Genomic DNA, 54,951 nt, shown 5'->3' on the forward strand with positions numbered 1-54,951 from the left:
CTCGTCCCCCGGCTTCGGCGTGCCAGGCACGATCGGCGCGATCTGCCTGCTGCTGGCGTTGTTCGCGCTGCAGCTCCTGCCCGTGAACTACGCCGGGCTGGCCCTCATCCTGCTGGGCATGGCCTTGCTGGCCGGCGAGGTCATGTCGCCCAGCTTCGGCGTGCTCGGTATGGGTGGCATCGTGGCCTTCGTTGCCGGTGGCCTGTTGCTCTTCGACCGGGACGTGCCGGGCTTCGGCGTGCCGCTGCCGCTCATCTTCGGGCTGGCCGCCACCTCCGCGGTGCTCGTGCTGCTGGGGGGAAACATGGCGGTGAGGGCCCGCGGCCGCCCGGTGCTGAGCGGCCGGGAAGAACTGGTCGGCGCCGAAGGCGTGGTGATTGCGCAGGGCGACGCCGGCACCTGGGCGCGCGTGCATGGCGAGCGATGGAAGGTGACGAGCAGCGACGCGCTCGCGCCGGGCCAGGCGGTGCGCGTCCTCTCCATCCATGGCCTCACGCTCGAGGTCCGCGCCGAGCCCGCATCTGATTCCGAAGGAGAAGGAACATGATCTTCGATTTCAACTTCGGCCTCGCGGCCGTCCTGCTGCCGCTGCTGCTGGTGCTCGCCGCAAGCTCGCTGCGCGTGCTGCGCGAATACCAGCGCGGCGTCGTGTTCCAGCTCGGGCGCTTCTGGAAGGTCAAGGGTCCCGGGCTGGTACTGGTGATCCCCGGCATCCAGCAGATGGTGCGCGTGGATCTGCGCGTGGTGACCATGGACGTGCCGCCGCAGGACGTGATCTCGCGTGACAACGTGTCGGTGAAGGTCAACGCCGTGGTCTTCTTCCGTGTCGTCGACCCGCAGCGGGCCATCATCCAGGTGCAGGACTACCTGCGCGCCACGAGCGAGCTCGCGCAGACGACCCTGCGGGTCGTGCTGGGCAAGCACGAACTGGACGAGATGCTCGCGGAGAGGGAGAGGCTCAACCTGGATGTCCAGCAGATCCTGGACGCGCAGACGGACGCCTGGGGCATCAAGGTCACCAACGTCGAGATCAAGCACATCGACCTCAACGAGACGATGATCCGCGCCATCGCCCGGCAGGCGGAAGCCGAGCGCGAGCGGCGCGCCAAGGTGATCCATGCCGAAGGCGAGAAGCAGGCTTCGGCCGCGCTCCTCGAGGCCGCACGCATGCTGGCCCAGCAGCCCGAGGCCATGCAGCTGCGCTACCTCCAGACCATGACCCAGGTCGCAGGCGACCGTGCCTCGACGGTCGTGCTGCCGCTGCCGCTGGATCTGCTCGGCTCGCTCATGGGCCGGCAGCCGGCCGCGCCGGCGCCAGAAGCAGGCGTCGCGACGCCTGCTCGCGATGGCTGAGGCCGCAGCCCGGCGACCGGTGCCGATGCACGCGCCGTCGCATTTTCGTCAGGTCCGGTCGAGGTCTGCCGGCGGCACGGCCTGGGAAGGCAGCTGGAGGTGCAGCGCAGTCTGCGCCATCAGGTGGCCGATATTGGCGCTGTGAGAGCCAATGGGGCGCAGGTATGCGCTTCAAGACAAGCAATGGGAGCACGCCAGGGACATGCTGCCGAGACGAGCGGGGCATGTCGGGGCAACAGCAAGGACAACCGACCGCTCATGGAGGCTGTGCTGTACCGGTATCGAGCGGGCATTGCGTGACCTGCCCGAACCGGGACCTCCGGGTGATGCATCTGCGCCTTACGCGCTGGACCAAGAAGAGGGTCTCGAAGGGGCAGGTGCACTGTTGCCCGGCACGCAGGCCGGAAGGGCGCGCCCACGAGCATGACCGCGCTGAAGCCCGTGACGAGTTCCGGCGGCGAGGTGACCGTGGCGATCAGGATCACGCCGACCCAGCGCGCGACAGGCCCGTGAGCGCCGCGATGGCGTCGCCGTAGTGGACCAGGCGAAATCCGGCCAGGCCGATGATCGAGACACACAGGCCAATTGCGCCCCTATGAGAAAGTCGGGTTCATCCAGCGGCAGGGCTCGGAGCACCGGCGTCGGGCGGGATTCGGGCTTCGTCCAACCGATCGATGGCCTGCCGAGCAGCGCGCATCGCTTGGCGCAGCGCGATCTCTCGCATGCCGGGGTCGTCTTCCGTGATGCCGCAGCCTGCAACGGCAGGCAGTTCTTCGACCGAATAGGTCCAGGCGTAGCCAGGCGGGTGCTCGCGATGCCGTGCGTGAACGACGATCGTCCTGCCTTTGTGCTTCTGCGAATGTTTCATGCCGCTCCTCGGATGAAGATTTTCCGGAACATAGGCCGGCGGCTTCCGGGTCATTCTGCGAATGCTAGGAAGAATGGGATGCCGTGGCTTGCGCTGCGTCAAGAGCGCATCCATGGCACGGCAACGGCAGCGGCCTTGATGGCGATCAAGGCCTGCGGCTTGCGAGCGCGGCATCCTGCGTGTGTGCGGATGAAATGCAGCCGCCCCTCCGTCCACTGCGTTCCTTTGCGAGACATCACCATGAAGAAGTTCATTTCGCTTTGCCTGGGCATCCTCGGTCGGCGTGCGCGCGCATCCCGGCACGACGAAGAGTTCGATCTGGTGCAGCGGCTTCGCGAAGCCGGCCTCTGATCGGGCCCGTCGTGCAGGCAACGGCGAAGCCAAGGGGCCGCTCGCCTGATCGATATCAAGACTGCCGCATGGCGGCAGGCCTAGTCTGGCCGGCGATTCAACACACCAGGAGTACCCCATGAATTCGAGGAACATCGTTCTGTGCCATCCAGTCCGCACCGCCATCGGGACATATGGCGGCAGCCTCAAGGACGTGTCCGCGCCCGAGCTCGGCGCGGTGGCCGTGCGCGAGACCCTGAAGCGCTCGGGCCTGCCGGCAGACAAGGTGCAGGCCCTTGTGATGGGCAACGTCATCCAGGCGGGCGCGAAAATGAACCCTGCGCGCCAGGCTGGAGTCAACGCGGGCCTGCCAGTCGAACTCCCCGCTCTCACGGTCAACCGCGTATGCGGCTCCGGTGCGCAGGGCATCGTGAGTGCCGCACTAGAGATCTGGTCCGGCATGATCGACTGCGCCATCGCCGGCGGCATGGAGAACATGGACCGGGCCCCGTATCTTCTTCCGCAGGGACGATGGGGCGCCCGCATGGGCGACGTGACGCTGTTCGACAGCATGCTCCACGATGGATTGAACGATGCCTTCAGCGGGCATCATTCCGGCTGGCACACCGAGGACCTGGCCACGAGAAATGCCGTCTCGCGCGCGGACCAGGACCGATGGGCCCTGCGCTCGCAGCAGCGATTCTCGGCGGCCCAGGCCGCAGGCCATTTCGAGGCGGAAATCGCCGCTGTCGAGCTGTCCGGCCGCAAGGGCTCGACGCAGTTCACGAAGGACGAGCACAACCGGCCCGAGACCTCGGCAGCATCGCTGGCGCTGCTCAAGCCGGTCTTCCGCAAGGACGGCACCATCACCGCCGGCAATTCCCCTGGCTTGAATTCGGGCGCGGCCGCGATGCTGGTGGCCGAGGCCCGCTGGGCCGAGAAGAACCTCCTGCAGCCGATGGCGCGGCTCGTGTCCTATGGCGTGGGGGCCGTGGAGCCCGCCCTCTTCGGGCTGGGCCCCATTCCCGCGGTCAACCAGGCACTGGCACGGGCGGGCTGGTCGGCCAGCCAGGTGGAGCGGGTGGAGATCAACGAGGCGTTTGCGGCCATCACCCTGGCCTGCCTGCGAGAGCTCGCGTTCGCGGAAGACATCGTCAATATCGAAGGGGGCACCATTGCGCACGGGCATCCCATCGGCGCCACGGGTGCGGTTCTGGCCACGCGCCTGATCCATTCCATGCGGCGCGACGGCCTCAAGCGCGGGCTTGTCACACTGTGTATCGGTGGTGGCCAGGGCATCGCACTGGCCATCGAAACGCTCTGAGCGGCGCGGCGCCGAAGGGCCCGGCCGTGGCCGGCACGGGCCTTGGCCGCCGCCACCGTCGGTTTCAGCCCGTCAGTGCGACCGGCTCAGGCGAACCTCGGGCCAGGAAAGTTCCAAGCCCATCACCGCGCGGGCATACAGGTAGTTGTTGAGCATGGGTTCGCTGAGCGAGTCCATGTCGACGTGGCCGACCGCGTCGCACGGGAAGGCGTAGGCGCGGTGATTGGCGAACAAGGGATGAAACCGCAGTTCGTAGCCACCGGATGCGTTGTGTGTGTCCATCTTGATCTCCTTGTGCGCTGGCGTTTCCGTACGTCATTGCAGTTGGAAAACGAATCGCGCCATGCCAATTTAGAACTCGTGCTTGACCGCATCATCAATGCTGCGCATCAGACGGAAACACTGTGTCAATCGTCGGTATCAGGGCCTCGCGGCCTCAGTCGAGCGTGATCCAGAAGACGAACATGTTCACAGCGAGCCAGGCCCCTGCGGCAAGCAGCACCGCGACCAGCACGATGGCAAGCCACTGGAGCGCGGACATGGGACGCCTTGCCGTGCGTTCAGCGCCTGGCGCGAGGGCAGGTGCTGAAGCTGAAGAGCGAATAGAGCGGGCAGGTGCCGATCACCCCGGTCAGCAGCGGCACCACGCCGATGTAGCCCCAGCGGCCGACGATTTCCGTGGCGGCGAGCACGATGAGCAGCGCGCCGCCGCTGACACGCAGCGTGCGGTCGAGGGGGCCGACGTTTTTCGACAGGAAGGACATGCGTTTCTCCTTTGCAGGCTGGAGAGCATCTTGGGCGGTGCAACCCTGGCGGGTGTTGCGGCAGATCAAGGAATCCGGACGCGCTGGCCGATGCGAGCGGTGCGCTCGGGCAGCAGCGTGCGCAGGCTCGCGGCAATGGCCGCAGCGAGCGGGATCCGGTTGGACGGGTGGCGGATGGTGTCGCAGCTGACGATTTCGCCCGCGCCGGCCGCGCGCAGGTCCTCGAAGGCCTTCTGCGCGAACACGGGATGGATCGCCACGCACACAGGCGCGGCGAGCCCGGCCTGGCGCAGATGGCCGACCGTTTCGATCATGGTGCGGGCGGTCGACACGATGTCGTCCACCAGCACCGGCGTGTGCGAGCGCCAGCGCTCGAGATCCGGCACCGAGACCTCGACGTCGCGATCGCCGCGGCGCGCCTTGCTCAGCACGACGAACGGTGCGTGGGCGTCCTTCGCCACGGCGCCGACCCATTGGGCACTTTCCTCGTCCGGGCCGACCAGCAGGGCGTCGCGCACATGCGCCTGGATCCACTGCGCCACGCTCCCCGCAGCATGGACGACGCGCGAGGGAATGCTGTAGACCTGGGACAGGTCGGCGATCCGGTGCAGATGGGGATCGACCGTCACGAGCCAGTCGACGCATTGCGAGATCCATGCGCCCACATGCTGGGCGCTGACCGTTTCGCCGGGCTGGAAGCGCTGGTCCTGCCGCATGTAGGGCAGGTACGGCGCGACCAGGCCCACCGAACGCGCGCCGGCCTCCCGGAGCGCCGCCGCCAGCAGGAGCAGCGGCACGAGCTTGTCGTCGGGCCGGTCGAGCGTGCAGACGATGAGTGCCGCGCCTGCGCCCACCGGCGACTCGATGCGTACATAGGATTCTGCGTCGGGAAAGCGGCGCACCGTGGCGGCGCCGCGCTTCAGCGAAAGGAGGGCGGCCAGCTCATTGGCGAGCGGTTCGTTGCCGGGCATCGCGACCACGACGGGACGCGGGAGCGGCTTGGCTTCGCTGATGTGCATGATCGCCTCCGACGTCTCGAGAATGCGCCCGGATGGCCGGGGTCGCCAGGATGGCCGTGAAACATCATGCGGCCGACAGGATGTCCTGTACTGCGCTGGATCAAGGGGCGCGGCGCACGCCACGCGGGACTTGCCGTGGATCAAGCCGGCCGGGCGGCATTCGTGGCTCAATGCCTGGAATCTCACAGAGGCAGAGGCCGACATGAAGAAGTGGACGGATCACCTGAGCCTGGGTCCGGTGCTGCTTGCGCTGGCACTGGGGATGCTCGCATGGGACTACTGGGAACAACGCCGGGAGGTCGAAGTGCTCCCCTACAGCGCCTTCGAGCAGCAGCTGCGGGAGGGCAAGATCGTCGAAGTCACGGTGGGAGACGCGGTGATCACCGGCCGGCTCAAGGCGCCCGAGCCCGGCGGCCGGCAGACCGTGGTCTCGACGATGGTCGAGCCGCAGGTTGCCGAGCGCCTCGCATCGTTCGGCGTGCCCTACCAGCGCGTGCGAAGCCCGACCTGGGTGCAGAGCCTGTTCTCGTGGATCGTCCCGGCCCTGCTGCTTTTCGGAGTGTGGCGCATGATGGCGGGCCGGGCGGGCGGCGGACTTGGCGGCGGCCTGCTGGGCATCGGCAAGAGCAGGGCCAAGATCTACATGGAGAAGAGCACGGGCGTGCGCTTCGACGATGTTGCCGGCGTCGACGAAGCCAAGGCCGAGCTGCAGGAGATCATCGACTTCCTCAAGAACCCGAAGGAGCACGGGCGCCTGGGCGCGCGCATTCCCAAGGGCATTCTGCTGATGGGACCGACGGGCACCGGTAAGACCTTGCTCGCACGCGCGGTGGCGGGCGAGGCCGGCGTCCCCTTCTTCTCGATCAGCGGCTCCGAGTTCATCGAGATGTTCGTCGGGGTGGGCGCGGCGCGCGTGCGCGACCTCTTCGACCAGGCGCGCGCCAACGCGCCCGCCATCATCTTCATCGACGAGCTCGATGCGCTGGGCAAGGCCCGCGTCGCGCTGTCGGTCGCCGGCGGGCAGGACGAGCGCGAGCAAACGCTCAACCAGCTGCTGGTGGAGCTCGACGGCTTCGACCCGAGCGTCGGGGTGGTGCTGCTGGCGGCCACCAACCGGCCGGAGACGCTGGACCCTGCGCTGTTGCGGGCCGGGCGCTTCGACCGCCAGGTGCTGGTCGATCGGCCGGACCGCGTCGGGCGTGCTGCGATCCTCGGGGTCCACGCGAAGAAGATCAGGCTCGCCGCCGGCGTGGACCTCGACCAAGTCGCGGCCATCACGGTCGGGTTCGCGGGCGCTGACCTCGCGAATGTGGTCAATGAAGCGGCACTGGTCGCGACACGGCGCAGCGGCGAGGCCGTGACGATGTCCGACTTCACGCAGGCCATCGAACGCATCGTCGCCGGCATCGAGAAGAAGAACCGCATCCTCGGACCACGCGAGCGCGAACTGGTGGCCACGCACGAACTCGGCCATGCATTGACGGCACTGGCGCTGCCCGGCGCGGATCGCGTGCACAAGGTGTCCATCGTGCCGCACGGCATCGGCGCCCTCGGCTACACGTTGCAGCGGCCCACCGAGGATCGACATTTGCTCCGTCGCCCGGAACTGCTCGACAAGCTGACGGTGCTGCTCGGCGGCCGGGCCGCCGAGATGCTGGTGTTTGCCGAGCCTTCCACCGGGGCGGCCGACGACCTGGTGAAGGCCACGAACCTCGCGCGCGACATGGTGCTGCGCTATGGGATGGACACGGGCCTGGGGCTGGCGGTGTACGGTGAGCGGCCATCGCCGTTCGCCGAGCCCTCGGCCGACGCGAGATCGGCGGCGATCTCCGGCATGGCCGGCGAACAGACCGCCCAGCGCGTCGACGATGCGGTGCGCGGCCTGCTCGAGCAGGCGCTGCAGCGCGCGACCGGGCTGCTGCGCGACCGGCGCGCGGCGCTCGACCGGTGCGTGCAGGCGCTGATGGCCAAGGAGACGCTGGACGAGTCGCAGCTGCTGGCGTTGGCTGCCACGGCCGAGGCGTCGACCGGCCGTCCCGCTGCCGATCGGCATCCCGTCACGCACGGGTGCCTGCACCCGCCGATCCCGGCTGATGGCAATGGCACTCGCCCGATCGCGCAGGCGCCGTCGCCGAACCTTCCGGTAGAGGCAAGAAGGAGTAGCGTATGAAGATGCTGAGGATGTCGAAGGCACTGCGCCGTCGTCTTGCGAGCCAGAACGCGATGGCCATCAACGCGAAGGGGCAGGAGGTTCTTCACGGACTGACGTTCGAGGAGTCGCATTTCGTCGTCGGCTGCTCCGACGGGGACGCGCTCGACATGTCGGACGAGGAGCGCGATCGTTACGCCGGTCTCATCCTGAAGCACGAACGGGCGCGCATGAGAAGCGTCTGCGCGGGCAGCGGCGTCGCCAAGGACGAGGAACGCCTTGGATAGTTCCTGCGCTGCCCACCCATGCCCTAGCGAGAGGGCATGAAGGTGCGCACGAAATCCAGCGACGACACGACGCCGGCGATTCCGCTCCTGTCGGTCACGACGACATGATGGATCCCGCGCTCGACCATGAGCGCTGCCACCATGCTCACCGGCATTGCCGCGTCGACGACGATCGGCTTGTAGGAGCACATCTGCCAGGCGCGGGTGGCGGCCGCATCGCGTCCCTGGGCATGGAAGGCGACAAGGTCCGAGGCGCTGACGACGCCCACGACCTCGCCCCGGGCCGGTTCCACGACCGGCACCCACGTCAGGTGCTTGCCCGCGAGCAGGGCTTCCACGTCGGCCACGCTGTCGTCCATGCCGGCGCTGTGCACCGGGCGTCGCATCAGGGTGGAGATGGTCGGGTTCATGGCATGGCTCCTTTCGTTGGCTGGCGCAGCGTTCGCTCCAGCCGTTGCTCGACGGCGAGAACGTCGCGGGTGATCCTGAGCAGCGTGTCGGGCGTCACGCTCATCGAGTCGATGCCGAGTTCGACCAGGTAGGCGGCCATCTCCGGGTAGTCCGAGGGCGCCTGGCCGCAGATGCCCACGTGGCGGCCGTTGCGTCGGCCGCCTTCGATGGTCTGGCGGATCATCGCCTTCACGCCGTCGTCGCGCTCGTCGAAATCGAAGGCCACGATGCGCGAGTCGCGGTCCACGCCCAGAACGAGCTGCGTCAGGTCGTTCGAGCCGATCGAGAATCCATCGAAGAGCCTGGCGAAGGCGTCGATCTGGATCACGTTGTTCGGGATCTCGCACATGACGTAGATCTCGAGTCCGTCGACGCCGCGCCGCAGGCCGTGCGCAGCCATCGCTGCGAGCACGCGCTCGGCCTCCTGGATGCGGCGGCAGAAGGGGATCATCAGCTTGACGTTCGCGAGGCCCATGTCCTCGCGCACCCGCTTCATGGCGGCGCACTCGAGTGCGAAGCCTTCCGCATAGGCCGGATGCGTGTAGCGCGAGGCGCCCCGGAAGCCGATCATCGGGTTCTCTTCCTCCGGCTCGAACCCGCTGCCGCCGAGCAGGCTGGCGTACTCGTTGGTCTTGAAGTCGGACATGCGCACGATCACCGGCTTCGGGTAGAAGGCCGCCGCGATCGTGCCGACGCCTTCGGCCAGTTCGCGCACGAAGTAGTCGGCCGGCCGCTCGTGGGAGCGCGTCAGGCGCGCGATCTCGGCGCGCACCGCGGGATCGGCGACCTTCTCTGGATGGACCAGCGCCATCGGATGCACCTTGATGTGTTCGGCGACGATGAACTCCATCCGCGCGAGACCCACGCCGTCGCTGGGCAGCAGCGCCGTCTGGAAAGCGCTGTCGGGGTTGCCCAGGTTGACCATCAGGTGTGTCCGCGGCCGTGCGAGCGCCGAGAGCTCCACAGTGGTCTCCTCGAACGGCATTGCGCCCGCATAGACGCGTCCCTCGGCACCCTCGGCACAGGACACGGTGATCTCGTCGCCGGTGCGGATCCTGGCGGTCGCGTTGTCGCAGCCGACGACCGCGGGAATGCCGAGTTCGCGCGCCACGATGGCCGCATGGCAGGTCCGTCCGCCGCGGTTGGTGACCACGGCGGCCGCGCTCTTCATCACGGTGCCCCAGTCGGGCATCGTGGTCTCCGCGACCAGCACCTCCCCGGGCCGGAACTCGCCGAGCGCCAGCACGTCAGTGACGACGCGTGCCTTGCCCGACGCGACCGACGAGCCCACGGCGCGGCCGGTGAGCAGGGGCGGGGCCGTCGCGTGCAGGCGGTATTCGTCGATCCGGTGGAGCGGCTTGCGTGAGGCCACGGTCTCCGGTCTCGCCTGCACGATGTAGATGTGGCCGTCCAGCCCGTCCTTGGCCCACTCGATGTCCATGGGCGTCGGGCATCCCGCGCGGCGGCTGTAGTGGTCTTCGATCGCCACCGCCGCATCGGCGAGCGCCAGCACGTCGGCGTCGCCGATGCAGTAGCGCGCCCGGTCCTCCGGCGAAGTCGGCAGGTTGCAGGTGGACTCGCGGCCGGCGCCCTTCGAATACACCAGCCGGACCTCCTTGCCGCCGAGCTTGCGCCGCAGCACGGTGCGGTGGCCCAGCTTCAGGGTGGGCTTGAAGACGTAGAACTCGTCGGGATCCACCGTCCCCTGGACGACGTTCTCGCCCAGGCCGTAGGCGCCGGTGATGAAGACGACGTCGCGGAATCCGCTGTCGGTATCGAGCGTGAACATGACACCGCTGGCGGCTCGGTCGGAGCGCACCATCTGCATCACGCACACCGACTGCATGATCTGGAAGTGGTCGAAGCCGTTGTCGACGCGGTAGGCGATCGCGCGGTCCTTGAAGAGGCTCGCAAAACACAGGCGTACGGCGTCCGTCAGCCGCGCCTCGCCGGAGATGTTGAGGAAGGTCTCGTGCTGGCCGGCGAAGCTGGCCGTCGGCAGGTCCTCCGCGGTGGCGGAGCTTCGCACCGCCACGGTCATGTCAGTGCCGTACTCCGCCTGCAGCTGCGCATAGGCCGCGCGGATCTGGCTCGCCAGTTCGTCGGGGAGCGCGGCGGCGTAGACGATCTCGCGAGCGCGCTGTGCGCGCCGGGCCAGGTCATCGACGTCCCGGACGTCCAGGCCGGCCAGGGCTTCCTTCAGGCGCGGCAGCGCGCCGGCACATTCCAGCGTTCGCCGATACGCATCGGCCGTGATCGCGAAGCCGTTGGGCACGCGCACGCCAAGCGGACTGAGTGCCCGGTACATCTCGCCGAGCGATGCGTTCTTGCCGCCGACGATTGGCACGTCGTCCGCGCCGAGTTCGCGGAACCATCGGATATAGCTCGCCTGCGAGGCCATGGGCATCTCCTTGCATTGTGTTGCCGTGCCTGCGCATTCGGCGCGGTGTCCTTCAGATGCAGGCCAGGAGATGGCCAGTATCGGGAAGATGCCGCGCTGCACCTTGACATGGCGCAAGAGACGGCGATCGATGACGAAGCCGCATCAGGACTCTCCTCGGAAGAGGTCGGACAGGGCCCCTCGAAGATCGTCGGTGGCGGGCCAGTAGAGGGTGGCCCGCGTCGCGCCCTTGCCGACGCGGATGGTCTTGGTGCGCATCACGCCGGCGTAGCTGGCGCTGACGCGGTAGACGCCCGGGCTCAGCACGACATGGAACAGGGGGCCTGTGTCCGTGAACGGACCGTACGAGGCGCTGCGGTCCGCGGTTTCGACCCAGACGGTCACGCCCGCGACGTAGGCCCCGGTCCGGGCCTCGGCGAAGGTCAGCTGCAGGTTGTAGAGATCCTGTGTCGCCAGCATTTCCTGCTGGCCCTCGTAGCTGATGCCGCCACTCGCATGCGTGCCCGGTGCCAGCACGGGTGAGGCGGCGATGGCGGGTCCTGCAGCACCCTGCAGGGCAAGCAGCATGGCCGTGAGGAGGGAGGTGGACTTGCGCGTGTTCATCGGGGATGACCGTGGGTAGTGCGTGAGGCGATTCTTGACGGCGCAAGGCCGCATGTGCTTGCGCTGGCGCAAGGACTGCGACCCCGGGCCGGCCTAGAGTGGCGGCACGAACGGAAGGATGGCAGCCATGAGACTGGAACGAGTGCCGGCCCGACGGGCCGGAGGGACGCTGGCGGACTTTCGCCGGGCGACGCCGGGGAGCGGCGTGTGACCAGCAGCGGGAGTGCCGAGGCCGCCCTGCGGCGCGATGCCGCCGAGGCGCGATCGATGCTCGTGTTCTCGCTCGAACCCGACGAGCCGCTCGGGCGGGCGCTCGCGGATGCGCTGGACGTCCCGCTGTCGCCGCTGGAGGAAAGAGCCTTCCTCGATGGCGAGCGCAAGCTGCGCCCGCTGGTCGACCCGCGCGGCGCCGATGCCTATGTGGTTCAAAGCCTGCACGGTGGACCGGTGGAAAGCCCGCACGACAAGATATGCCGGCTTCTCATGTTCATCGCGACGCTCAAGGACCATGGCGCCGCGCGCGTGACCGCGGTCATTCCCTACCTGGCCTATGCGCGCAAGGACCGGCAGACCAAGCCGTTCGATCCGCTGGGCCTGCGTTGCCTGGCGCAGTGGCTGGAGTCGGCCGGCATGGCGCAACTCATCGTGCTGGAGGTGCACAACGTCGCCGCCTTCCAGAACGCGTTCCGTTGTCCCTTCATCCACCTGTCGGTGCACCATGCGTTCCGGCACGTGGCGGAGGACATCGCCGGCGGCGGCAGCCCGATCGCGGTCGCTTCTCCCGATCCGGGCGGCGTCAAGCGTGCCCTGCTGTGGCGCGAGGCGCTCGAGGAGCACCTGCGCGAGCCGGTGCGCTTCGCGATGATCGACAAGCGCCGCAGCGCCGGAACCCTGAGTGGGGGAGAGCTGGTCGCAGGCGAGGTGGCGGGCACGAACGTGCTGCTGCTGGACGACCTGGTCGCCAGCGGCGAGACCCTGCTGCGCGGCGCCCGGGCGCTGCGCCTCTCGGGCGCGAAGAGCGTCACGGCGTTTGCCGCCCATGGGCTTTTTGTGGGGAACGCGCCGCAGACGCTGGCGGACGATGCGATTTCGAAGCTGGTCGTCAGCGACAGCATGACGCCGTTCCGGCTGCCGGCGCAGGGACCGTCCAGGGAGAAGCTGAGGGTCGTGTCGGCAGTGCCGCTGTTTGCGGAGGCGGTCCGTGCCAGCCACGTCGGCTGGCATCGGTAGCAGCCCGGCACCCGATGCAGGCCGCTCGATGACGGCCTCCTTCGAAGGTCCGGGAGGGCGGGATCACTTCTTGCCGGCGTCTGCGGGGCGGGCGGCGCGCTTCATCGCTTCGGCAGTGCGCCGGGACAGGTCCGCTGCGGCGCGGGCTGCGTTGCGGGTCGCTTCCTCCGCCTTGTCGAGTGCTTCGCGCGTCGCCTGTGCGGCCTTCTCGGCCTCTTCCTTGCCCGACTGCGCGGCGCGCTGGACCGATTCCTCCGCCCTGGCGAGCGCCTCCCGGCTGGCAGTCACCGCCTTGGCGCTTTCCTCCTGGGCGGCGCGCGCGGCATCCCTGGTTTCCTCAAGCGCCTTGCCACTGGATGCCGCGGTCTTCTCTTCCAGCCGCCGGGCCGCGTCGGCCGCCTTCTGCGCGGCCCGGCGGATGCCTTCGGCCAGCGCCTTCGACACCTTGCCCGCAGCGACCTTGCTCCTTTGCGCTGCGGCCTCGGCGGCATCGGCCGCCTTGCGGGCCGCCTTTTCAGCATCGCGCGCGCTCCGGGCGGCGGCATCGCGAGCCTTTTGGGCGCCGCCTTCCGGCGGGCTCAGCTGGGCGGGGGCGGTGTAGTCCTGGGCCAGCGCGGCGGGGGCGAATGCCGCGGCCCCCATGGCGATCGCGATCGGTGCGATCAGGGCGCGAACGACGCGATCCGTGGGAAAGAGGGGAAGGGTGTGGTGGGTCATGGGATTCTCGGTGAAGCAGTGCGATCCACTCTAGGGACCTGATCGCGCGCTTCAGTTGCGCTGGATCAAGCGGCGATCTTCGGCGGCGCGGAGGATGGGGTCTCGCCGCTGACGGTCGAACAGATAGACAGAGGAGTCTTCGATGCGCCCCATGCTCGTTCCCGCGGATGGCTGCCTTGCGCAGCGCTTGCGGACATTGGCAGCGATTGCCATGGCCCTCGTTTTCCTGCACGGCAGCCCGGCCCGGGCCCAGTCCCGCGGCGAGCTGCTCTACGACATGAACTGCATCGCCTGCCACAGCGAGAAGATGCACTGGCGCAGCGCGAAGCTGGTCAATGACTGGGCCAGCCTCGAGGAGCAGGTGCGGCACTGGCAGCAGGCCGCCTCGCTCGGATGGAGCGATGAGGATGTCATGGAGGTCGCCCGCTATCTCAATGAGCGCTTCTACGGCTTCGCGCCGAGGAACACGACGGGTGTGCTGGAGTCCCCGGTGCCAGCGCCATCCGCCGCGGGACCGACGCGGATTGCTCGGCCGGGTCGGCCTTGAGGTCCGTCGCTGCCTCGAGGCTTCGGCAACCTGGAGATGTGAATGAAGCCCGTACCGATTCTTGCCGTTCCCTTCCTGGCTTTCCTGCTGAGCGGCTGCGCCGGCATGCATGCGCGCAATGAGGGCGCCACGCTCGTTGGGGCGTTTCGGGGCGCAGGGCTAGGCAGCGTGGCCGCCCGCGCCATGGACAAGGCCGATCGCCGCTAGGCGGCGCGTGCGCTCGAATCGCTCCCATTGGGCCAATCCGCGAACTGGCGCAACCGCGAGACGGGCGACAGCTTCGTGCTCACGCCCACGCGCACTTTCGAGTATCTCGGCACCATTTGCCGGGACTTCACCGTGCAAGCCGTGGTCGGCGGCCGTGCCGACACCGCGCTCGGCAGCGCCTGCCGCCAGGACGGCGGCAGCTGGCGCATGTCCGGCTGACAGCAAGCCCGACGCCCAGATGGCCGCGTCGCTTCCGGCGAGGCACCGGGCAGGCCACTCGACCGGCCGACCTCAGCGTTCGAGCCGCTCGATGCCGAGCGCCTTGAGCACGTACTTCTCGTAGATCGGTTCCGACGTGCCGTTCTTCATCTTGTGCATGAAGTACTTCTCGAAGGCGATCTTGGCAAGATGGACCCACTTGCCTTTCTTGAACCAGTTCACGTTGCGCGGTGGGATCTGCGGCAGCGCCACGAAGGCGGCGCCCGTATCGCCCATGTCGGCCAGGCAGATCGCGTTCCACGTGCCCTTGGCATCGGCCGGACGGCCGGCGAGTTCGGCGGCGATGTTGTGCACGATGGCCGTGATCATGGTCTCGATCATGTAGCCGGTCTTCGGCGCACCGGTGGGCACGGGCGTCGCCTCGACGGGCGGGATGGCCACGCAGACGCCGGCCGAGAAGATGTTGCGGTACTTCCTGCTGCGCTGGTATTCGTCGATCAGCACGAAGCCGCGCGGGTTGCACAGGCCCTCGACCGCCGCGACCGCATCGACGCCCTTGAACGCCGGCAGCATCATGCTGAACTTGAAGGGCAACTCGTGCTCCTTCTTCGGCTGGCCGTGTTCGTCCATCTCGGTGACGAACATCCTGCCGGGCTCGACCCGCGTCACCTTGGCGTTGGTGATCCACTTGATGTCGTTGTTGCGGAACTCGCTCTCCAGCATCGATTTCGAGTCGCCCACGCCGCCCAGTCCCAGGTGGCCGATGTAGGGTTCGCTGGTCACGTAGGTGATCGGCACCTTGCTGCGCAGCTTGCGGCGCTTGAGGTCCGTGTTGAAGATGAATGCGAACTCGTAGGCCGGGCCGAAGCACGACGCGCCGGGCATCGCGCCGATGACGGCCGGACCGGGATCCTTCAGGAACTCCTGGTACTGCGCCCAGGTCTTCTCGGCATGGTCGACGACGCAGATCGACTGGGTATGGCCGTCGGGGCCGGCGCCCGGCACCTCGTCGAAGGCCAGCTTGGGGCCGGTGGTGATGACGAGGTAGTCGTAGGGGAGGGTGCTGCCGTCCAGCAGCTCGAGCGCATTGCCCGCCGCATCGATGCGCGTCACGCGCTGGGCAACGAACCCGATGCCCTTCTTCGCCAGGTGCGGGCGGATCGGGAAGGTGATCGCATCGCGCTTTCTCCAGCCCACCGCGAGCCACGGGTTGGAAGGCACGAACTGGAAGTAGTCGACGGCGTTCACCACCGTGATGCGGTGCGACGTGTCCAGCGCCTCGCGCAACTCGTAGGCGGCGGGCATGCCGCCTGTGCCGGCGCCAAGAATGACGATGTGGGCCATGGATGTCTCCTCGATGACGTGATGCAGGAATTCAGTTCGGGGCTGCCGGCTCGAGCTCCTCGTCGACGGCGCGCAGCATGGTGTCGTCCAGCTGCCCGGCGAGCGCAGCGAGGCGAAGCCTGTCCATCAGCAGCCCGGCACGGGCCTGGACCAGCGCCAGGCGGGCGGCGGCGGCGTCGTTCTCGGCATTCAGCACGTCCAGGGTGGTGCGCTCGCCCACCTCGTGCCCCAGGTGCGTCGCATCGCGCCGCGCCTCGCTCGCCTTCACGCCTTGCGCCAGGGACTGCACGCGCTCGGCACCGACGCTCAGCCCGAGCCAGGCGGAGCGAACCTGCTGCGCGGTCTGCTGGTGGCTGCGATCCGCTTCTGCGGCGGCCTTGTCGGCCAGGCGCAGGGCCTCCTCCTGCCTGGCGCTGCGCATGCCGCCCGTGTACAGGGGCACCGAGATCTGGACGCCGATCATGCGGTCGGTTCCCCGATTGGCGGCCGAGCCGAAATCGCCGCTGCCGCTGAGCCGGTCGCGCGAGGCCTGGGCGACGAGGTCGACCGTGACGGAGGACTGCAGGCCGAATTTCGCGGCCTCCTGCCTGGCGGCCTCGGTGGCGATCTGCCGCGCCCGGATGTCCGGATTGCCCGCCTGTGCCTCGAGCAGCCACGCATCCAGGGGCCGCGGCCGGGCGTCGGCCAAGCGGCCGGCCGGCAGGCGCGCCGACAGCGTCGCGGGCGGCAGGCCGGTGCTGTCGGCGAGCAGCTCGCGCTTGAGCCGCACCTCGGTCTCGGCCGCCAGTACCTGCGCCTGGATGCCGGCCAGGCGTGCGCCTGCCTCGTACGTGTCGGTCACGGGCGTCGCGCCGAGCGTGAAGCGGTCCTGCGCTTCGGTCGAGGCCCGCTGCACCGCGTCGCGCTGGAGCTTCAGCACCCGCAGCGATTCCGCCGCCAGGGCGAGGTCGAAATAGCGCTGCGCGGTGCGCAGCATCAGCGCCTGCCGGGCAGACTGCCACTCGAGGTCGGCCAGATCGGCCGAGAGGTCCAGCAGCTGCTGCTGGGCGCGCCGCTCGGGGTTGTACAGCGGCTGGCTCGCCGAGACGGCCCAGCGGCCCGCCGTGCCGTCCTTGATCGAGGTGTTGAAGTTCACGCCGCTCGACGGACTGGAGCCCGGCGCGGAAAACTGCGCGCCACGGGTCCGGGTTTCGTGCGTTGCAATGCCGGCCGAGGCGCTCACGTTGACGGTGGGCCGCCACAGCGCCGCCGCCTGGTCGCGGCGCGGCATGGCGGCCGCATGCGCCGCGCGTGCCACGGCATGGTCCATGTCGGCCTGCTCGGCGGCACGCCACACGTCGAGCAGGTCCGTCGCGCGCGCCGCGGGTGCGGCGCACGCCAGCGCCATGGCGCCTGCGAGGAGCGAGGCTCGCAGGCGCATCGGCCCTCGCGCGACGGGCATGGTCAGCAGCCCGGGCGCGCGCCGAGCTTGCGCATGATGGTTTCCATCAGGCACCACTTGGTCAGCGCGCTCTGCAGCAGGTTGGCGCCGACGAAGGCGGTGAAGGCCAGCCACCAGGTGCTGACGTAGATCGGGCTGCCCGGCACGCCCAGGGCGAGCGAGAGCAGGATGAAGGTGCCGGCGACGAGCCGCACGAGTTGCCAGGAAGTCATGTGGAAGCTCCTTGAGGTGGTGGGACGGTGAAAGAGGCCGGGTCCGGTTCCGCGGACCCCGTCGTGATCGCACCCAGGCGGTGGCGGTAGGCGACGTAGTAGAGGATCGGGATGACGACCAGCGTCAGCACGGTGGAGACGAAGATGCCGAAGATCAGCGAGATCGCCAGGCCGTTGAAGATCGGGTCGTCGAGGATGAAGAAGGCGCCGAGCATGGCCGACAGGCCCGTGAGCATGATCGGCTGCGCACGCGTGACGGCCGAGTGCACGATCGCATCCTTGAACGGCATTCCCTCGCGCACCTGCAGGTTGATGAAGTCCACCAGCAGGATCGAATTGCGCACGATGATCCCGGCCAGCGCGATCATCCCGATCATGCTGGTCGCGGTGTACTGCGCGCCCAGCAGCGCGTGGCCCGGCATCACGCCGATGATGGTCAGCGGGATCGGCGCCATGATGATCAGCGGCGTCAGGTAGGAGCCGAACTGCGCCACCACCAGCAGGTAGATCAGCACCAGGCCCACCGCGTAGGCGGCGCCCATGTCGCGGAAGGTCTCGTAGGTGATCTGCCACTCGCCGTCCCACTTGAGCGCGTAGTCGCGCCAGGCGTCCTCGGGCTGGCGGATGAAGTACTCCACGAGCGTGCCGCCGCCGGGCGTCGCGATCCGGGCCAGCTCGCCGCGCATCGCGAACACGCCGTACAGCGGGCTGTCGAGCTTCCCGGCCATGTCGGCGACAACGTAGTTCACCGGCAGCAGGTCCTTGTGATGGAGCGGCTGTTCGCGCACGGTATCCGTCACCCTGACCAGCTCGCGGATGGGCACCAGGTGGCCCGCGGCGCTGCGCACCGTGAGCTGCAGCAGCGCGTTCAGGTCGCCCTGGCGTTCGGCCGGCAGCTGCAGGGTCGCGGCGGCGGGGTACTTGCTCTGGTCGTGCAGGTAGGCCGTGGCCTCGCCGGCCAGGCCCGCCCGCAGCGTGGTCACGATGGCCTGCTGCGGCACGCCCAGCATCGCCGCCTTCCGGCGATCGACCAGCAGCAGGGTCTTGGGCGCGGTGGCGATGCTGCTGTCGTCCACGTCGACCAGCCCCTCGGTCTTCTCGAACACCGCGCGCACCGCCTTGGCGACCTGCTGCCGCCCTTCGGCCTCGGGCCCGTAGATCTCGGCCACGATGGGCGACAGCACCGGCGGGCCCGGCGGCACTTCCACCACCTTGACGTTGGCGCCGAATCGCCGGCCGATCTTCTGCAGGGCGGGGCGCACGCGGGTGGCGATCGCGTGGCTCTGCGCCTTGCGCTGGTGCTTGTCGACGAGATTGACCTGCAGGTCGCCGACCTCGCCGCCGGCGCGCAGGTAGTACTGGCGCACCAGCCCGTTGAAATTGATCGGCGCGGCCGTGCCGGCATAGGCCTGGTAGTCGGTGACCTCGGGCACGGTGGCCAGGTAGGCGCCCAGTTCCTGCAGCACCGCGGCGGTCTGTTCGACCGGGGTTCCGGCCGGCATGTCGACAATGACCTGGAATTCCGACTTGTTGTCGAAGGGCAGCATCTTCAGCAGGACCAGGCCGCTCGCCGGCAGCGCGAGCGAGACCGCGATCAGAAGGCCGATGCCCAGCCCCAGGAAGCGGCGGTTGCGCGTGCCGCGCCGCTCGTCGAGCAGCGGACGGAACACGCGCTCGAACAGCGGCGCGAGCCTGCCCGCCAGGCCGTGCGCAGCCCTGCGGCCATCCGGCTCGGCCGCGTGGGCCGGCACGGCCTTCATCCAGAGCCGCGCCAGCCAGGGCGTGACCACAAAGGCGATCGCCAGCGACAACAGCATGCCCATGCTCGCATTGATCGGGATCGGGCTCATGTAGGGCCCCATCAGGCCGGAGACGAAGGCCATCGGCAGCAGCGCGGCGATCACCGTCAGCGTGGCCAGGATGGTCGGGCCGCCCACCTCGTCGACCGCGCCGGGGATGATCTGCGCCAGCGTGCGCCCGGGGTACAGCTGCTGGTGGCGATGGATGTTCTCGACCACCACGATCGCATCGTCGACCAGGATGCCGATCGAGAAGATCAGCGCGAACAGCGACACCCGGTTCAGCGTGAAGCCCCAGGCCCAGGAGGCGAACAGCGTGACCGTCAGCGTCAGCACCACCGCGGCGCCGACGATCGCCGCCTCGCGCCGACCCAGCGCCACGAACACCAGCGCCACCACCGAGGCGGTGGCGAACAGCAGCTTCTGGATCAGCTTCTGCGCCTTGTCGTTGGCCGTGGCGCCATAGTTGCGCGTCTCGGCCACCCGCACGTCGGCGGGAATCACGGTGTTGCGCAGCACCTCGACGCGCCGCATCACCGCGTCGGCGACGTCGATGGCGTTCTCGCCCGGCTTCTTGGTGATCGAGAGCGTGACCGCCGGATATTCGGCCGGGCTGGCGCCGTCCCTGCCGGCCTCGCCATGCCAGACGTAGCGGCTGGGCGGCAGTGGCCCGTCGCGCACGGTGGCCACGTCGCGCAGGAGCACCGGCTTGCCGCCGCGCACGCCGACCACCAGATCGCCGACCTCGCTGGCCTGCCGCAGGAACGGGCCGGATTCGATGGCCACGGCCTGGTTGCCCGAGATCAGCTCCCCGACCGGCAGCCCGAGGTTGGCGGACTGCAGCGCCGTGCGCAGGTCCGCCACGGTGGCGCCGGCCCCGGCCATGCGCGCGGGATCGAGCTCGACCAGCACCGCGCGGCCCGCGCCGGCGATGGTGTTCACCTCGCGGGTGCCCGCCACGCGCTTCAGGTCGGCCTCGATGCTGTGGGCCACTCGCTCCAGATCGAAGGGGCCGACCGCGGTGTTCCTGCTGAAGAGCGTCAGCGTCACGATGGGCACGTCGTCGATGCCCTTGGGCTTGACGATCGGGTCGAGCACACCTAGGCCCCGGGGCAACCAGTCGGCGTTCGCGTTGACCGTGTCGTACAGGCGCACCAGCGCCTCGGTGCGCGTCACCCCGACCTTGAACTGCACCGTGATCACGGCCATGCCCGGGCGCGACACGGACATCACGTGCTCGACCCCGGCGATCTGTGCCAGCACCTGCTCGGCCGGCCCGGCCACCATCTGTTCCACGTCCCGCACGCTGGCGCCCGGAAAGGGGATCAGCACGTTGGCCATGGTGACGTTGATCTGCGGCTCTTCCTCCCGCGGCGTCACCATCACCGCGAACGCGCCCAGCAGCAACGCCATCAGCGCCAGCAGCGGCGTGATCCGGGCGCCCTGGAAGAACGCCGCGATGCGTCCCGAGATGCCCAGCGACGGGGAGCGGCCCTGCTGCGTCATGGCGTGGTCTGGCGAAAACGGGCGGCGGCCTGCGGGTCGGTGGCCACCCGCTCGCCGGGCATCAGGCCCGAGAGGATCTCGACCTTGTCGCCCTCGACGCGGCCCAGCCGCACCTGGCGAAGCAGCGGCCGGCCCTGCGCGTCGAGCACGTAGAGCCCGGTCATCTCGGCGCGGCGCACGATCGCCGAGAGCGGGACGGACAGGCTCGGCCTGACGCTCGACCCCCCTTCGGCCGAAGGCAGCCACAGCCGCGCGAACATGCCCGGCACGGCACCGCCCAGGCCGGCCGGAAGATCGGCGCGCAACTGCACCGTGTGCGTGGCCGCGTCGACCGTGGGCAGCAGCTGCATGCGGGCCGGCGTGACCCATTGGCGCGGCGCAGCCAGGCCCGGCAATTCGGCCCGGGGCAGCTGGCCGGCCGCCATCTGCGCTGCCACGGTCTGCGGGATCGCCGCGGTGATCCGCAGCGCGGACGGGTCGTAGACAGTGATCAGGGGCCGGCCCGGCATGGCCATGTCGCCCAGCGACACCGGCACGTCCGCGACCACGCCCGTGTAGGGCGCGCGGATGACGTGCAGCCCGCTCTGCGTGCGCGCCGCGCCGGCCTGGGCGCCTTGCGCAGCGACCTGCGCACGGGTGGCCTTGAACTCGGACTCGGCGCGCTCGAGCGCCGCCCGGCTGATGTAGTTCTTCTTGAACAGCTGCTGCTGGCGTTCGTATTCCCTGGTGGCGACCTCCAGCGATGCGCGCGCGGCCTGGACCTGCGCGTCGCTGGCGGCGGCATTCTGGTCGGCGGCCCTGGCATCGATCTGCAGCAGCACCTGGCCGGCCTTGACGGCATCGCCCGCCTTGGCGTCGAGCCGGACCACCGCCCCGGACACCTGCGCGGCGATGACGGTCTGGCGCACCGCCTCGACCACGCCGTCGAAGCCCGATGCGGCGGCGGCGGCGGGCTGCGCCGTCACTGCGTTCAACGCCTCTGGGGCGGCCCGTGCGGGCGTGGCCAGCGGGAGCGAGGCGACCAGAGCGGCGGCGAGGGTCAATGAGCGGATCTTGGGCATGGGGACAGTTCGAAGGCCGATGCCCAGCCCGGCCAACCCGGAACTGGAATCACATCGGCAATTGGTAAAGTATTTGCGCACATAGCTAAATAGTCAAGTGATTGATAATTTGATTTCGCAAAGACCAGTATGAGAAGCGAGGGCTCAGGCATGATTGCGCCAGATCAACATCAGGCGTGTCCGAGCATGGAAGGACTTTCCGACGATGCGTTGGTGCAGGTGGCAGCGTATTTCCAGGCGCTGGCCGAGCCGACGCGGCTGCAGATTCTCAATTTCCTGCGCCAGCAGGAGCGCAACGTGGGCGAGCTGGCGCAGTTGTGCGGCTACAGCTCGGCCAACATCTCCCGGCACCTTGCGCTGCTGACCCAGCATGGACTGGTGTCGAGGCAGGCCCGGGGGAACAGCGCCTACTACAGGATCGCGGATCCGGCGGTCTACGAGCTGTGCGATCTGGTGTGCGGCAACATCGCGCGGCAGCTGGAGCGCACCGCGCCCAAGCGCGCCGCATTCGCCGAGCCCGCCGCGCGGCGCGCAAGACCGCGGCCGTCGCCGACCCGTGCATCCTCCTCCACCAAGCGCGGGTGAACGCAGCCGAGGTTTCCGTGACGACGCCTGTTTCGTCCTGAAGATCTGCACCGCGTTTCCCGCAGCTGGGCGAAGGACTTTTTTCTGCTGCAGCAGGTGAGGAAGATCACAGCCTGCCGCGCGAGACGCAGTCATACCGGCACGATGGCTTGCATGAACAACCGTCGCGAGCTGCAACACGGCCATCTGAAGCATGCAACGCGTGAACCGGCGCATTCGAAGGCGCATCCGGCCGCACCCGCGAGCGGTCCCTTCCTCAACTGCTCATGCGGTCTTGCACATCTGGAGCGCATCCATCGGCGTTGGTGGATGAAGCTCTTTCCCTGGCTGCGGTTCTATTGCTGCAGCCGATGCGGAAAATCGCAGCTGGCTTCGAAGCGGGCGGTCAGCTTCGCGATCACGTCTCTCAGGAGTGGGGGAGAGACGGCTCAGATGCCTGTTCGCTGATCGGGCAACTGGCGATGCCCCCGGGAAAATCAACCTTGCTTCGGTCCGGCGTTGCCCGCGTCTTCCGGCACGGTGAACAACTCGGGGTCGAACATCGGATGAGCTTCCTGAGCTTCAGCGGCGGATGCGTCCTGCGCATTTGGAAGCAGGCTGCCGAAGTCCGTCGAGGCGAAGTTCGGCGGGATGTGGATGCCTTTCTCGTCGCGGCGGACCAGGCCGCGGCTCTCCAGGTCGCGCATGGTCTTGTTGACCACCTCGCGCGAGAGCCCCGAATACGATGCGATGACCGCCTGGGTGATGCGCTTGTCGTAGCCGCCGGTGCCCGCTGGCGCCAGCTGGGTCAGCTCATGGAGCACGCGGCCGACCAGGTTCTCGGCCGACAGCGACGAGATCCGGCGCAACTGGCCGCGAATCATGGTGATGCGCTTCATCGCAACCTCGAGCAGGCCGATGGTCACCTCGGGGTAGGTCGAGCACAGCCTGCGGATCGCGGCAATCGGCATCAGGTAGACCGAGGAGGGCAGGGCTGCGACCAGGGTCGACGTGGTCTGATAGCGGTCCTCGCCCAATGAAGGACCGAGGAAGAAATCGCCCCTGCGGATGAAGTCGGTCGTGACGTCCCGATCGACGGCTCGCAGCAGGCCGCTGGCCACGCAGTAGATGCGGTCGGTCCAGGTGTCCGCAAGAAGCACCGTCTCGTTGCGCCGGTAGGACCGCAGTTCGCTGCTGCGGATCAGGGCGGCGCGATCGGCTGGCGGCACGCTGGCAATGAGGGGATGGAGGTACATGGCGAAAGTTATGTCGGCCACCTCATTTGCAGTCCGCCTGAAGCAGCCGGAACAGCGCCTCGATGCGGCTTTGCTCTTCGGCCTCGTGCAGGGCGCGGCCCCGCAACCAGAGCCTTCCCGCCTTTCTCTCGACATGCACGTCGTAGACGCGATCGACGCAGTCGACCACGACATCCGGCGCGAGCCGCTCCTGCGCGGCCCACAGCGCCAGCTCGATCTCCGCGGCGCCCATGCGCCTGGACGCACGCATCGCGATCCAGTCCGCATGCAGCCGCGGCAGTGCCGTCATGCCGCGCACCTTGAGCGGCTCGCTGCCGAGATTTGCCAGCAGTTCCTCGAGCTGCCCGCCGCCGGAGCGCTGCGAGAGCGTGGAGCCGCCGGCCGTGCAGGCGGCGCTGGTGCGAAGCAGGAAGCAGTCGTCGCGCAGGCAGCTCAGGTCGGTGTCGGCCGAGGCCAGCAGGCTCGCGCGGATCCGGCGCCTGATCTCGCGGCTGACACCCGCGGCAACTTCCGGCCCGTCGGTATCGACCAGCTGCGCGAAATTGGCGATGAAGAAGAGCGCGCACACCCTGTCGGGCAGCGGGCTGCGGTATCGCTCTCTCGCCGCGGCGGCGTCGGTGGCGCCGCGACGTTTCGCAGGCAGTAGATGCGCCAGGGCCGCGCGCCACCGCGGCCCGAAGAGCCTGTTTTCCATCCGTGGCAGGGCGATCGTTCCATCGCCTGCGTGACACCACTTTCTCTGCATTTGGCATGACCCTGAATCGTTGAACCATCTCTTTTGACCCGCTCGTGAGCGGTCTTCAGGGAATGCTACGGAGCAACATGCCGCTTGACATCGGGTTTCGAGTCGTGGATGTGTTCCGAATCACAATCTGACACATTTGGCGGTCGGAGGTGGGCAGGGTCCTCGTTGAAGCGGGCTGCGGGCCGGCCGCCGCGAGCACGGCAATACAAACCGGCGCAGAGGAACAGGCGCAACTACAGCCGCCGTTGGAGGCGTTTCAAGCTCATTGTGTGGTGACGGGTCTTGGCCAGCACTCCCACAAAATGGTGAGTGGCCGATGAGCGACACGGCTTCGATCGTGGTGTCGCCGCGCCTACGCCGATATGAGCATCGCCCTACAGCGCAGCCGACGCCTGCCTGCGAGGCTGTCCCAACAAAAAAGGGCCTGCCATGAGCTCCAGCGGCGAAATCCACAGCGTCTCGGACATCCTGAAGCGGCTCGAGGAACTCGCGGCAAAGGGTCCTCGCGTGAACGGTGGCGCACTGGTTGGGGGCCTTCGGCAGCCGAAGCTATGGTCCCCTGCTGATGCTTCCGCCCCTGCTGGAGATATCGCCCCTGGGCGGCGTCCCGGGCTTTGCGAGCACCATGGCCGTCGTGGTGGCGCTGGTCGCCGGCCAGATGATGTTCGGCCTGGAATGCTGCTGGCTGCCGCGGGTGTTGACCCGAAGTTCCGTGTCATCCGCGAAGATCCGCCGCGCCTCTGAAAAGATGCGACCGCTCGCCAGGCGGCTGGACCGCTGGTTCCATGGGCGGCTTCGCAAGCTCACGCGGGGCACGGCCGTTCGAGCGGCCGCGATCGCGTGCATCCTTCTGGCCTGCACGGTGCCGCTGCTCGAATTCGTGCCGTTTGCGAGCACGGCGCCGATGGCGGCCATCGCCCTCTTCGGACTCGCGCTTCTCGTGCACGATGGCGCGCTGATGGTGGCCGCGTTCGTTGCTGCTGCGGCTGCCATCGTGTTCATGGCGATCGTGCTTGCGTGAGGCGCGAAGCCGCGCGGCGTTCAGCGTTCTGCGAAGACTTCGATTTCGACGCGGCGGTTCGGTGCCAGGCAGTCGATCAGGGCCGCACGCGCCGTTTGCGTGCACTGCACCTTCGGCTCGGATTCGCCCTTGCCTTGCACCTGTATTTTCTGCGCCGGCACGCCGGCCTGAACCAGGTAGTCGCGCACGGTGTTGGCACGCGCCAGCGAGAGGGCGCTGTTGTAGGCCTGGCTGCCGAGCCGGTCGGTGTAGCCCGTCACCTTGACGGTATCCGCTCCCTTGATGTCGCCGGCCAGCGCATCGAGCTTGCGGCGCCCCTCCGGCAACAGGTCGGCGAGCGACCGGCCGTCGAAGCGGAACAGGCCATCGGCACCCAGCGTGGTCCGGCGCGGTGCCGCCGGGCTCGCGGCGGCCGGCCGCTCGGCCGCCGGCAGCGCACGCACCCCCAGCACGTCGCCGCAGCCGGCCGGCAGCCAGTGGAAGGTCTGCGCCTTGTAGTCCTTGTCGAAGATCGCCTTGTACTGGCAGGTGGTCACGCCGCCGCCGGCCTTGCGGAAGTGGAAGATGTAGTCCCACTCGCGCGGGCCCGCCATGCCTTCGCGGAAATGCGGACGGCCGAGCAGGTCGTACAGCTGGTCCTTGGTGACGCCGGGCGCTACGGCGCGCAGGTTGTCCAGGTTCGGGAAGGTGCCTTCCTTGAGCCATGCATCGTTGTCGATGTTGGGGAAGATCACTTCCGTGGCCTTGCCGTCGTCGGTGATGCCGCGGCTCACGTAGGAGCTGCAGCCCTGCAGCAGCAGCAGCGCTGCGGCGCCCGCTGCAATGGCCGAGAAGCGATGGATTTGCGTTGTCATGATGTTGTTCCTCTTTTGATGCAGCCGGCTTACCAGTGGAAGCCCGCACCGGCCGCCACGCCGACCTTGCCGCGCGAGTTGGCCGAGCCGCTGAACTTCACGACCCACCGGCCGTTGTCCGAGAGCTTCGACACGCCGATGGCGAGCGCAGCCTGGCCGTCGAAGCCCGCCACGCCCGCGGACACCATGCTCTTGCCCGGGATGTAGGCCTGCGGCATGTTAGCCATGGCCATCGCACCGGCCGCGCCCGCGCTGGCGTCCTTGGCAATGCTGCGGATCTCGCCGCCCAGGGCGTTGACGCGCGCGTCGGTGTAGGCGTTGGCCCCCGCAATGCCGCTGTTGAGCTGGTTCACGTTGACCGCATCGGTGCCCGCGACGCCGGGCGCCACGTTGTGCACCGTGACCGGCCCGGTCGCGTTGCTGCCGCCCATCGACACGCTGTTGTAGTTGATGGAGCCATCGGGGTTGGTGTCGTACTTGACGGTCGACTGGTCGATCACCGCCACCTGGCCCTGCACGCCGCGCAGCTGCGAGACGTTGACCGCATCGCTGTCGGCCGAGCCCGCGGCCACGCCGGTGATCTGGCGGAACTGGCCGTTGGCCGCATCGCCCACGGACACCGCCGCCAGCGTGCTGGTGGTGGCGCCGATGGCGATGCGCTGCGCCTCGGTGGCCGTGGGCGGCACATAGCCGGCCACGCCCGCGGCGGTGGAGGCCACCGAGCCTGCGCCCAATGCCACGCCGCCGGCTTGCGTCACGCTGGTGCCCGCGCCCAGCGCCACGCCCTGCACGGCCGCGGCCGAAGACTGCGTGCCCAGCGCAATGGAGTCGGCCATGTGCGAGATTGCACCCTGGCCGATCGCCACGCCGCCCGGCGCGGTCTGCTGCACCACCGCGCCGTTGCCGATGCCGATGCCGTTGTTGCCGTTGACCACCGTCTGCGGGCCCACCGCCACCGACTCGGCGCCGATGGCCAGCGAATCGGCCGCGCTCGAGTTGGCATGGAAGTACAGCGTCGGCGTGACCGCGAAGGAGGTCAGCGCGCCCGCGAGCTGGCGCACCGTGACCGCGTCCTGCGCCTGCGTGCCGTCGGCCACGTTGGTGATCTGGCGGTAGCTGGTGGCGCTGCCCAGGGACAGGGCGCCCAGCAGGGCGCGGTCGGTGGTGTTGTAGCTGATCAGCGAGCTGCCCGCCGGAATGCTGCCGGTGGAGGGCGCCACGAAGCGGTCGGAGACCGCGCCCGAGCCGATGGCCACCGCGCCGGCGACCGTGGCGCTCGCGTCCTTGCCCGAGGCGATGGCGTCGACACCTGTGGCGCCGAGGTTGTCCTCGTTGCCCCCGCCCGTGGAGTTGACGCTGTAGTACCTGATCTTGTTGGCCGTGACCGTGGTGCTCAGGTTCTCGATCGACTGGTTGGTGGCGAACAGCTGCGAGCCGTTGATGGCATCGGTCGAGCCGCCCGAGATCCGGCCGGCCGCCACATTGGTGATGGTGCGCTCGGCGCCCACCGCACCCACGCTCACCGTGCTCACCGGCGTGGTGCCGGCGAAGTTGTAGGTCGTGCCGTTGATCACCGTGCTGGCCGTGCCCACCGCCGCCACCGTGGTGGAGCCGCCGCCCAGCGCCACGTCGTTCGCGTTGGTGGCGACCGCATTCGGGCCGATCGCGACCGAATCCGTACCCAGCGCCAGCGAATCTGGCAGCGTCGAGTTGGCGTGGAAGTACTTGATGCCCCCGCCGTTGTTGATGTCGCCGATCGTGTTGCCCAGGTTGGTGATCTGCGTGGTGTTCGCCGTCACCTGCTGGTTGGTGGCAAAGAGCTGCGAGCCGTTGATGGCATCGGTCGAGGTGTTGGAAAGCCGGCCCGCCGCCACGTTGGTGATGGTGCGCTCGGCGCCCACGCTGCCCACGCTCACCGTGCTCGTCGGCGTGGTGCCGGCGAAGTTGTAGGTGGTGCCGCCGATCACGGCGTTGGCCGTGCCGACGGCCGCGGCCGTCGTGGAACCGGAACCCAGCGCCACGCTGTTGGCGTCCGCCGCGGTGGCCCCGAGGCCGATGGCCACGGCCGATGTCCCGGCCGCCGCCGCATTCTTGCCTGACGCGATGGCGTCGGCCCCGGTGGCGCCAAGGTTGTCTTCGTTGGTGCCGCCGGTGGAGTTGACGCTGTAGTACTTGGTCTTGTTGGTCGTGACCGTGGTGCTCAGGTCCTCGATCGACTGGTTGGTGGCGAACAGCTGCGAGCCGTTGATCGCATCGGTCGAGCTGCCCGAGATCCGGCCTGCCGCCACGTTGGTGATGGTGCGCTCGGCGCCGGCGGCGCCCACGCTCACGGTGCTCGCCGGCGTGGTGCCCTGGAAGTTGTAGGTCGTGCCGTTGATCACGGCGCTGGCCGTGCCGACGGCGGTGGCTGTCACCGAGCCCGAGCCCAGCGCCACGTCGCCCGCACTGGCAGCCGCCGTCGCGGCATTGCCGATGGCCACGCTGCCCGCCTTGCCGACCGCACCGGCCGTGGAGCCATTGCCCAGTGCCACCGATCCCTGGCCGATCGCCTTGTTGCCATTGCCGATGGCGACCGCGCCGTTGGCCTGGTTGGCCGCGGTGGCCGAGGCCGTGCCGTCGCTGTTGGCGGTGTTGTTGGCACCGCCGGTAAAGGCACCGGTGCCGCTCGCATAGCTCGGATCGCCGATCACCACGGCGCCGTCGCCGTAGGCCGTGTTGCCCGAACCGATCGAGATCGACTTGCCGCCCGTGGCTGTGGCTCCCTTGCCGATGGCCACTGCTTCAGCCGAATCGGCCGTCGCGCCGCTGCCGATCGCCACGGTGTCCGCGGCGCTGGCGCGCGAGCCGTTGCCCATGGCCACACCGCTGGCACCGGCCGCCAAGGCGTTCACGCCGGCGGCCAGGGCATTGATGCCCGTGGCGCCGTCGTTCGCATAGTTCCCCTGCTTGGTGCCGTTGTCGTTCACGCTGTAGTAGCGGATCTTGGCCGCGTCCACCTGGGTGGTCAGCTGGCTCACGTTCACCGCATCGGTGGGCGCCACACCGGGCGCCACGTTGGTGATGACCGTGTTGCCGGCGTTGATGCCGGTGAGCGTCACGCTCGGGCCGCCCGTGATGGTGAGGCCGTTGTTGTTCATCACCGTGCCGCCCGTGGTCACACTGGTGAAACTGGGCGTGGCGCTGGTGGCGATCTGCACCTCGGCGCCGTTCTGCGTGATGGCGATGTTGTTGCCCGCCGTGTAGGTGGCGGTGCCGCCGGGCGCGATGTTCTGCACGCTGGTGCCCGTGGCGGTGCCGGTGCCCGTCTGGGCCGTGGTCACGTTCCAGCCCTTGCCGGCGGTGGCGGCCACGTCGTCGATCGCCGAGTTGGTGGCGAACAGCTGGCTGCCGTTGATCGCATCGGTCGAGGTCTGGGAGATCCGGCCGGCCGCGACGTTGGTGATGGTGCGCTCGTTACCCACGCTGCCTACGCTCACCGTGCTCGTGGGCGTGGTGCCCTGGAAGTTGTAGGTCGTGCCGTTGATGACGGTGCTGGCCGTGCCGACCGCAGCGGCTGTCACGGAACCCGAGCCCAGTGCCACGCTGTTGGCGTTCGCAGCTGTCGCACCCAGGCCGATGGCCACTGCCGAGGTCCCCGCGGCCGTCGCGTTCTTGCCCGAGGCGATCGCATCGGCACCCGTCGCGCCGAGGTTGTCCTCATTGCCGCCGCCGGCGGAGTTCACGCTGTAGTACTTGGTCCTGTTGGCCGTCACCGTGTCGTTCAACTGGTCCACGTTCACCGCATCGGTGGGCGCCACGCCGGGCGCCACGTTGGTGATGACCGTGTTGTTGGCATTGATGCCGGTGGTCGTCACGCTCGGGCCGCCCGTGATCGTGAGGCCGTTGTTGTTCATCACCGTGCCGCCGGTGGTCACGCTGGTGAAACTGGGCGTGGCGCTGGTGGCGATCTGCACCTCGGCGCCGTTCTGCGTGATGGCGATGTTGTTGCCCGCCGTGTAGGTGGCGGTGCCGCCGGGTGCGATGTTCTGCACGCTGGTGCCCGTGGCGGTGCCGGTGCCCGTCTGGGCCGTGGTCACGTTCCAGCCCTTGCCGGCGGTGGCGGCCACGTCGTCGATCGCCGAGTTGGTGGCGAACAGCTGGCTGCCGTTGATCGCATCGGTCGAAGTGCCGGAGATGCGGCCGGCTGCAACGTTGGTGATGGTGCGCTCGGCGCCCGGAGCGCCGACACTCACAGTCGAAGTCGGCGTGGTGCCCTGAAAGTTGTAGGTCGTGCCGTTGATCACGGCGCTGGCCGTGCCGACTGCCTTGCTCGTCGTGGAGCCCGAGCCCAGTGCCACGTCGCCCGCATTGGCGCTCGCTGTCGCACCGGAGCCCAGTGCCACGCCGTTGACTGTGCTGACCGCGGCGTTGGTGCCCATGGCCACGCTGCCGGTGGCCGCCGCGGTGGTGCTGGCGCCCACGCCTGCGGCAATGGAGTTGATGCCCTGCGCCCCGTCGTTGTTGACGTTGCCCCCGGCCACGCCGTTGTCGTTCACGCTGTAGTACTTGGTCTTGCTGGCCGCCACTGTGTCGGTCAGCTGGTCCACGTTCACCGCATCGGTGGGCGCCACACCGGGCGCCACGTTGGTGATCACCGTGTTGTTGGCATTGATGCCGGTGGTCGTCACGCTCGGGCCGCCCGTGATCGTGAGGCCGTTGTTGTTCATCACCGTGCCGCCGGTGGTCACGCTGGTGAAACTGGGCGTGGCGCTGGTGGCGATCTGCACCTCGGCGCCGTTCTGCGTGATGGCGATGTTGTTGCCCGCCGTGTAGGTGGCGGTGCCGCCGGGTGCGATGTTCTGCACGCTGGTGCCCGTGGCGGTGCCGGTGCCCGTCTGGGCCGTGGTCACGTTCCAGCCCTTGCCGGCGGTAACGGCCACGGCATCGATCGCCGAGTTGGTGGCGAACAGCTGGCTGCCGTTGATCGCATCGGTCGAAGTGCCGGAGATGCGGCCGGCTGCAACGTTGGTGATGGTGCGCTCGGCGCCCGGAGCGCCGACACTCACCGTCGAAGTCGGCGTGGTGCCCTGGAAGTTGTAGGTCGTGCCGTTGATCACGGCGCTGGCGGTGCCAACCGCAGCGGCCGTCACCGAGCCCGAGCCCAGCGCCACGTCGTCCGCGTTGTTGGCCACCGCCGTGTCGCCGAACGCCACCGCACCGGCGGCCAGCGCGCTGCTGGTGCTGCCGATCGCCACGCTGCCCTGGCCGACCACCGTGTTCCGGTAGCCGATGCCGACTGCGCCCTGCGCCGCCGTGCCGGGGGTGCTCACGGCCTGGCCGCCGCCGCCGACCATGTTGGTGTTACCCATCGCCACCGAACCATTGCCGGTGGCGGTGTTGTCCAGGCCCGAAGCGATCGCGCCGTTGCCGGTCGCGGTGTTGGGGTCGCCGATGGCCACGGCGCCGTCGCCGTTGGCGACGTTGCCGGCGCCGATGGCGACTGCGCGGCCACCGGTGGCCCTGGAGGCCCGGCCGATGGCAACCGCGTCGTCGGCGTCGGCGACGGATTCACCGCCGATGGCAATGGCATTGGCACCCGATGCAAGGGCGCCTTCGGTTGCATTGCCGCCGATGGCGACCGAGTTGGCGCCCGTGGCGCGCACGGCTGTGCTCGCGCCGGTGCCGCCCGCACCGAGCGCCGTCGCATAGCTGGCAGTCGCCTGTGCCACTGTGCCGAGTGCTGTCGTCCAATCCGCCAGGGCCTTGGCCTGCACGCCGAATGCCGTGCCGAAGTTGGTGGTTGCCTGTGCTGAGGTGCCGACCACTGTTGTCCAGTCCGCAGCGGCGTCGGCCAGCGTACCGATCGCCGTCGAGCCCAGGCCGCTGGCCGTCGTGCTGGTGCCGATAACGATGGAGTTGATGCCCGAAGCGGTGGAACCGTTGCCGAAGGCCATCGCTCCGTCGGCCACGGCGGAGGTGCTCACACCCAGCGCCGCCGAATTGAAGCCCGTGGCCGTGTTGTCGAAACCGACGGCCAGGGAATTGCCACCACTCGCGCTGGAACTGGCACCGAGAGCTGTGGTGTTCTGAGCGGTCGCAGTAGCACTCCAGCCCGCTGCGTACGCAAAGTCGGCAGTGGCCTGAGCCGCAACGCCGCTCGCCATCGAATTGACGCCGGTGGCACCGTTGTTGGTGTAGTTCGCCTGCTGCGTGCCACCGTCGTTCACGCTGTAGTAGTGGGTGGGCGTGCTGGCGGCGATGGCCTGCACCGCCTGGTTGGTGGCGTAGAGTTGCGAGCCGTTGATCGCGTCGGTCGAGGTGCCGGAGATCCGGCCGGCTGCGACGTTGGTGATCGTGCGCTCGTTGCCTGCGCTGCCCACGCTCACGGTGCTCGTGGGCGTGGTGCCTTGGAAGGTGTAGGGGGTGCCGCCGATCACGATGCCGGCCGTGCCAACCGCAGCGGCCGTCACCGAGCCCGAGCCCAGCGCCACGTCGTCCGCGTTGTTGGCCACCGCCGTGTCGCCGAACGCCACCGCACCGGCGGCCAGCGCGCTGCTGGTGCTGCCGATCGCCACGCTGCCCTGGCCGACCACCGTGTTCCGGTAGCCGATGCCGACTGCGCCCTGCGCCGCCGTGCCGGGGGTGCTCACGGCCTGGCCGCCGCCGCCGACCATGTTGGTGTTACCCATCGCCACCGAACCATTGCCGGTGGCGGTGTTGTCCAGGCCCGAAGCGATCGCGCCGTTGCCGGTCGCGGTGTTGGGGTCGCCGATGGCCACGGCGCCGTCGCCGTTGGCGACGTTGCCGGCGCCGATGGCGACTGCGCGGCCACCGGTGGCCCTGGAGGCCCGGCCGATGGCAACTGCGTCATCGGCGTCGGCGACGGATTCACCGCCGATGGCAATGGCATTGGCGCCCGATGCAAGAGCACCCAGGGTGGCATTGCCGCCAATGGCGAGCGAGCCAACGCCGGTAGCGCGCACGGCGGTCGCAGCGTCGGTTCCGCCCGAGCCGAGCGCGGTGGCGTTGTCGGCCGCAGCATTGGCCCGCGTGCCGACCGCCACCGCATCCAGGCCGGTTGCCCGGCTGACGATGCCCAGTGCGACGGCGCGATCTTTCGAGGCCGTCACATCCGTGCCGATGGCGATGGAGCCCGCCGCCAGCGCGCCCGACCCGACCAACGTGCGCGCGCCAAGATTGATGGAGTTGATCTCCGACGCGATCGCCTGGAAGCCGATGGCAATGGCGTTGCGGCCGGCTGCGCTCGTGTTGGTACCTTGCGCGACGGCGTCCAGGGCGGACGCTTTTGCCTGGGAGCCGAGGGCGATCGCCCTGTCCGCGCTCGCATTCGCGTTCAGGCCGATCGACGTGGTTTCGCTGGCGGCGACGCCGATGCCTGCGTTGGTGCCGATGGCAACGTTGTCGTTGCCGCTGACCAGGCTGCCTGCCGAAGCGTCCAGGGTGGCGTCGTAGGCGACCGTGCCATCGCCCGAGCCGAAGGCGACGTTGCGCGTTCCCGTGACGCCCGAACCCGCGCCCCGCATCACGCTCGCAATGCCTCCGCCTATGGCCGTGTTCTGCGCGCCGGTGACCAGCGTGCCGGCGGCAATGCCCACGGCGACCGAACCCGTATTGGTGGCCGTCGAGCCCGCGCCGGCACCCTGGCCGACGGCAACCGTGCTCGTCCCGACAGCGATCGCTTGCGCTCCGAGCGCAAGCGAACTGTTCCCTTGCGCCTGAGCGGCGTTGCCGACGGCAGTGGCTGCCTCGTTGCTTGCCGTTGCCAGACGGCCGGCGGCGAACGAGTTGGCACCGCTGGAGCTGGCACCAGAACCTATCGAAGCGGAGTTTCCTCCACTGGCACTGGCGAAAGAACCCACAGCGCTGGCACCGACTCCGGTGACGCTGGCGGACGCACCAATTGCGGTCGCATTGGTGGCGCTCGCGGTTGTCCCGGACCCCAATGCGGTGGCATTGATGCCGGTGGCATCGGCATCAAGGCCAATGGCCTGCGCGCCGGACTGGGTCGCAGTGGCGTCCTGGCCCATGGCGATCGTAAGGCTGCCGCTCGCCACGGACCTTACGCCGATCGCGATCGATGTAATACCGCTCGCAGTGGCGGTGTTGCCGAATGCGATGGAATTGGTCCCCGACGCCGCGGCAGCGGGGCCGATCGCCGTGGCGCCATCGGCGCTCGCGTTGGCGATGATGCCGACCGCCGTAGCATTGATCCCGGTCGCCTTGCTTTGGGTTCCTATCGCAACGGCGTTGGCCTGCGCTGTCACATCCGTGCCAATTGCGATGGCGCCGCCAGCCAGCGCGCCTGTCCCAGCGGCGGTGCGGGCCCCCAGATAGATGGAGTTGATGGCTGCGGCCTCTGCCCCGAAGCCTACGGCAATGCCATTTTGCCCGGCGCTATGGGAGCTATACCCTACTGCGAGCCCGCCAAGGACATCGGCGCGCGCGAGAGAGCCCAGCGCGGTAGCCCCGATTCCCGAAGCCGTGGCGTTAAAGCCCATGCATGAGGCGGTGCTGTTGTACGCATTCCAAGGCGCCACATTGCAAGTCACCGACTGCGCCTGCACCGACGAGGTCCATCCCATCCCGCCCACCGCCATCAGCGTGGCCACGATCCCGACAAACTTGCCGAGGACCTTTGAGGTTCCCGCCGGCCACGATGCCTCGGCAGCCGGGCCACTCACCAGGGCGCGCGAAGACCCCTTCTTGCCCCGGCTCGATGCGAGTTCCGAGGCGGCCACCCAGGCGCCCAATGCCTCATTCCAGATGCTGCGGTACGACTTATTCATGCATTTCTCCTCGATTGTTCAAGACGCCAGAAGCCTTGCTCCACGGCAAGCGGGATCCATGGATGGCATATGCCATAGAACCTTTAGAAATAATTGCAAAACCTTTTTCTCAATTGCAATTAAACGGAAACATTTTTTGGCGGATCTTAAGAGATTGCGGAGGAATGCAACTGGCGTGTGGTGGATTCACGTCATTGCGGCATTGCAGCAATTAAATATTTTTATCGGACTGGCTTGGCGGGTAGTAATGTAAATTCATTATTAATTGAAATGCATAACATATATTCTTGGTGTTCTTTTTGAAAATTGCTATTAATAATTTAATGTAAATAGTAATACCAAGTATTTAGATGTTGAATTTATTGCCACGGGTTTCCGTAGTAATCGATTGAAAATTCATATCAATTACTTTCCGGTGGTAGTGCACCGAATTGGAGTGCTCCAAAATTGGCCGTCACCGAATTGACGTGCAGCGAATTTGCACGGCGACGAATGCGGGCCCGATGCGTTGCCGTGTGGGGAGGGCGAGGCCGGGGAGGGGCGCTGCCGGAAGACGGTGAACCGATCTGGCTCGCGAGGCGCCTCGGTGCGAGCTGCTGCCGATGGCTACGGCTCGCACTCAGGAGGCGGTGCGGCGATCCGTCGAGAGGGAGGGGGAGATTGCAGCTGCGAACGCCCGCCGCCTTGGGGCATTCGCCAGGCAGACGCGCCGCGGGAACCGCGGCGCATCGAAGGGGGTGGCTTGGCGGGAGCGGCTTAACGCAGCACGTAGCCGCTCAGGCGCCACGTGCCGCTGGGGTCGAGGCGAAAACTCGTCATCTCGCGCACCACCCGGTTGCCGGCGTTGGCAAAACGGGTTTCGTATTCGACGTTGATGTATTGGCCGGCCACATCGGGATCTTCGTTTGCAACCAACTGGCGATTGACCGAGACCCACGTGCGCTGCTGCGCCGCACCGAGCGGCGACCGCGACGCCTCGACCTGGCGAACGAACTCGGGACGTGCAACCCGCTTTTTGGTGGCGGGGCCCGAGCCGTCCCAGAGTTCGCCGCTCTTGCCCTGGTCCACCAATTGAATGGCCTGCAGGCCGCCGCGAACCATGTTCGTCGGATCGGCGTCCTGGGCCGAGGCCACGCTCATCCAGCTCGCCAGGAATGCGGCGCCGAGCAGAAGTTTGCTTTTTGAGGTCATGTCAGGTCCGAGAGGGATGTTAATTTCAATATGTAAGTATGCCGATTCACATGTGGCACTTTCATGGTGCCATTCGTTTATAGCACTCAGGATTGATGCGCGAATGCAGTTGCCGCCCTGCGATGGCACCATGGCGGGCAATTAAAGGAACCGTCCGATCTTTCCATTGCCATTGAAGCGCGAGTCTTCAATGTGCATGCAATACGCGGCGATGCCGCGGCGGCTGTGGATCCCGGCTCAGGCCGCGCCCGCATGCGTCCATCGCAGCGACACGCGGGTGCCTTCGCCGCTGCGGCTGTCGATGCGCAGACGGGCGCCGATCGCGTCGGCCTGCTCCCGCAGCCCCACGAGCCCGTAGTGCCCCGCGGCGCCTGCGCTCGGCTCGAAGCCGATGCCGTCGTCCGCGATCTCCAGTTCGATGCCGTCGCTCCCCATGCGTTGCAGGCGGATCAAAAGGCGTGCCGCGCCCGCGTGGCGTTCGACGTTGCGCAGCACTTCCTCGCACATGTGGAACACGGTTTCGGCCGGCTCGGCCGCGAGGGCGGACAAGGCAGGGTCGATCTGGCAGTCGAGCTCGATGCCGGAGCGCTCGCCCAGGCTCTTGGCCAGTTCGGCCAGCGCTGCCCCCAGCCCGGTGTCGCGCACCGGGTTGCTGCGCAGCTGGTCGATCGCGCGGCGTGCCTCGTCCAGCCCGTCGCGCGCCGCCCGCTCGGCCCGGACCAGCTCGTCCGGCAGCGCATCGGGCCGGTTCGATGCCAGGTGCTTGAGCACACGGATTTCGGTGAGCATCGCCATCATGGAATGCGCCAGCGTGTCGTGCAGCCCGCGTGCGAGCCGCAGCCGCTCGCGCACCACCGCGGCGTCGCGCGATTCCTGTGCGAGCCGATTGATCTCCTCGGTGCGCTGCCGCACGCGTTCGTCCAGCTCGGCATTGAGCCGGCGCAACTCGTCGCGTTCGCGCCGCAGCGTGTCCAGCAGCCGGTCGAGTGCGCTGCCCAGCCGCGCGGCTTCGTCGGCACCTTGCGGCACCTCGATGCGCGTTGCGTTGCCGGCCAGCACCGCGTCCGCGGAATGGGCGATCACGCTCACCCGGCGCGTGAGGCGGCGCGCCATGACGATGCCTGCAACCGCGGCGGCCAAGCCCAGCAGGCTCAGCACGATCGAGATGCGCCATTCGATGGCGGTCGCAAACGCCGCGACCGATTCGACCGGCTGGATCACCACGGCCTGCCAGCCGAGTCGGCGCAGCGTGCCGTCGCGAGCATTGGGCGGAGTTGCAATCAGGTAGGGCCGGTTGTCCAGCAGCCGCCTCGTCCGGATGCGCGTGGGCAGATCGGATCCGTCGTTCCCCAGGCCCGCGACCACGGGATCGAAGGGCGTTATCGGATCGCCGGCATCCTGCCAGCGCTGCCCCAGAAGGACACTCGGCCCGTGGCGCACAATGCCGTCGCGGTCGATCAGCAGCCATTCGCCCGGCGAGGCGCGGATCTCGGCCATCATCTTCTGCACCCAGTTCCAGCGGAGGTTCGCGGCGACCACGCCGATGATCGCGCCGTCTGCGTTGCGCACCGGCGCGGTGAGCTTCAGGAAGCGCTCGTTCGGTGAGCGGCCTTCCTCGATCCACGCGGCGTCCAGGCCTTGCGAGATCCACGCGTGCTGGTTGACGTTCTGGCCGACCACCTGCTCGTCGGTCGCGGCGACGATGAAGCCGTCGGCATCGGTCACCGCCAGCCAGATCAGGTCCGGCACGCCGCGGCGCACCGCCTCGAGCGACCGCTTCAGGCGTGCGCCTTCGCTGTGCTGCACGTCCTCGGACAGCATGGCCGCCACCACGCTGACGGCCTGCAGGCGCAGCAGCAGCGCGGTGTCGAGTTCGGCATTGACGTGCTCGGCCGCGGCTTCCAGGCGCTGGCCATGCTGCTCGAGCAGCGTCGCACGCACGAAGCTTCGCAGCCACAGGTTGGCCACGAGCGCCAGGCACAGGGTGAGCGCAATCAGCAGCCAGCCGATCGCCGCAGCCATGGAGCGCCGTGGGTCGATGCGACGTGCGAGGTTCATTGGCTGCGGATTCTCGCAAACGGCGGCCGTGACTTTCGGCATGGGTACTTCCCCTGAGACCTCGGGGTTTGTCTCGATCCGCCGCGTGACTTCCGGCAGGCGCGCCGGCGGCGGTTTGCGGCAACAGTTGCACCCATCGCGATCCGTGCCCCCAGCGCGACTGATTCCCAACCCCCTGTACGTGCCGCGACGCGATCGGCACGACAACGAATGGAGACAAAGCGAATGAACCCCACTTCCCTGACACAGGCCGCATCCGGCGCGCCGCCGCGCCTGTTCGACAACCGCTGGCTGCAACTGGCCGTCGGCATCGTCTGCATGATTGCCACGGCCAACATCCAGTACGCATGGACCTTGTTCGTGCCGGAGATCCAGGGCAAGTTCGGCTGGGAGCGCGCATCGATCCAGGTCGCCTTCACCATCTTCGTGCTGGTGCAGACCTGGCTCGCGCCGATCGAGGGCTACTTCATCGACAAGTTCGGTCCCCGCCTGATCGTGGCCTTCGGTGCGCTGTTCATCGGCGCGGCCTGGGTCGTCAACTCGCAGGCCACGACGCTGATGGGCTTCTACATCGGCGCGGCCATCGGCGGCATCGGTGTGGGTTCGATCTACGCCACCTGCATTAATAACGCGCTCAAGTGGTTCCCCGACCGCCGCGGCCTGGCAGTGGGCCTGACGGCAGGCGGCTACGGCGCCGGCTCGGCCGCCACCATCCTGCCGATCGCCGCGATGATCGAATCTTCCGGCTTCCAGCAGGCCTTCCTGTTCTTCGGCCTGCTGCAGGGCTCGCTGGCTTTTGCCGCGGCCTGGTTCCTGCGGGCACCCAAGGGCAATGAAGTGCGGGGCTCGACCAAGCTGGTGCAGAGCCGGCGTGACTACACGCTGGGCGAAGCGCTTCGCACGCCGCTGTTCTGGCTGATGATCCTGATGTTCTCCTGCGTGGTCACCGGCGGCATGATGGCCGTGGCGCAACTGGGCGTGATCGCACAGGACCTGGGCGTGAAGAACTTCAAGGTGGACCTGTACTTCGTCACCATGGCCGCACTGCCGCTTGCGCTGATGCTCGACCGTGTCATGAACGGCATCTCGCGCCCGCTGTTCGGCTGGATCTCCGACCACATCGGCCGCGAGAAGACCATGGTGATCGCCTTCACGCTGGAAGGCATCGGCATCATTGCGCTGGGCTACTTCGGCCACAACCCGTGGGCCTTCCTGATCCTGTCGGGCGTGGTCTTCCTGGCCTGGGGCGAGGTGTACTCGCTGTTCTCAGCGCTCGCGGGCGACGCTTTCGGCACCAAGCACATCGGCAAGATCTATGGCGTGCTGTACTGCGCCAAGGGCGTCGGCGCGCTGTTCGTGCCGCTCGGCAACCTGATGATGGAAGCCACCGGCACCTGGTCGACCGTGCTCTACACAGTTGCCGCCCTCGATCTGTTCGCCGCCTTCCTGGCCATCGTCGCGCTGCGGCCGATGCTGGCCAGGCACACCGCCATCAATGCCGCCGCATCGCATGCGCCTTCGCCAGCGCCCGATCTCGCGATGCCCGGCGGCCTGTCGCCTGCAGGCCGCTCGGCCTGACACCCCGCTGCCAAACTCGGCACTGCCAGATCCAGCGCACCCGTGGAACCGGCTTTGCCGGGCCACCGGGTGCGCCCCCCTTGGGGGAGGCGCCGAAGGCGCTTCGGGGGGTTACTTCTTCAACACCAGCACCGCCAGTTCAGTGCGCGTGTTCGCGTGGAGCTTCTGCATGATCCGGCTCACGTGATTCTTTGCCGTTCCCTCGGCCAGGTTGAGCGCCGTGGCGATCTGGCGGTTGCCATAGCCCTTGGCGATCAGTTCGAGCACGGCGGCCTCGCGCTCGGTCAGCGGTTTGGTCGCCGTCGCCGAATCGGACGGCGATGGCTCGCCGGACGCGGCGGCCGGTGTTGCGTTGCGGGGATCCGGCGCCGGCGGGGAGGGCGGCTCTTGTGCGACGCGATCAGCCAATAGCCGGAACTGGTCCATCACCTTGCGCGCGATCTGCGGCGTCAGCCGCGACTCGCCGCGATGCACGGCCCGCACGGTGTCCAGCACCTCTTCTTCCGAAGCGTCCTTGAGCAGGTAGGCCTGCGCGCCGGCACGCACCGCGTCGAAGACCAGGTCGTCGCGGTCGAAGGTGGTCAGCACCATCACGCGCGTGTGCTGCAAGGCGGCCGAGATCTCGCGCGTCGCGAGCACGCCGCCCTTGCGCGGCATGTGCAGATCCATCAGCACCACGTCGGGCAGCAGGCGGCGGGCCAGCTCCACGGCTTCCACGCCGTCGGCTGCCTGGCCGAGCACCTCGATGTCCGGCGCTGCGTCCAGCAGCATGGCCATGCCGCGACGGATCAGCGCCTGGTCGTCGGCGATCAACACGCGGATCTTCGGCGCGGCATGTGAAGAAGATGACGGTTCGGCGATGGTGCTCATGGCAGGGACGATTGTGCCCCGAGGTGCTCCGGGGGCCATCACAATTTGCCGTGTCGACCGCTACACAAGAGGAAATCCGATGTCACAAGCCAATCAACTGCGCCCGTTCTCGTTCGTGCTCGCCGTTCCGGACCTCGAGCGAAACACCGCCTACTTCAGGGATGCCCTGGGCTTCAAGGCGCAGTGGCCGGAAGGGACCGGCTGGCAGCTTCTTTCGCGAGGAGATGTGCGCATCATGATCGGCCATTGTCCGGACGCTGTCCCACCGTCTGCGACGGGCGACCACAGCTACTTCGGATATCTGCATGTGGATGACGTCGATGCACTCCATGAAGAATTCGTCCGGCGCGGCGCGTTGATAAAGCAGGCGCCGGCAGACAAGCCGCACGGCATGCGCGAGTTCCTGGTCACGACGCCTGACGGACACCGCCTCATGATTGGCCAGGACCTTGCACCGAGGACGGGAAGCTGAGCCGGCTTGTGAGCCAGGAGCGGACCTTCCGGCTCACCGCCGGTTGAATATCATGGGGCTCATGGCGATATCCGCGTTTGCTGTCAAAGTGCCCTCGGCCGAGCCGTTGATCGGCGACCTTCGGCAGCGCTTCGACGCGACGACGAAGCTGGGGGTGCCAGCGCACATCACGGTGCTTGTGCCGTTCATGGACCCTCGGCACATCACGCCTGCCGTCCTGGACCGGGCGCAACATGCGTTGAATCGAGTCGCCGCCTTTTCCTTTTCGCTGGGCAGGGTGGCGCGCTTCCCGGCGACCGCGTATCTCGCGCCGGAACCGCCCGAGCCGTTCATCGCCATGACCCAGGCGCTCGTGGATGTCTTCCCGGATTTCCAGCCGTACGGAGGGGAGCACCAAGGAGTGGTTCCGCACCTTACCGTTGCCCATGGGAACTCATCCGAGGCCGATGCAGCCGCCGCTGAGTTGCAGGAGCGGCTGGATGCATTCGGCGGCATCCATGCGGATTGCGCCTCGGTCGTGCTGATCGAAAACTCGACGGGCCGTTGGGAAGAGCTGCATGTCTTCCACCTGGCGCGGGCCGATACCTTGGCCCGTGACGATTGACGCCACTCAGTTCCAGATGCCAAACCACTACCTGGTCGTTCTCGCGTTCGCCTTGTGTCTGGCTGGCGCCCTGGTCTGCGTCTGCCTCTGCGGCTTCTACACGATGAAGATCATGCGTAATTTCAGAAGCGACCGTGAGTGGGGAAAACTCTTTGCGCCATCCTTGCTCATGGGCTCGTTCTTCAATGACGCAGGGAATGCCGCTCGGCGCAAGATGTGGTGGGCGTTGGCGGGCTTTCTCGCCTTCTCCTTCGGAGTGATGGGGATTGCGGCCGGCGTTGCGCCATAGATCGCCCCATGGGCTTCAGCATCTACTACACCGCGAAGCGGGACACGCCACTGACCCCCATCGAATCGCAGCGCATCGACGCGATCGCGCAATCGTTCGACGTCATCGCCGACATCGAGCGCTATGCGCACACGGGCAAGGGCCTCAACTGGGAGAGCTTCACGCGCTACGAAGCGTCGCGGCTGACCGGCGCAGGGGTGTTCTCTGGCGCGACGGCCCTGCCCGACAACAAGCCCTTTGCCATGCACAAGGGCGCCCGCCACTGGATCGGGTGTCTCAACCGGATTCACCGCGAAGTGCTTGCCGATGCGAAGTGGAGCGTGCAGATCGAAGACGACGCGCTGCTGTGGGACGACAAGCATGGCTGGCACGACAACGCCTCCAGCGGACTTGCGGCGCTCTGGCTGGGCTGCCTGTTGAGTTCGCGGTTCCGGCTGTTCACCCGGAGCGCTTGAGCCGTTGGGCACGCCGGCGGCGTGTTTGTTTGCAACCGTGCGGTGCCTAGCCCGCGAGCGTCGGATAGTCCGTATAGCCCTTGGCACCGGGCGTGTAGAACGTCTCCGGGGCGGGCGCGTTCAGCGGCGCGTCCTGGCGCATGCGGTCGACCAGGTCGGGGTTGGCGATGAAAGCCCTGCCCATGGCCGTCAGGTCCGCGCGGCCTTCGCTCAGGGCCTGCAGTGCGCTGGCCTTGTCGAATCCGCCGGCAAGAATGAAGGGGCCGTCGAACGCAGCCCTGAGGTCGGTCTTCAGCTTGGCCGGGACGGGCGGGGTGCCCATGGCCGAATGGTCCAGCACGTGAACGTACATGAGGCCGAGTGCGGAGAGCTGCTTCACCAGCGCCAGGTACTGTTCGTCCACGCCTTCGAATGCGCCCGTGCCATTGAGCACGCCGTGCGGCGACAGGCGGACGCCCACGCGCTCCGCGCCGATTTCCTTCACGGCCGCACGCGCGACCTCGAGCACCAGCCGGTTGCGCCCTTCGGCCGTGCCGCCGTAGCCGTCGGTGCGCCGGTTGACGTTGGCGTTCAGGAACTGCTCGAGAAAGTAGCCATTGGCCGCATGCAGTTCGATGCCGTCGAAGCCGGCCTCGATGGCAAGGCGCGCGGCCGTAGCGTATTCGCCGATCGCAGCCTGGATGTCGGCTTCGGCCATGGCGCGCGGCGGCGTGTGCGGCTGGTTGCCCTGCGTATCCGTCCACATCTGGCCGGGGCATGTCTGCGATGAGGAACTGAGCACCTCGGCGCCGGCCGGCAGGTTGTCCGTGTGGGCCACGCGGCCGGTGTGCATGAGCTGCACGACGATCCTGCCGCCCTTGGCATGCACTGCATCGGTCACGAGCTTCCAGCCTTGCACCTGGGCGTCGTTGAACAGGCCCGGAATCCGGGCGTAGCCCAGGCCGTTGGGCGAGGGCGAGGTGCCTTCCGTGATGATGAGCCCGGCGCCCGCGCGCTGGGCGTAGTACGTGGCCATCAGGCTGTTGGGCGTGTTGTTCTCGGCCGCGCGGCTGCGGGTGAGCGGCGACATCACGGCACGGTTCTTGAGCGGGGTGGCGCGCAGGGAGAAGGCGTCGAAAAGCATGGACTGTCCTGAGGAAAAGAGGAGCGAAAAAAATGAGGGGATGGCGTCGATCTGCAGGGGCTCAACCGACCCAGTAGCGCGGGGCCGGCGTTCCCACCTGGGTGGCGGCGAACAGCGCGGAGCGCGCCGCTTCGTACTTCTCCCACAGCGTTGCATCGGCGACCGACGGCCACGTGACCGCTTCGCCCTGGTCCCATCCCGCGAGCGCCGCATCGACCATGTGCTCGGTCGTCATCAAGGCGTCCTTGTTGAGAGCCGCCAGCGGGACGCCCGACAGATCCCAGATCTCGGTGGCCGTCGAGGCCGGCAGGACCAGCTGGACCTTCACGCCGGTGCCGGCCAGCTCTTCCTGCAGGCCTCGGCTGTATTGCATTACGAAGGCCTTGGTGCCGCTGTAGACGGCGCTGATGGGCAGCGCATGGATGCCGAGCACCGAAGCGATGTTGATGATCACCCCGTCGTTTCTTGCGATGAAGGCCGGCACCACCGCCTGGGTCAGGCGCGTCAGCGCCGTGACGTTGAGGGTGATCTGCGACAGCGCGTCGCCCGCGGACCTCTGGGCCACCGGTCCCAGCCGCGCAATGCCGGCGTTGTTCACCAGCACGCGCAGGTCGGCACGGGTGGACAGGATCGTCTCGATCCGCGCCAGGTCCTCGTCCTGGGTCAGGTCGGCGGTGACCGGCTCGGCCTGGATGCCGTGCGCCTTCGAGACCTGTGCGCAGAGGGCTTCGAGGCGGTCGGCGCGCCGGGCGACAAGAATGAGGTCGTAGCCGCGCGCGGCGAGGCGGTCCGCATAGACGGCGCCGATGCCGGAGGAAGCCCCGGTGACAAGAGCGACTTTCCTGGAGCTGGGATGTGTCATGGATGGCTTTCGAATAAAATTGAGGGCTCAACCAAAAAAGTTGAGGGCTCAAATGTAGGAGCGATCCGCCCCCGGCTGCCGTTGGTACAGCACTCAACCATTATCAAAACATGGGAATCAACACCAAAGCCGTCGACGCGAAGAACAGCCTGGACAAGCCGGCCGCGGACGTGCCGGGCTTGCTGGGCGGGCGTGTCTGCACGAACACGGCGCTGCGCCTTGCCGCCCGCCGGCTCGGCCAGCTGTATGACGAAGCGCTGGCGCCGCTGGACCTCAAGGCCACGCAGCTCGCGCTCATCGCGGAAATAGACAAGCTCACGGTGGCCGCCCCGCAAGGACCGACGCTGCAGGACCTGGCAGCCCGGCTCGCCATCCAGCTGTCGGCGCTGACCCACGCGCTCAGGCCGCTGGTGCGCGACGGCTTCGTCGAGTTGCGTGCGGACGCCAAGGACCGGCGCACCAAGCACGGCGTGCTCACTCCGCTGGGCAAGGCCCGTTTGTCAGAAGCGGCGGTGCGCTGGGCCGCGGCCAACGACCGCGTGGAGGCCGTGCTGGGCCCTGCCTCGGCGGCGAGCCTCCGGGCCCTGGCCGATCAGGTGTCTTCCGACGCGTTCCTGGCGGCCTACAAGTCGCAGGATTGATTCGATCGGCGGCTGAGCGGGGTGCCATGCGCTGGGTGCTGTCCGATAATCGATGGCTTCGATCTGCCATCGCAAGCCCGCTCGTGTACACGCCGCCTCCCGCCGATTTTCCTGTCTTCGACAGTTCCGACTTCAGCGGCGAGGCAGGCGCATTCCATTTCGACCTGGTGCGGCTCGAAGACCGCCCGGACATCCCGCGCGGCTTCCCGCACCGCCACAACTACTACCACCTGCTGTGGATGAGCGAGGCCGCGGGCACGCACCTGCTCGACTTCGAAACCTTCGAGGCGCGCGCCAACACCGTGTTCTTCGTCTCGCCCGGCCAGCTGCACGCCTGGGCCTCGACCGTGCAGCCCAAGGGCTTCGTCATCAACTTCAGCACCGAGTTCTTCGTGCAGATGTTTCCGCGCTCGGACGACATCGCGAAGTACCCGTTCTTCCACATCGCGTCGGACCCCCCCGTGCTCTACCTTGCTCAAGCGCAGCACGACGAGCTGCTGCCGCTGCTGCTCGAAATGGAAAGCGAGATGCTCGGGCGGGCGGAGGCGCGGCTGGACATCGTGCGTTCCTACCTGCTCGTTTTGCTGACCCGGTTGCGGCGGCTCTATCCGGCGCGTGCGGCCGACGGCGCCTCGCCGCAAAGCTACTCGCTGGCCAAGCGCTTCAAGCTCCTGATCGACCAGCACTACCTCGACTTCGGCCCGCTGCGCGACTACGCGCAGCGGCTGCATGTCACGGAGCGCCAGCTCAACGACGCCGTCAAGCGCACGCTCGGCAAGACCGCGGGCGAACTGGTTCACGAGCGACTGGTGCTCGAGGCCAAGCGGCTGCTGTGCAACACCGACATGGGCGTGGCCGAGATCGCGTTCCATCTGCATTTCGAAGACCACGCCTACTTCAGCCGCTTCTTCAAGAAGCGCACGCAGCTGACACCCGGCGAGTTCAAGAAGCGCTACGGCACGCCCCGCTAGCTGGCGTAAGCCCCTAGTGCGGGCCGTCGAAAAGTACAAGACGAGCTCGCAATCGTCCTACCGCTCCGGGCGTTCGGCTGCCTAAAGTCCATCCATCTCAACTCCGCCGCCGCAATGGTGGCCCGATGGCTGGCGATGAATGATTCCCCCAAACTGCGCACCGGCGGCCAGCTGATCGTTGACGCGCTGCTCGCGCAAGGCGCTGACACCGTGTTCTGCGTGCCCGGCGAAAGCTACCTCGACGTGCTCAATGCGCTGCATGCGCAGCAGGACGCCCTGCGTGTCGTGGTGTGTCGCCACGAGGGCGCGGCCGCCTTCATGGCCGAGGCCCAGGGCAAGCTCACCGGCCGGCCCGGCATCTGCATGGTCACGCGCGGACCCGGTGCCACCAACGCGAGCATCGGCGTGCACACCGCCTTCCAGGACTCCACGCCGATGATCCTGCTGATCGGCCAGGTCGGGCGCGACATGATCGAGCGCGAGGCCTTCCAGGAGATCGACTACCGGCGCATGTTCGGCCCCTTCGTGAAGTGGGTGGCGCAGATCGACGACGTCGCACGCATCCCCGAATTCATGGCACGTGCCTGTTCGGTGGCGATGTCCGGGCGCCCCGGCCCCGTGGTGCTCGCGCTGCCCGAGGACATGCTGACCGATTCCGCCTTTCCCGTTGCGGCGCCGCGCGTGGAAGTGCCGCAGGCGCATCCCGCCCCAGACGCGATGCTGCGCCTGCGCGATCATCTTGCCGCGGCGAAGCAGCCGCTGCTGCTGCTCGGCGGCCCCGGCTGGAGTGCGGCAGGCCGCGAGGCGATCGAGCGCTTTGCCGTACAGAACGCGCTGCCCGTGGCCTGCGCCTTCCGTCGGCAGGACCTGTTCGACAACCGCCATCCGCAGTACGTGGGGGAGGTCGGCATCGGCATCAATCCCGAGCTGGCTCGCGCGGTGCGCGAAGCCGACCTGCTGGTCGCGGTGGGAACGCGGCTGGGCGAGATCGTCACGAGCGGCTACACGCTGCTCGAGGTGCCGGTGCCGCGCCAGCAGCTGGTGCACGTGCTGCCCTCGGCCGAGGAGCTCGGGCGCGTGTACCAGCCCGTGCTCAAGATCCTGAGCAGCCCGGGGCCGTTCGCGCAGGCCGCCGCCGCCATGCCGCCGGCCGACCCGGCGCCCTGGCGCGCATGGCTCGGCCAGCTGCGCGCAAGCTATGAGCGCCATGTCGCACCCTCGACGCGCGAGGCCAAGCTCGACCCCGCCCGAGTGATCCAGACTTTGAGCAGCACGCTCGAGCCCGATGCCATTCTCACCAACGGCGCGGGCAACTACAGCGCCTGGGCGCACCGCTACTACCCGTTCTCGCGGCCGAACACCCAGCTCGCGCCCACCAGCGGCGCGATGGGCTACGGGGTTCCGGCCGCCATTGCCGCCAAGCTGCAGCATCCGTCGCGCCAGGTGGTCTGCCTGGCGGGCGACGGCTGCTTTTTGATGACCTCGCAGGAACTCGCGACCGTCAGGCGCCATGCGCTCTCGATCCTCTTCATCGTGTTCAACAACAGCATGTACGGCACGATCCGCATGCACCAGGAAGTGAACTACCCCGGCCGGCCGATCGGCACCGACCTGTGCAACCCCGACTTCGTGCGCTATGCGCAGTCCTTCGGGCTGCATGCCGAGCGGGTGGAGCGCAGCGACGACTTCGCTCCCGCGCTGCAGCGCGCGCTCGGCGCAGGCGGCAGCGCGCTCATCGAGCTCGCGATCGAGCCCGAGATCCTGACGCCGCGCGCCACCCTGAGCGAGCTGCGCGAGAAGGCACTGCGCGCTGCCTCCTGACCGATTTTTCGCGACCCCAAAAAGGAGACATAGACATGAACAAACTGCTGCGGGCCTCGGCCCTGGCGGCACTGGGCGCCTGCGCGCTCGTGCAGGCCCATGCGCAAGGCCAGGCCGACTTTCCGACACGCCCGATCCGGATCGTGGTGCCCTTTGCCGCCGGCGGTGCCACCGACGTGATCGCCCGCGTGGTGGGACAGAAGATGTCGGACCAACTCGGCCAGCCCGTGGTGGTCGACAACAAGGCCGGGGCCAACGGAAACATCGGCGCCGTGGCCGTGGCCCGCGCCGCGCCCGACGGCTACACGATCCTGATGGCGACCTCGAGCCACGCGATCAACCAGACGCTCTACCGCAAGCTCGACTACAGCCTGACGAAGGACTTTGCGGCGCTGTCGAACCTGGCGTCGGTGCCGCTGGTGCTGGTGGTGAACCCGGGCGTGCCGGCACGCAGCGCGGCCGAGTTCGCGGCCTACGCGAAAGGGCAGGGCGACCGGCTCAACTTCGCTTCGGGCGGTACCGGCACCGCGGCGCACCTGGCGGGCGAGCAGTTCAACACCCTGGTGGGCACGCGCATGCTGCATGTGCCCTACAAGGGCGGCGCGCTGGCCCAGACCGACCTGATCGGCGGCCAGGTGCAGGCGATGTTCGCCAACCTGCCCGAGGTGCTGTCGCAGGTGCAGGCCGGCAAGCTGCGGCCGCTGGCGCTGACTGGCAAGGCCCGCCGTGCCAACCTGCCCGAGGTGCCGACCTTCGCCGAGGCCGGCTATCCGCAGATGGACGCGCGCTCGTGGTTCGGCCTCTTCGCGCCGGCCGGCACGCCGGCGCCGGTGGTGGCCCGGCTGTCCGCGTCGATCGCGCAGGCGGTGGCCGACCCGGCCGTGCAGGCGCGCCTCAAGGAACTCGGCGCCGACGCCATCGGCGACACGCACGAAGCCTTCCAGCCCTTCGTCGTACAGGAAGTGAAGCGCTGGGGCGCACTGGTCGAGCGTTCCGGCGCGACCGTGGACTGAATGAAAGAACCCTCCTGAACCGCAAAGAACCGCAAAGAAACGGAAAACACATGCTCTACGACGTACGCACCTACACCTGCCGCGCCGGCACCCTGAAGCGCCACCTGGCGCTGTATGCCGAGCACGGCTTCGACATCCAGCGCCGCCACCTCGGCGAACCGCTGGCCTATCTGCAGACCGAGACCGGCAACGTCAACAGCTACACGCACATCTGGGTTTTTGCCGACGCGGCGGATCGCGCGAGCAAGCGCGCCGCGATGCAGCGCGATCCGGCTTGGGCGAGCTACCTCGAGAAGAGCGCGGCGGCCGCCTACCTCGTTTCGCAGGAGACGAGGCTGATGGTGCCGACGTCCTTCTTCAAACCCTGACATCGCGCTGCTGCGCGCACGCGCAGCCCCGGCAGCCGCAAAGACGGCCGCGCCGCCACAAGACCCTTGGAGACATCCCTTGTATCAACAGATCTACGACCCGGTCGGCGGGTCCCTGCTGCTGTCGTCGGCGCTGGCCGCGCTGCCGCTTCTTACCATGTTCGTCATGCTGGGCTGGCTGCGCGTCGCGCCGCACATCGCGGCCTTCGTGTCGCTCGCCATCTGCGTTCTGGTGGCGGTGTTCGCCTACCGCATGCCTTGGGCCACGACGCTCAACGTCGGCCTCTACGGCGCGGCCTTCAGCGTGCTGACGGTGCTGTGGATCATCGTGAATGCGATCTGGCTCTACAACCTGACCGTGCAGTCGGGCCATTTCGCGGTGCTCAAGGACAGCTTCGCGCGCATCAGCCCCGACCCGCGCATCCAGTCGATCATCATCGCCTACAACTTCGGCGCGCTGATCGAAGCCCTGGCCGGCGCCGGAACGCCCATCGCCATCTCGGGCGCCATGCTGCTGGCCATCGGCATCAAGCCGATGAAGGCTGCGGTGCTGGCGCTGGTGGCCAACACGGCGCCCGTCGCCTTCGGTGCGCTCGCGGTGCCGATCGTCACGCTGGCGCAGGTGTCGGGCGAACCCTTCGGCCTGCTGGGTGCGATCGTCGGGCGCCAGACGCCGATCCTGGCGGCCTTCGTGCCGCTGATCCTCGTCGGCCTGCTCGACGGCAGGCGCGGCATTCGCCAGACCTGGCCTGCCGCGGTGGTCGCGGGTCTTGCGTTCGGCGCGGCGCAGTGGATTGCCGCCAACCACATTTCGGTTGAGCTGGCGGACGTGTTTGGTGCCCTTGGCTCGGCCGGCGCGCTCATGCTGTTCCTGCGCGTGTGGCAGCCGGTGCAGCCCGGGCGCATCGAAGACGTGGAGCCGTCGCAGCTGGCGGTGGCGCGGCACGACGCACGCGCTGTATGGATCGCCTACGCACCCTACATCCTGATCATTGCCATCTTCTCCCTGGCGCAGATCAAGGGCGTGCAGCAATGGCTCTCGGCAGGCACCCTGCGCTTCCCGTGGCCAGGGGTGGATATCGTCAATGCGGCGGGCAAGCCCGTGTCCTCGGTCTTCACACTCAATTCGCTGTCGGCGACCGGCACGCTTCTTTTCGTGGCGGGGCTGCTGTCGGCGATGCTGCTGCGCGTGCGGCCCGCCGCGGCCGTGCGCACCTATGGCGCCACGCTCAGGCAGCTGCGCTGGGCCATTCCCACCGTGCTGTGCGTGCTGGCCCTGGCCTTCGTGATGAACTACTCCGGCCAGACGATCACGCTCGGCCGCTGGATGGCGCAGACCGGCCCGGCCTTCGCCTTCCTCTCGCCGGTGATCGGCTGGATCGGCGTGGCCGTGACGGGGTCGGACAATTCCTCCAACGCGCTGTTCGGCGCGCTGCAGGTCGCCGCGGCCAACGAGACCGGCATCCGCCCCGCATTGCTGGCCGCGGCCAACGCATCCGGCGGCGTGCTCGGCAAGATGATCTCGCCGCAGAGCCTGGCCGTCGGCGCGGCCGCGGTCGGCATCATCGGGCAGGAGGGCGCGATCTTCCGCAAGGTGATCGGCTGGAGCCTGCTGTTGCTGCTGGCGCTTTCCACGCTGGTCTACTTGCAGGCAGGCCCGCTGGCCTGGATGCTTCCCTGAATTCCTACACTTCCTGATCCACGGAGATCCAACATGCAGAACTACCGCCAACTCTTCGATCTGAGCGGCAAGACGGCCGTGGTGCTGGGCGCGGCGTCGGGCATCGGCCAGGCGTCGGCCCATGCATTGGGCGCGCTCGGTGCGCACGTCGTATGCGCGGACCGCGACGCCGACGGCGCAAAGTCCACGGCCGAGCAGATCACGCAATCGGGCACGGGCTCGGCCGAATGGCGCAGCACCGACGCGGCCAGCGGCGCGGACATCGCGGCCTTGGCTGCGCACACGCTGGCGGTGCGCGGGCGCATCGACGTTGCCGTGGCAACGCCGGCGCTCAACATCCGCAAGCTCATCGTCGACTACACGGACGAAGAGTTCGACCAGGTCGTGAACCTGAACCTCAAGGGTGCCTTTCATTTCATGCGCCGCTTCGGCGCGCCGATGATGAAGCAGGGAAGCGGCAGCCTCATCCTGTGCTCGTCGATGCGCGCGGTGACGATCGAGCCCGGCCTCGGGATCTATGCGGCCACCAAGGCCGGCATCGCGCAGATGGTCAAGGGCTTCGCGTCGGAGGTGGGCAGCTACGGCGTGCGCGTCAACGCAGTCATGCCCAGCATCATCGAGACCAGGCTGACCGCACCGCTCAAGGAGCGCCCGGCCATTTACGACACCTATGCGGCCCACACGGTCTTCAATCGCTGGGGGCAGCCGTCGGAAGTGGGTTCGGCGGTGGCCTTTCTCGCGTCCGACGCGGCCAGCTACATCACGGGCAGTTCGCTGTCGGTGGATGGCGGCTGGACCGCGATCGACGGCCCGCCCACCGGGCTGACGGCGACGCGGCCGTCCGTGTAGGCGCGCTCGTCCGGCCCCGCGCCGGCGGCTCCATGCCGAAGCCGTGCAGACATGGCTGCGCCCCCGGCCTAAACTGCGGCCCGCACAACTTCTCTTCGGAGGGCCGATGACGACGAATTACCAAGGCAGCTGCCACTGTGGCCGGATCGCCTTCGAGGTCGGGATCGAAGGCGAGGGCGAGATCCAGGGGGCGATGGCATGCAACTGCTCGATGTGCCAGCGCAGGGGATCGCTGCTGTGGTTCGTGCCGCACGACCGGCTCAGGCTGAAGACGCCGCCCGGGGACATCAGCACCTACATGTTCAACAAGCATGTGATCTCGCATCGCTTCTGCGCGGTCTGCGGCATTCATGTCTTTGGCGAGGGCACCGATCCCAAGGGCAACAGGATGGCGGCCATCAACATCCGCAGCCTCGAGGGCATCGACCTCGATGCGGTGCCGGTGCAGCATTTCGACGGGCGTTCGAAGTAGGCCCCGGGCAGCCACCCGCTTGCGTCGGCACGGCCAATCCCGTACGCTGGCCTGGCGTCCACGCGCAGCACCCGAGCCCTGGCGGGCCGCCGGGCCGGCCTTGCGGGCGCGTAAGGAGTGCATGCCATGCCAAGCCGATCGAACGGCCTTGCGGCCGAAATGCAGGCCGTGCGAACGCTGGCGCTGGTGGGCGCCGCGGCCGCCGGCAAGAGCTCGCTGGCCGAGAACCTGCTGTACAAGGCGGGCGCCATCGCGGCGTGCGGCAGCATCGAGCGCGGCAGCACCGTCAGCGATCACGACCCGCTCGAGCGCCGCATGCAGCACTCGCTCAACGCATCGGTGATGCACCTCACGCATGCCGGCACGCGCATCCACCTGATCGACACGCCCGGCGGGCCTGACTTCCTCGGCCAGAGCCTGCCGGCGCTGGAGGCAGTCGAGACAGCGGCGGTGGTCATCAACGCCGCCACCGGCATCGAGCCGATGGCGGTGCGCATGATGGAGTACGCGGCCTCGCGCCACCTGGCCCGCATGATCATCGTCAATAAGATCGACTCGCAGGGCGTCTCGCTGGCGGGCCTGCTGGCCGACATCCAGGCCACCTTCGGCCGCGAATGCCTGCCGCTGAACCTGCCCGACGGCGTCGGCCGCCAGGTGGTGGATTGCTTCTTCAACCGCTTCGGGCAGTCCGACTTCGGCCCGGTCGAGGCGGCGCACCGCGCGCTGGTGGAGCAGGTGGTCGAGGTCGATGCGGCCTTCGTCGACCGCTACCTCGAGGAAGGCGACGTGGACCCGGCCGAGCTGCACGCCCCGCTCGAGCAGGCACTGCGCGAAGGCCACCTGATCCCGGTGTGCTTCGTCTCGTCGCGCAGCGGCGCCGGCGTGGCCGAGTTGCTGGACGTGATCGTCAAGCTGCTGCCCGACCCGACCGAGGCCAACCCGCCGGACTTCATCATGGGCGAGGGCGCAGAGGCCAAGCCCATGGAGGCCAGCCCCGACCCATCGCTGCACGTGCTGGCGCACGTGTTCAAGGTCACGGTCGACCCCTATGTCGGCAAGATGGGCATCTTCCGCGTGCACCAGGGCACGGTCACGCGCGACAGCCAGCTCTACATCGGCGACGGCCGCAAGCCCTTCAAGGTGGGGCACCTGTTCATGCTCCAGGGCAAGGACCATGTCGAGGTGTCGCACGCGGTGCCGGGCGACATCGTGGCGGTGGCCAAAGTCGAGGAGATCCATTTCGATGCCGTGCTGCACGACGCGGCGGAAGACGCCCACGTGCACCTTGCGCCACTGCCGTTCCCGGTGCCGGTGCACGGCCTGGCCGTGGAGCCCAAGCGCCATGGCGACGAGCAGCGCGCCTGGGAGATCCTCGGCAAGCTCGCGGCCGAGGACCCGTGCCTGCGCATCGAGCATGTGGCCGCGACCAACGAGACGGTGCTCTACGGGCTTGGCGAGCTGCACCTGCGCATCGTGCTCGAACGCCTGCGCGAGGTGTACCGCTTCGAGGTCCAGACGCGGCCACCGCGCATCGCCTACCGTGAGACAGTGAGCGCGCCGGCCGAGGGCCACCACCGCCACAAGAAGCAGACCGGCGGCGCCGGCCAGTTCGCCGAGGTCTTCCTGCGCATCGAGCCGCTCGCGCGCGGCGCGGGTTTTCAGTTTGCCGACGAAGTCAGGGGAGGGGCGATCCCGGGCCAGTTCATCCCCGCGGTGGAGAAGGGCGTGCGCGAGGTGCTGGCGTACGGCGCGATCGCGGGCTACCCCGTGGTCGACGTGCGCGTGGTGGTGTACGACGGCAAGCACCACAGCGTCGACAGCAAGGACATCGCCTTCGCGACCGCGGGCCGCAAAGCCTTCATGGCCGCGATCCGCGAAGCCCGGCCGGTGGTGCTCGAGCCGATCGTGCAGGTCGAGATCGCCGTGCCCGAGCATGCCGTGGGCGACGTCACGAGCGACCTGTCGGCGCGGCGCGGCCTGGTTACCGGCACCTCGGGCCTGGGAGGCGGCACCGTGGCCATCGGCGGGCAGGTGCCCGAGGCCGAGCTGGCGAGCTACCAGTCGCGGCTCAATGCAATGACCAGCGGCCAGGGCCGCTACACCATTGCGCTGTCGCACTACGAAGCCGTGCCGCCGGCGGTCCAGCAGACGCTGGTGAGCCAGTACCGGGTGCACGACGAGGAATAGCATCGCCCGCCCGACTCGGGGGCATCCGGTTGCACGAGAGCTGTCGGCGCTCGACGTCGCGGCGGCGGCGGGCTATGCCAGCATTGCCGCCTTCTCGCGCGCGTTCCAGCGCCATTTCGGCCAGCCGCCCACGCTGCACCGAAGCGGCGTGTGACGCCCCCCATTGAACCGCGGCACCATGCGTTGGCCGGGTGCGCGTCATGTGTACAGCGGCTATGGAGCACCTGTGTACAGCCGGTACGGGCCCGAAGCTGCCGTACACATTGCTCCGAAGCAGTCTCTCAAAACGAAATCTTACGGTCGCGCCGGCCTGTACTGGACTCCTCGGAGAAAGGTGTCGGCCTCGGCTTCAACAAGATCATCTGGCTCGCTTCGTGCGGGAGGTCTCC

General features: G+C 68.1%; 48 protein-coding genes and 2 pseudogenes (1 of these 50 running past the window's edge). 27 read left to right on the forward strand and 23 right to left on the reverse strand.

The features are described from left to right. From EJO66_RS22655 to EJO66_RS22665, 3 genes and pseudogenes are all read left to right on the forward strand, one after another. Positions 1 to 547 carry the 3' portion of an NfeD family protein gene (locus EJO66_RS22655; RefSeq protein ID WP_206168883.1) on the forward strand. Its footprint begins 917 nt before the window's first position, so 547 of the gene's 1,464 nt are visible here — the last part of the coding sequence; its start codon lies off the left edge, out of view; it ends in the stop codon at positions 545 to 547. After that, entirely contained in the window at positions 544 to 1,353 is an 810-nt protein-coding gene (locus EJO66_RS22660) for a slipin family protein (protein ID WP_125966211.1), read from the forward strand. The genes EJO66_RS22655 and EJO66_RS22660 overlap by 4 nt, the downstream gene beginning before the upstream one ends. A gap of 151 nt (positions 1,354 to 1,504) precedes the next feature. Continuing rightward, a pseudogene (locus EJO66_RS22665) lies at positions 1,505 to 1,647 on the forward strand (IS5/IS1182 family transposase); the annotation flags it as partial. 316 nt (positions 1,648 to 1,963) lie between these two features. Here the strand turns inward: EJO66_RS22665 and EJO66_RS22675 are convergent. Further along, entirely contained in the window at positions 1,964 to 2,707 is a 744-nt protein-coding gene (locus EJO66_RS22675; RefSeq protein WP_125966213.1) for a hypothetical protein, read from the reverse strand. Here EJO66_RS22675 and EJO66_RS22680 point away from each other — a divergent pair. Next, positions 2,691 to 3,875, forward strand: a complete 1,185-nt coding sequence (locus EJO66_RS22680; RefSeq protein WP_125966214.1) for a thiolase family protein — start codon at positions 2,691 to 2,693, stop codon at positions 3,873 to 3,875. The genes EJO66_RS22675 and EJO66_RS22680 overlap by 17 nt on opposite strands. A 72-nt stretch (positions 3,876 to 3,947) precedes the next feature. On the opposite strand, the gene EJO66_RS22685 is transcribed toward EJO66_RS22680, so the two are convergent. The 3 genes from EJO66_RS22685 to EJO66_RS22695 form a co-directional block, all read right to left on the reverse strand. Beyond that, positions 3,948 to 4,157 carry a hypothetical protein gene (locus EJO66_RS22685; protein WP_125966216.1) on the reverse strand — a complete coding sequence of 70 codons (210 nt, stop codon included), beginning with the start codon at positions 4,155 to 4,157 and terminating at the stop codon, positions 3,948 to 3,950. 278 nt (positions 4,158 to 4,435) lie between these two features. Further along, a complete protein-coding gene (locus tag EJO66_RS22690) occupies positions 4,436 to 4,639 on the reverse strand; it encodes a YgaP family membrane protein (protein ID WP_206168884.1) in 204 nt (67 codons plus the stop codon). A gap of 65 nt (positions 4,640 to 4,704) precedes the next feature. After that, positions 4,705 to 5,658, reverse strand: a complete 954-nt coding sequence (locus EJO66_RS22695; RefSeq protein WP_125966217.1) for a ribose-phosphate pyrophosphokinase — start codon at positions 5,656 to 5,658, stop codon at positions 4,705 to 4,707. 202 nt (positions 5,659 to 5,860) lie between these two features. Here EJO66_RS22695 and ftsH point away from each other — a divergent pair, with 202 nt between their 5' ends. Both ftsH and EJO66_RS22705 read left to right on the forward strand, forming a co-directional pair. After that, entirely contained in the window at positions 5,861 to 7,828 is a 1,968-nt protein-coding gene (gene ftsH, locus EJO66_RS22700) for an ATP-dependent zinc metalloprotease FtsH (RefSeq protein ID WP_125966219.1), read from the forward strand. Then, positions 7,825 to 8,094: a hypothetical protein gene (locus EJO66_RS22705; RefSeq protein ID WP_125966220.1), complete on the forward strand. Its 270-nt coding sequence runs from the start codon at positions 7,825 to 7,827 to the stop codon at positions 8,092 to 8,094. Before ftsH ends, EJO66_RS22705 begins: the two co-directional genes overlap by 4 nt. A gap of 23 nt (positions 8,095 to 8,117) precedes the next feature. Here EJO66_RS22705 and EJO66_RS22710 read toward each other — a convergent pair whose 3' ends face one another. The 3 genes from EJO66_RS22710 to EJO66_RS22720 form a co-directional block, all read right to left on the reverse strand. After that, positions 8,118 to 8,504 carry a CBS domain-containing protein gene (locus EJO66_RS22710; protein ID WP_125966221.1) on the reverse strand — a complete coding sequence of 129 codons (387 nt, stop codon included), beginning with the start codon at positions 8,502 to 8,504 and terminating at the stop codon, positions 8,118 to 8,120. Further along, a complete protein-coding gene (ppsA, locus tag EJO66_RS22715; RefSeq protein WP_125966223.1) occupies positions 8,501 to 10,945 on the reverse strand; it encodes a phosphoenolpyruvate synthase in 2,445 nt (814 codons plus the stop codon). Before ppsA ends, EJO66_RS22710 begins: the two co-directional genes overlap by 4 nt. A gap of 144 nt (positions 10,946 to 11,089) precedes the next feature. After that, positions 11,090 to 11,548 carry a peptidase associated/transthyretin-like domain-containing protein gene (locus tag EJO66_RS22720; RefSeq protein WP_125966225.1) on the reverse strand — a complete coding sequence of 153 codons (459 nt, stop codon included), beginning with the start codon at positions 11,546 to 11,548 and terminating at the stop codon, positions 11,090 to 11,092. 207 nt (positions 11,549 to 11,755) lie between these two features. Between EJO66_RS22720 and EJO66_RS22725 the strand changes: the two genes are divergently transcribed. Further along, on the forward strand, positions 11,756 to 12,778 hold the full coding sequence (locus EJO66_RS22725; RefSeq protein WP_240648683.1) for a ribose-phosphate diphosphokinase: 1,023 nt from the start codon (positions 11,756 to 11,758) through the stop codon (positions 12,776 to 12,778). Positions 12,779 to 12,841: 63 nt separating this feature from the next. Here EJO66_RS22725 and EJO66_RS22730 read toward each other — a convergent pair whose 3' ends face one another. Next, entirely contained in the window at positions 12,842 to 13,495 is a 654-nt protein-coding gene (locus EJO66_RS22730) for a hypothetical protein (protein ID WP_125966227.1), read from the reverse strand. A 142-nt stretch (positions 13,496 to 13,637) separates the two neighbouring features. On the opposite strand from EJO66_RS22730, the gene EJO66_RS22735 reads away from it, so the two are divergent. From EJO66_RS22735 to EJO66_RS33060, 3 genes are read left to right on the forward strand one after another with little or no spacing between them, the layout of a single operon-like run. Continuing rightward, entirely contained in the window at positions 13,638 to 14,042 is a 405-nt protein-coding gene (locus EJO66_RS22735) for a c-type cytochrome (RefSeq protein ID WP_125966228.1), read from the forward strand. A gap of 42 nt (positions 14,043 to 14,084) precedes the next feature. Beyond that, on the forward strand, positions 14,085 to 14,249 hold the full coding sequence (locus tag EJO66_RS33055) for a hypothetical protein (protein ID WP_240648686.1): 165 nt from the start codon (positions 14,085 to 14,087) through the stop codon (positions 14,247 to 14,249). Between the two features lie 27 nt (positions 14,250 to 14,276). Further along, the gene (locus EJO66_RS33060; RefSeq protein ID WP_240648689.1) at positions 14,277 to 14,468 is read left to right on the forward strand and encodes an RT0821/Lpp0805 family surface protein; all 192 of its coding nucleotides are present in this window, start codon (positions 14,277 to 14,279) and stop codon (positions 14,466 to 14,468) included. Between the two features lie 72 nt (positions 14,469 to 14,540). Here EJO66_RS33060 and EJO66_RS22745 read toward each other — a convergent pair whose 3' ends face one another. Genes EJO66_RS22745 through EJO66_RS22765 form a run of 5 tightly spaced genes read right to left on the reverse strand, consistent with a single transcriptional unit; the run spans position 14,541 to position 21,831 of the window. Then, positions 14,541 to 15,812, reverse strand: coding sequence for an NAD(P)/FAD-dependent oxidoreductase (locus EJO66_RS22745; protein WP_125966230.1), 1,272 nt, complete (start codon positions 15,810 to 15,812; stop codon positions 14,541 to 14,543). 31 nt (positions 15,813 to 15,843) lie between these two features. Next, the gene (locus EJO66_RS22750) at positions 15,844 to 17,253 is read right to left on the reverse strand and encodes a TolC family protein (RefSeq protein ID WP_240648691.1); all 1,410 of its coding nucleotides are present in this window, start codon (positions 17,251 to 17,253) and stop codon (positions 15,844 to 15,846) included. A 2-nt stretch (positions 17,254 to 17,255) separates the two neighbouring features. Continuing rightward, positions 17,256 to 17,465 carry a YgaP family membrane protein gene (locus tag EJO66_RS22755; protein WP_125966232.1) on the reverse strand — a complete coding sequence of 70 codons (210 nt, stop codon included), beginning with the start codon at positions 17,463 to 17,465 and terminating at the stop codon, positions 17,256 to 17,258. Next, on the reverse strand, positions 17,462 to 20,770 hold the full coding sequence (locus EJO66_RS22760; protein ID WP_125966234.1) for an efflux RND transporter permease subunit: 3,309 nt from the start codon (positions 20,768 to 20,770) through the stop codon (positions 17,462 to 17,464). The genes EJO66_RS22755 and EJO66_RS22760 overlap by 4 nt, the downstream gene beginning before the upstream one ends. After that, positions 20,767 to 21,831: an efflux RND transporter periplasmic adaptor subunit gene (locus tag EJO66_RS22765; RefSeq protein WP_125966236.1), complete on the reverse strand. Its 1,065-nt coding sequence runs from the start codon at positions 21,829 to 21,831 to the stop codon at positions 20,767 to 20,769. The genes EJO66_RS22760 and EJO66_RS22765 overlap by 4 nt, the downstream gene beginning before the upstream one ends. Positions 21,832 to 22,017: 186 nt before the next feature. Between EJO66_RS22765 and EJO66_RS22770 the strand changes: the two genes are divergently transcribed. Then, positions 22,018 to 22,416: an ArsR/SmtB family transcription factor gene (locus EJO66_RS22770; RefSeq protein ID WP_125966237.1), complete on the forward strand. Its 399-nt coding sequence runs from the start codon at positions 22,018 to 22,020 to the stop codon at positions 22,414 to 22,416. Between the two features lie 153 nt (positions 22,417 to 22,569). After that, on the forward strand, positions 22,570 to 22,863 hold the full coding sequence (locus EJO66_RS22775) for a hypothetical protein (protein WP_125966239.1): 294 nt from the start codon (positions 22,570 to 22,572) through the stop codon (positions 22,861 to 22,863). Positions 22,864 to 22,892: 29 nt separating this feature from the next. On the opposite strand, the gene EJO66_RS22780 is transcribed toward EJO66_RS22775, so the two are convergent. Next, the gene (locus EJO66_RS22780; protein ID WP_125966241.1) at positions 22,893 to 23,651 is read right to left on the reverse strand and encodes a Crp/Fnr family transcriptional regulator; all 759 of its coding nucleotides are present in this window, start codon (positions 23,649 to 23,651) and stop codon (positions 22,893 to 22,895) included. A 22-nt stretch (positions 23,652 to 23,673) separates the two neighbouring features. After that, positions 23,674 to 24,345: a hypothetical protein gene (locus tag EJO66_RS22785; RefSeq protein ID WP_240648693.1), complete on the reverse strand. Its 672-nt coding sequence runs from the start codon at positions 24,343 to 24,345 to the stop codon at positions 23,674 to 23,676. Positions 24,346 to 24,961: 616 nt separating this feature from the next. Here EJO66_RS22785 and EJO66_RS22790 point away from each other — a divergent pair. Further along, the gene (locus EJO66_RS22790; RefSeq protein WP_206168885.1) at positions 24,962 to 25,417 is read left to right on the forward strand and encodes an exopolysaccharide biosynthesis protein; all 456 of its coding nucleotides are present in this window, start codon (positions 24,962 to 24,964) and stop codon (positions 25,415 to 25,417) included. A gap of 20 nt (positions 25,418 to 25,437) precedes the next feature. On the opposite strand, the gene EJO66_RS22795 is transcribed toward EJO66_RS22790, so the two are convergent. The 5 genes and pseudogenes from EJO66_RS22795 to EJO66_RS22810 form a co-directional block, all read right to left on the reverse strand. Beyond that, on the reverse strand, positions 25,438 to 26,271 hold the full coding sequence (locus EJO66_RS22795) for an OmpA family protein (RefSeq protein WP_125966243.1): 834 nt from the start codon (positions 26,269 to 26,271) through the stop codon (positions 25,438 to 25,440). Between the two features lie 29 nt (positions 26,272 to 26,300). Next, positions 26,301 to 33,866: a YadA-like family protein gene (locus tag EJO66_RS22800; RefSeq protein WP_240648696.1), complete on the reverse strand. Its 7,566-nt coding sequence runs from the start codon at positions 33,864 to 33,866 to the stop codon at positions 26,301 to 26,303. 327 nt (positions 33,867 to 34,193) lie between these two features. Next, positions 34,194 to 35,057, reverse strand: a pseudogene (locus tag EJO66_RS33310) (ESPR-type extended signal peptide-containing protein); the annotation flags it as partial. A 756-nt stretch (positions 35,058 to 35,813) separates the two neighbouring features. Next, the gene (locus tag EJO66_RS22805) at positions 35,814 to 36,248 is read right to left on the reverse strand and encodes a DUF4019 domain-containing protein (protein WP_124962206.1); all 435 of its coding nucleotides are present in this window, start codon (positions 36,246 to 36,248) and stop codon (positions 35,814 to 35,816) included. 237 nt (positions 36,249 to 36,485) lie between these two features. Beyond that, a complete protein-coding gene (locus EJO66_RS22810) occupies positions 36,486 to 38,306 on the reverse strand; it encodes a sensor histidine kinase (protein ID WP_223262510.1) in 1,821 nt (606 codons plus the stop codon). Positions 38,307 to 38,531: 225 nt separating this feature from the next. Between EJO66_RS22810 and oxlT the strand changes: the two genes are divergently transcribed. After that, positions 38,532 to 39,884 (forward strand): oxalate/formate MFS antiporter, encoded by a 1,353-nt coding sequence (oxlT, locus tag EJO66_RS22815; protein ID WP_124962204.1) that lies wholly within the window; start codon positions 38,532 to 38,534, stop codon positions 39,882 to 39,884. A gap of 111 nt (positions 39,885 to 39,995) precedes the next feature. On the opposite strand, the gene EJO66_RS22820 is transcribed toward oxlT, so the two are convergent. Beyond that, complete coding sequence (locus EJO66_RS22820) at positions 39,996 to 40,754, reverse strand: response regulator transcription factor (RefSeq protein ID WP_125966247.1); 759 nt, start codon at positions 40,752 to 40,754, stop codon at positions 39,996 to 39,998. Between the two features lie 79 nt (positions 40,755 to 40,833). Here EJO66_RS22820 and EJO66_RS22825 point away from each other — a divergent pair, with 79 nt between their 5' ends. The 4 genes from EJO66_RS22825 (at position 40,834) to EJO66_RS22840 (ending at position 42,574) form a co-directional block, all read left to right on the forward strand. Beyond that, complete coding sequence (locus EJO66_RS22825; protein ID WP_124962202.1) at positions 40,834 to 41,226, forward strand: VOC family protein; 393 nt, start codon at positions 40,834 to 40,836, stop codon at positions 41,224 to 41,226. 61 nt (positions 41,227 to 41,287) lie between these two features. Further along, positions 41,288 to 41,830 (forward strand): 2'-5' RNA ligase family protein, encoded by a 543-nt coding sequence (locus EJO66_RS22830; protein WP_124962201.1) that lies wholly within the window; start codon positions 41,288 to 41,290, stop codon positions 41,828 to 41,830. Then, entirely contained in the window at positions 41,820 to 42,119 is a 300-nt protein-coding gene (locus tag EJO66_RS22835) for a hypothetical protein (protein WP_124962200.1), read from the forward strand. The genes EJO66_RS22830 and EJO66_RS22835 overlap by 11 nt, the downstream gene beginning before the upstream one ends. An 8-nt stretch (positions 42,120 to 42,127) precedes the next feature. Further along, positions 42,128 to 42,574 (forward strand): hypothetical protein, encoded by a 447-nt coding sequence (locus EJO66_RS22840; protein ID WP_124962199.1) that lies wholly within the window; start codon positions 42,128 to 42,130, stop codon positions 42,572 to 42,574. Positions 42,575 to 42,620: 46 nt separating this feature from the next. Here the strand turns inward: EJO66_RS22840 and EJO66_RS22845 are convergent, their stop codons facing one another. Together EJO66_RS22845 and EJO66_RS22850 are read right to left on the reverse strand one after the other, a co-directional pair. Next, the gene (locus EJO66_RS22845) at positions 42,621 to 43,697 is read right to left on the reverse strand and encodes an alkene reductase (protein WP_124962198.1); all 1,077 of its coding nucleotides are present in this window, start codon (positions 43,695 to 43,697) and stop codon (positions 42,621 to 42,623) included. Between the two features lie 61 nt (positions 43,698 to 43,758). Beyond that, complete coding sequence (locus EJO66_RS22850; RefSeq protein WP_124962197.1) at positions 43,759 to 44,559, reverse strand: SDR family NAD(P)-dependent oxidoreductase; 801 nt, start codon at positions 44,557 to 44,559, stop codon at positions 43,759 to 43,761. A gap of 110 nt (positions 44,560 to 44,669) precedes the next feature. Here EJO66_RS22850 and EJO66_RS22855 point away from each other — a divergent pair, with 110 nt between their 5' ends. The 9 genes from EJO66_RS22855 (at position 44,670) to fusA (ending at position 54,562) form a co-directional block, all read left to right on the forward strand. Continuing rightward, the gene (locus EJO66_RS22855) at positions 44,670 to 45,200 is read left to right on the forward strand and encodes a MarR family winged helix-turn-helix transcriptional regulator (RefSeq protein WP_124962196.1); all 531 of its coding nucleotides are present in this window, start codon (positions 44,670 to 44,672) and stop codon (positions 45,198 to 45,200) included. A gap of 83 nt (positions 45,201 to 45,283) precedes the next feature. Continuing rightward, on the forward strand, positions 45,284 to 46,171 hold the full coding sequence (locus tag EJO66_RS22860) for a helix-turn-helix domain-containing protein (protein WP_124962195.1): 888 nt from the start codon (positions 45,284 to 45,286) through the stop codon (positions 46,169 to 46,171). A 135-nt stretch (positions 46,172 to 46,306) separates the two neighbouring features. Next, the gene (locus tag EJO66_RS22865) at positions 46,307 to 47,992 is read left to right on the forward strand and encodes a thiamine pyrophosphate-binding protein (RefSeq protein ID WP_223262509.1); all 1,686 of its coding nucleotides are present in this window, start codon (positions 46,307 to 46,309) and stop codon (positions 47,990 to 47,992) included. Between the two features lie 35 nt (positions 47,993 to 48,027). Next, the gene (locus EJO66_RS22870; protein ID WP_124962193.1) at positions 48,028 to 49,005 is read left to right on the forward strand and encodes a Bug family tripartite tricarboxylate transporter substrate binding protein; all 978 of its coding nucleotides are present in this window, start codon (positions 48,028 to 48,030) and stop codon (positions 49,003 to 49,005) included. 50 nt (positions 49,006 to 49,055) lie between these two features. After that, positions 49,056 to 49,373 carry an NIPSNAP family protein gene (locus EJO66_RS22875; RefSeq protein ID WP_124962192.1) on the forward strand — a complete coding sequence of 106 codons (318 nt, stop codon included), beginning with the start codon at positions 49,056 to 49,058 and terminating at the stop codon, positions 49,371 to 49,373. A gap of 79 nt (positions 49,374 to 49,452) precedes the next feature. Then, entirely contained in the window at positions 49,453 to 51,054 is a 1,602-nt protein-coding gene (locus tag EJO66_RS22880; RefSeq protein ID WP_125966248.1) for an L-lactate permease, read from the forward strand. A 33-nt stretch (positions 51,055 to 51,087) separates the two neighbouring features. Continuing rightward, positions 51,088 to 51,903 carry an SDR family NAD(P)-dependent oxidoreductase gene (locus EJO66_RS22885; protein ID WP_124962190.1) on the forward strand — a complete coding sequence of 272 codons (816 nt, stop codon included), beginning with the start codon at positions 51,088 to 51,090 and terminating at the stop codon, positions 51,901 to 51,903. 106 nt (positions 51,904 to 52,009) lie between these two features. Beyond that, positions 52,010 to 52,375: a GFA family protein gene (locus EJO66_RS22890; RefSeq protein ID WP_124962189.1), complete on the forward strand. Its 366-nt coding sequence runs from the start codon at positions 52,010 to 52,012 to the stop codon at positions 52,373 to 52,375. Positions 52,376 to 52,501: 126 nt separating this feature from the next. Then, a complete protein-coding gene (gene fusA, locus EJO66_RS22895) occupies positions 52,502 to 54,562 on the forward strand; it encodes an elongation factor G (RefSeq protein WP_125966250.1) in 2,061 nt (686 codons plus the stop codon). Positions 54,563 to 54,951: the final 389 nt, after the last annotated feature.

The sequence above is a fragment of the Variovorax beijingensis genome (genome assembly GCF_003951285.1).
GTDB classification, from domain to species: domain Bacteria; phylum Pseudomonadota; class Gammaproteobacteria; order Burkholderiales; family Burkholderiaceae_C; genus Variovorax; species Variovorax beijingensis.

What these genes read in the sequence shown, in the direction of transcription:
- EJO66_RS22660 (WP_125966211.1), top strand. Translation starts at nt 544, where the DNA reads ATGATCTTCGATTTCAACTTCGGCCTCGCGGCCGTCCTGCTGCCGCTG.
- EJO66_RS22680 (WP_125966214.1), top strand. Translation starts at nt 2,691, where the DNA reads ATGAATTCGAGGAACATCGTTCTGTGCCATCCAGTCCGCACCGCCATC.
- EJO66_RS22675 (WP_125966213.1), bottom strand. Translation starts at nt 2,707, where the DNA reads ATGTTCCTCGAATTCATGGGGTACTCCTGGTGTGTTGAATCGCCGGCC.
- EJO66_RS22685 (WP_125966216.1), bottom strand. Translation starts at nt 4,157, where the DNA reads ATGGACACACACAACGCATCCGGTGGCTACGAACTGCGGTTTCATCCC.
- EJO66_RS22690 (WP_206168884.1), bottom strand. Translation starts at nt 4,639, where the DNA reads ATGTCCTTCCTGTCGAAAAACGTCGGCCCCCTCGACCGCACGCTGCGT.
- EJO66_RS22695 (WP_125966217.1), bottom strand. Translation starts at nt 5,658, where the DNA reads ATGCACATCAGCGAAGCCAAGCCGCTCCCGCGTCCCGTCGTGGTCGCG.
- ftsH (WP_125966219.1), top strand. Translation starts at nt 5,861, where the DNA reads ATGAAGAAGTGGACGGATCACCTGAGCCTGGGTCCGGTGCTGCTTGCG.
- EJO66_RS22705 (WP_125966220.1), top strand. Translation starts at nt 7,825, where the DNA reads ATGAAGATGCTGAGGATGTCGAAGGCACTGCGCCGTCGTCTTGCGAGC.
- EJO66_RS22710 (WP_125966221.1), bottom strand. Translation starts at nt 8,504, where the DNA reads ATGAACCCGACCATCTCCACCCTGATGCGACGCCCGGTGCACAGCGCC.
- ppsA (WP_125966223.1), bottom strand. Translation starts at nt 10,945, where the DNA reads ATGGCCTCGCAGGCGAGCTATATCCGATGGTTCCGCGAACTCGGCGCG.
- EJO66_RS22720 (WP_125966225.1), bottom strand. Translation starts at nt 11,548, where the DNA reads ATGAACACGCGCAAGTCCACCTCCCTCCTCACGGCCATGCTGCTTGCC.
- EJO66_RS22730 (WP_125966227.1), bottom strand. Translation starts at nt 13,495, where the DNA reads ATGACCCACCACACCCTTCCCCTCTTTCCCACGGATCGCGTCGTTCGC.
- EJO66_RS22735 (WP_125966228.1), top strand. Translation starts at nt 13,638, where the DNA reads ATGCGCCCCATGCTCGTTCCCGCGGATGGCTGCCTTGCGCAGCGCTTG.
- EJO66_RS33055 (WP_240648686.1), top strand. Translation starts at nt 14,085, where the DNA reads ATGAAGCCCGTACCGATTCTTGCCGTTCCCTTCCTGGCTTTCCTGCTG.
- EJO66_RS22745 (WP_125966230.1), bottom strand. Translation starts at nt 15,812, where the DNA reads ATGGCCCACATCGTCATTCTTGGCGCCGGCACAGGCGGCATGCCCGCC.
- EJO66_RS22750 (WP_240648691.1), bottom strand. Translation starts at nt 17,253, where the DNA reads ATGCCCGTCGCGCGAGGGCCGATGCGCCTGCGAGCCTCGCTCCTCGCA.
- EJO66_RS22755 (WP_125966232.1), bottom strand. Translation starts at nt 17,465, where the DNA reads ATGACTTCCTGGCAACTCGTGCGGCTCGTCGCCGGCACCTTCATCCTG.
- EJO66_RS22760 (WP_125966234.1), bottom strand. Translation starts at nt 20,770, where the DNA reads ATGACGCAGCAGGGCCGCTCCCCGTCGCTGGGCATCTCGGGACGCATC.
- EJO66_RS22765 (WP_125966236.1), bottom strand. Translation starts at nt 21,831, where the DNA reads ATGCCCAAGATCCGCTCATTGACCCTCGCCGCCGCTCTGGTCGCCTCG.
- EJO66_RS22770 (WP_125966237.1), top strand. Translation starts at nt 22,018, where the DNA reads ATGGAAGGACTTTCCGACGATGCGTTGGTGCAGGTGGCAGCGTATTTC.
- EJO66_RS22775 (WP_125966239.1), top strand. Translation starts at nt 22,570, where the DNA reads ATGAACAACCGTCGCGAGCTGCAACACGGCCATCTGAAGCATGCAACG.
- EJO66_RS22780 (WP_125966241.1), bottom strand. Translation starts at nt 23,651, where the DNA reads ATGTACCTCCATCCCCTCATTGCCAGCGTGCCGCCAGCCGATCGCGCC.
- EJO66_RS22785 (WP_240648693.1), bottom strand. Translation starts at nt 24,345, where the DNA reads ATGGAAAACAGGCTCTTCGGGCCGCGGTGGCGCGCGGCCCTGGCGCAT.
- EJO66_RS22790 (WP_206168885.1), top strand. Translation starts at nt 24,962, where the DNA reads ATGCTTCCGCCCCTGCTGGAGATATCGCCCCTGGGCGGCGTCCCGGGC.
- EJO66_RS22795 (WP_125966243.1), bottom strand. Translation starts at nt 26,271, where the DNA reads ATGACAACGCAAATCCATCGCTTCTCGGCCATTGCAGCGGGCGCCGCA.
- EJO66_RS22805 (WP_124962206.1), bottom strand. Translation starts at nt 36,248, where the DNA reads ATGACCTCAAAAAGCAAACTTCTGCTCGGCGCCGCATTCCTGGCGAGC.
- EJO66_RS22810 (WP_223262510.1), bottom strand. Translation starts at nt 38,306, where the DNA reads ATGAACCTCGCACGTCGCATCGACCCACGGCGCTCCATGGCTGCGGCG.
- oxlT (WP_124962204.1), top strand. Translation starts at nt 38,532, where the DNA reads ATGAACCCCACTTCCCTGACACAGGCCGCATCCGGCGCGCCGCCGCGC.
- EJO66_RS22820 (WP_125966247.1), bottom strand. Translation starts at nt 40,754, where the DNA reads ATGAGCACCATCGCCGAACCGTCATCTTCTTCACATGCCGCGCCGAAG.
- EJO66_RS22825 (WP_124962202.1), top strand. Translation starts at nt 40,834, where the DNA reads ATGTCACAAGCCAATCAACTGCGCCCGTTCTCGTTCGTGCTCGCCGTT.
- EJO66_RS22830 (WP_124962201.1), top strand. Translation starts at nt 41,288, where the DNA reads ATGGCGATATCCGCGTTTGCTGTCAAAGTGCCCTCGGCCGAGCCGTTG.
- EJO66_RS22840 (WP_124962199.1), top strand. Translation starts at nt 42,128, where the DNA reads ATGGGCTTCAGCATCTACTACACCGCGAAGCGGGACACGCCACTGACC.
- EJO66_RS22845 (WP_124962198.1), bottom strand. Translation starts at nt 43,697, where the DNA reads ATGCTTTTCGACGCCTTCTCCCTGCGCGCCACCCCGCTCAAGAACCGT.
- EJO66_RS22850 (WP_124962197.1), bottom strand. Translation starts at nt 44,559, where the DNA reads ATGACACATCCCAGCTCCAGGAAAGTCGCTCTTGTCACCGGGGCTTCC.
- EJO66_RS22855 (WP_124962196.1), top strand. Translation starts at nt 44,670, where the DNA reads ATGGGAATCAACACCAAAGCCGTCGACGCGAAGAACAGCCTGGACAAG.
- EJO66_RS22865 (WP_223262509.1), top strand. Translation starts at nt 46,307, where the DNA reads ATGAATGATTCCCCCAAACTGCGCACCGGCGGCCAGCTGATCGTTGAC.
- EJO66_RS22870 (WP_124962193.1), top strand. Translation starts at nt 48,028, where the DNA reads ATGAACAAACTGCTGCGGGCCTCGGCCCTGGCGGCACTGGGCGCCTGC.
- EJO66_RS22875 (WP_124962192.1), top strand. Translation starts at nt 49,056, where the DNA reads ATGCTCTACGACGTACGCACCTACACCTGCCGCGCCGGCACCCTGAAG.
- EJO66_RS22885 (WP_124962190.1), top strand. Translation starts at nt 51,088, where the DNA reads ATGCAGAACTACCGCCAACTCTTCGATCTGAGCGGCAAGACGGCCGTG.
- EJO66_RS22890 (WP_124962189.1), top strand. Translation starts at nt 52,010, where the DNA reads ATGACGACGAATTACCAAGGCAGCTGCCACTGTGGCCGGATCGCCTTC.
- fusA (WP_125966250.1), top strand. Translation starts at nt 52,502, where the DNA reads ATGCCAAGCCGATCGAACGGCCTTGCGGCCGAAATGCAGGCCGTGCGA.